General features: G+C 60.4%; 43 protein-coding genes (2 of these 43 cut by a window edge). 20 read left to right on the top strand and 23 right to left on the bottom strand.

Annotated elements, in window-relative coordinates; genetic code table 11:
• Positions 1-459, top strand: the final stretch of a protein-coding gene (tssI, locus tag J3P76_RS25065; RefSeq protein WP_420767128.1) for a type VI secretion system tip protein TssI/VgrG. It extends 1,479 nt beyond the left edge of the window; the window shows 459 of its 1,938 coding nt (coding positions 1,480-1,938); the start codon falls outside the window, past its left edge; its stop codon occupies positions 457-459.
• Between the two features lie 18 nt (positions 460-477).
• Positions 478-900: a DcrB-related protein gene (locus J3P76_RS25070; protein ID WP_434561590.1), complete on the top strand. Its 423-nt coding sequence runs from the start codon at positions 478-480 to the stop codon at positions 898-900.
• A gap of 81 nt (positions 901-981) precedes the next feature.
• Here J3P76_RS25070 and J3P76_RS25075 read toward each other — a convergent pair whose 3' ends face one another.
• The 5 genes from J3P76_RS25075 to J3P76_RS25095 all read right to left on the bottom strand — a co-directional run bounded on the left by J3P76_RS25075 (position 982) and on the right by J3P76_RS25095 (position 4,787).
• A complete protein-coding gene (locus tag J3P76_RS25075) occupies positions 982-1,515 on the bottom strand; it encodes a hypothetical protein (protein WP_434608814.1) in 534 nt (177 codons plus the stop codon).
• Positions 1,512-2,807, bottom strand: coding sequence for a PAAR domain-containing protein (locus J3P76_RS25080; protein ID WP_420767125.1), 1,296 nt, complete (start codon positions 2,805-2,807; stop codon positions 1,512-1,514). The genes J3P76_RS25075 and J3P76_RS25080 overlap by 4 nt, the downstream gene beginning before the upstream one ends.
• Before the next feature lie 24 nt (positions 2,808-2,831).
• Positions 2,832-3,266 (bottom strand): DcrB-related protein, encoded by a 435-nt coding sequence (locus J3P76_RS25085; protein ID WP_420767124.1) that lies wholly within the window; start codon positions 3,264-3,266, stop codon positions 2,832-2,834.
• Between the two features lie 296 nt (positions 3,267-3,562).
• Positions 3,563-4,213, bottom strand: coding sequence for an HAD family hydrolase (locus tag J3P76_RS25090; RefSeq protein WP_420767123.1), 651 nt, complete (start codon positions 4,211-4,213; stop codon positions 3,563-3,565).
• Positions 4,214-4,241: 28 nt separating this feature from the next.
• Complete coding sequence (locus J3P76_RS25095; RefSeq protein WP_420767122.1) at positions 4,242-4,787, bottom strand: gamma carbonic anhydrase family protein; 546 nt, start codon at positions 4,785-4,787, stop codon at positions 4,242-4,244.
• A gap of 72 nt (positions 4,788-4,859) precedes the next feature.
• On the opposite strand from J3P76_RS25095, the gene prlC reads away from it, so the two are divergent.
• The 3 genes from prlC (at position 4,860) to J3P76_RS25110 (ending at position 9,344) form a co-directional block, all read left to right on the top strand.
• Entirely contained in the window at positions 4,860-6,938 is a 2,079-nt protein-coding gene (gene prlC / locus J3P76_RS25100) for an oligopeptidase A (RefSeq protein WP_434635351.1), read from the top strand.
• A complete protein-coding gene (locus J3P76_RS25105) occupies positions 6,935-7,213 on the top strand; it encodes a YheV family putative zinc ribbon protein (RefSeq protein ID WP_434608807.1) in 279 nt (92 codons plus the stop codon). Before prlC ends, J3P76_RS25105 begins: the two co-directional genes overlap by 4 nt.
• A gap of 115 nt (positions 7,214-7,328) precedes the next feature.
• Positions 7,329-9,344: a M3 family metallopeptidase gene (locus tag J3P76_RS25110; protein ID WP_434701354.1), complete on the top strand. Its 2,016-nt coding sequence runs from the start codon at positions 7,329-7,331 to the stop codon at positions 9,342-9,344.
• Here J3P76_RS25110 and J3P76_RS25115 read toward each other — a convergent pair.
• Together J3P76_RS25115 and J3P76_RS25120 are read right to left on the bottom strand one after the other, a co-directional pair.
• Positions 9,320-10,000, bottom strand: coding sequence for a dual specificity protein phosphatase family protein (locus J3P76_RS25115; RefSeq protein ID WP_434701355.1), 681 nt, complete (start codon positions 9,998-10,000; stop codon positions 9,320-9,322). The genes J3P76_RS25110 and J3P76_RS25115 overlap by 25 nt on opposite strands.
• A gap of 228 nt (positions 10,001-10,228) precedes the next feature.
• Positions 10,229-10,612, bottom strand: coding sequence for a COG4315 family predicted lipoprotein (locus tag J3P76_RS25120; protein ID WP_434608800.1), 384 nt, complete (start codon positions 10,610-10,612; stop codon positions 10,229-10,231).
• A 151-nt stretch (positions 10,613-10,763) separates the two neighbouring features.
• On the opposite strand from J3P76_RS25120, the gene phoB reads away from it, so the two are divergent.
• The 3 genes from phoB (at position 10,764) to J3P76_RS25135 (ending at position 14,284) form a co-directional block, all read left to right on the top strand.
• Positions 10,764-11,453, top strand: a complete 690-nt coding sequence (gene phoB / locus J3P76_RS25125; RefSeq protein ID WP_003177195.1) for a phosphate regulon transcriptional regulator PhoB — start codon at positions 10,764-10,766, stop codon at positions 11,451-11,453.
• An 81-nt stretch (positions 11,454-11,534) separates the two neighbouring features.
• Entirely contained in the window at positions 11,535-12,821 is a 1,287-nt protein-coding gene (gene phoR / locus J3P76_RS25130) for a phosphate regulon sensor histidine kinase PhoR (protein WP_434702054.1), read from the top strand.
• A 122-nt stretch (positions 12,822-12,943) separates the two neighbouring features.
• A complete protein-coding gene (locus J3P76_RS25135; protein ID WP_420767116.1) occupies positions 12,944-14,284 on the top strand; it encodes a hemolysin family protein in 1,341 nt (446 codons plus the stop codon).
• Between the two features lie 144 nt (positions 14,285-14,428).
• Here J3P76_RS25135 and J3P76_RS25140 read toward each other — a convergent pair whose 3' ends face one another.
• The 8 genes from J3P76_RS25140 to J3P76_RS25175 form a co-directional block, all read right to left on the bottom strand.
• Positions 14,429-15,325, bottom strand: coding sequence for a peptidoglycan DD-metalloendopeptidase family protein (locus J3P76_RS25140; protein WP_420767115.1), 897 nt, complete (start codon positions 15,323-15,325; stop codon positions 14,429-14,431).
• A gap of 248 nt (positions 15,326-15,573) precedes the next feature.
• The gene (locus J3P76_RS25145; RefSeq protein ID WP_420767114.1) at positions 15,574-16,497 is read right to left on the bottom strand and encodes a response regulator; all 924 of its coding nucleotides are present in this window, start codon (positions 16,495-16,497) and stop codon (positions 15,574-15,576) included.
• A 167-nt stretch (positions 16,498-16,664) separates the two neighbouring features.
• Positions 16,665-17,426: a phosphate signaling complex protein PhoU gene (gene phoU, locus J3P76_RS25150; RefSeq protein WP_030139132.1), complete on the bottom strand. Its 762-nt coding sequence runs from the start codon at positions 17,424-17,426 to the stop codon at positions 16,665-16,667.
• A gap of 114 nt (positions 17,427-17,540) precedes the next feature.
• Positions 17,541-18,374, bottom strand: a complete 834-nt coding sequence (gene pstB / locus J3P76_RS25155; RefSeq protein WP_420767113.1) for a phosphate ABC transporter ATP-binding protein PstB — start codon at positions 18,372-18,374, stop codon at positions 17,541-17,543.
• Positions 18,375-18,544: 170 nt separating this feature from the next.
• Positions 18,545-20,215, bottom strand: a complete 1,671-nt coding sequence (gene pstA, locus J3P76_RS25160) for a phosphate ABC transporter permease PstA (RefSeq protein WP_420767112.1) — start codon at positions 20,213-20,215, stop codon at positions 18,545-18,547.
• Between the two features lie 15 nt (positions 20,216-20,230).
• A complete protein-coding gene (locus tag J3P76_RS25165; RefSeq protein WP_434611693.1) occupies positions 20,231-22,264 on the bottom strand; it encodes an ABC transporter permease subunit in 2,034 nt (677 codons plus the stop codon).
• A 406-nt stretch (positions 22,265-22,670) separates the two neighbouring features.
• Complete coding sequence (locus tag J3P76_RS25170) at positions 22,671-23,669, bottom strand: phosphate ABC transporter substrate-binding protein PstS (RefSeq protein ID WP_053127032.1); 999 nt, start codon at positions 23,667-23,669, stop codon at positions 22,671-22,673.
• Positions 23,670-23,834: 165 nt separating this feature from the next.
• A complete protein-coding gene (locus J3P76_RS25175) occupies positions 23,835-25,133 on the bottom strand; it encodes an MFS transporter (RefSeq protein ID WP_420767109.1) in 1,299 nt (432 codons plus the stop codon).
• A gap of 372 nt (positions 25,134-25,505) precedes the next feature.
• Between J3P76_RS25175 and J3P76_RS25180 the strand changes: the two genes are divergently transcribed.
• Both J3P76_RS25180 and J3P76_RS25185 read left to right on the top strand, forming a co-directional pair.
• Positions 25,506-25,910, top strand: coding sequence for an acyl-CoA thioesterase (locus tag J3P76_RS25180; protein ID WP_030139126.1), 405 nt, complete (start codon positions 25,506-25,508; stop codon positions 25,908-25,910).
• Between the two features lie 57 nt (positions 25,911-25,967).
• Positions 25,968-26,867, top strand: a complete 900-nt coding sequence (locus tag J3P76_RS25185; RefSeq protein ID WP_434608796.1) for a D-hexose-6-phosphate mutarotase — start codon at positions 25,968-25,970, stop codon at positions 26,865-26,867.
• A gap of 133 nt (positions 26,868-27,000) precedes the next feature.
• Here the strand turns inward: J3P76_RS25185 and J3P76_RS25190 are convergent, their stop codons facing one another.
• The 5 genes from J3P76_RS25190 to J3P76_RS25210 form a co-directional block, all read right to left on the bottom strand.
• Complete coding sequence (locus J3P76_RS25190; RefSeq protein WP_082112055.1) at positions 27,001-27,537, bottom strand: DUF3299 domain-containing protein; 537 nt, start codon at positions 27,535-27,537, stop codon at positions 27,001-27,003.
• Between the two features lie 86 nt (positions 27,538-27,623).
• Complete coding sequence (locus J3P76_RS25195; RefSeq protein ID WP_186611365.1) at positions 27,624-27,869, bottom strand: GlsB/YeaQ/YmgE family stress response membrane protein; 246 nt, start codon at positions 27,867-27,869, stop codon at positions 27,624-27,626.
• 102 nt (positions 27,870-27,971) lie between these two features.
• Positions 27,972-29,057: a 5-(carboxyamino)imidazole ribonucleotide synthase gene (locus J3P76_RS25200; protein WP_420767107.1), complete on the bottom strand. Its 1,086-nt coding sequence runs from the start codon at positions 29,055-29,057 to the stop codon at positions 27,972-27,974.
• A 12-nt stretch (positions 29,058-29,069) separates the two neighbouring features.
• Positions 29,070-29,561 carry a 5-(carboxyamino)imidazole ribonucleotide mutase gene (gene purE, locus J3P76_RS25205; RefSeq protein ID WP_420767106.1) on the bottom strand — a complete coding sequence of 164 codons (492 nt, stop codon included), beginning with the start codon at positions 29,559-29,561 and terminating at the stop codon, positions 29,070-29,072.
• Between the two features lie 332 nt (positions 29,562-29,893).
• The gene (locus J3P76_RS25210; RefSeq protein ID WP_420767105.1) at positions 29,894-30,811 is read right to left on the bottom strand and encodes a LysR substrate-binding domain-containing protein; all 918 of its coding nucleotides are present in this window, start codon (positions 30,809-30,811) and stop codon (positions 29,894-29,896) included.
• Between the two features lie 182 nt (positions 30,812-30,993).
• On the opposite strand from J3P76_RS25210, the gene aspA reads away from it, so the two are divergent.
• The 7 genes from aspA (at position 30,994) to J3P76_RS25245 (ending at position 43,902) form a co-directional block, all read left to right on the top strand.
• Positions 30,994-32,418 (top strand): aspartate ammonia-lyase, encoded by a 1,425-nt coding sequence (aspA, locus tag J3P76_RS25215; protein WP_434608793.1) that lies wholly within the window; start codon positions 30,994-30,996, stop codon positions 32,416-32,418.
• A gap of 488 nt (positions 32,419-32,906) precedes the next feature.
• Entirely contained in the window at positions 32,907-34,358 is a 1,452-nt protein-coding gene (locus J3P76_RS25220; RefSeq protein WP_434608791.1) for an alanine/glycine:cation symporter family protein, read from the top strand.
• Positions 34,359-34,490: 132 nt separating this feature from the next.
• Positions 34,491-35,495 (top strand): asparaginase, encoded by a 1,005-nt coding sequence (locus tag J3P76_RS25225; RefSeq protein WP_434608789.1) that lies wholly within the window; start codon positions 34,491-34,493, stop codon positions 35,493-35,495.
• Positions 35,496-35,714: 219 nt separating this feature from the next.
• Positions 35,715-36,707: an AraC family transcriptional regulator gene (locus tag J3P76_RS25230; RefSeq protein WP_434608787.1), complete on the top strand. Its 993-nt coding sequence runs from the start codon at positions 35,715-35,717 to the stop codon at positions 36,705-36,707.
• A 332-nt stretch (positions 36,708-37,039) separates the two neighbouring features.
• Positions 37,040-38,071 carry a histone deacetylase family protein gene (locus tag J3P76_RS25235; protein ID WP_434608785.1) on the top strand — a complete coding sequence of 344 codons (1,032 nt, stop codon included), beginning with the start codon at positions 37,040-37,042 and terminating at the stop codon, positions 38,069-38,071.
• An 11-nt stretch (positions 38,072-38,082) separates the two neighbouring features.
• Positions 38,083-39,183 (top strand): polyamine ABC transporter substrate-binding protein, encoded by a 1,101-nt coding sequence (locus J3P76_RS25240; RefSeq protein ID WP_434561574.1) that lies wholly within the window; start codon positions 38,083-38,085, stop codon positions 39,181-39,183.
• Positions 39,184-39,315: 132 nt separating this feature from the next.
• Positions 39,316-43,902, top strand: coding sequence for a dermonecrotic toxin domain-containing protein (locus J3P76_RS25245; protein WP_434701356.1), 4,587 nt, complete (start codon positions 39,316-39,318; stop codon positions 43,900-43,902).
• Between the two features lie 41 nt (positions 43,903-43,943).
• Here the strand turns inward: J3P76_RS25245 and J3P76_RS25250 are convergent, their stop codons facing one another.
• Entirely contained in the window at positions 43,944-45,488 is a 1,545-nt protein-coding gene (locus J3P76_RS25250) for a PLP-dependent aminotransferase family protein (RefSeq protein WP_434608781.1), read from the bottom strand.
• Between the two features lie 102 nt (positions 45,489-45,590).
• Between J3P76_RS25250 and J3P76_RS25255 the strand changes: the two genes are divergently transcribed.
• Genes J3P76_RS25255 through J3P76_RS25265 form a run of 3 tightly spaced genes read left to right on the top strand, consistent with a single transcriptional unit; the run spans position 45,591 to position 47,360 of the window.
• The gene (locus J3P76_RS25255; RefSeq protein WP_434701357.1) at positions 45,591-46,232 is read left to right on the top strand and encodes an FMN-binding negative transcriptional regulator; all 642 of its coding nucleotides are present in this window, start codon (positions 45,591-45,593) and stop codon (positions 46,230-46,232) included.
• 2 nt (positions 46,233-46,234) lie between these two features.
• Positions 46,235-46,681, top strand: coding sequence for a GNAT family N-acetyltransferase (locus J3P76_RS25260; protein ID WP_420766113.1), 447 nt, complete (start codon positions 46,235-46,237; stop codon positions 46,679-46,681).
• A gap of 10 nt (positions 46,682-46,691) precedes the next feature.
• Positions 46,692-47,360: a GNAT family N-acetyltransferase gene (locus tag J3P76_RS25265; RefSeq protein ID WP_420766112.1), complete on the top strand. Its 669-nt coding sequence runs from the start codon at positions 46,692-46,694 to the stop codon at positions 47,358-47,360.
• A 52-nt stretch (positions 47,361-47,412) separates the two neighbouring features.
• Here the strand turns inward: J3P76_RS25265 and J3P76_RS25270 are convergent, their stop codons facing one another.
• Together J3P76_RS25270 and J3P76_RS25275 are read right to left on the bottom strand one after the other, a co-directional pair.
• Positions 47,413-52,722 (bottom strand): dermonecrotic toxin domain-containing protein, encoded by a 5,310-nt coding sequence (locus J3P76_RS25270; RefSeq protein WP_434701359.1) that lies wholly within the window; start codon positions 52,720-52,722, stop codon positions 47,413-47,415.
• A 158-nt stretch (positions 52,723-52,880) separates the two neighbouring features.
• A protein-coding gene (locus J3P76_RS25275) for a dermonecrotic toxin domain-containing protein (RefSeq protein ID WP_434608775.1) crosses the window boundary here: on the bottom strand, positions 52,881-57,671 show its 3' portion. Its footprint extends 105 nt past the window's final position; the window shows 4,791 of its 4,896 coding nt (coding positions 106-4,896); its start codon lies beyond the right edge, outside the window; its stop codon occupies positions 52,881-52,883.

The raw sequence follows: 57,671 nt of genomic DNA on the forward strand, positions 1-57,671 counted from the left end.
AAAGGCGCCGAGCAGTTGTACATCCACGCCGAGCGCAACCAGGACATCGTAGTCGAGGTGGACGAAAGCCATTCGGTGGGCCACGACCGCAACAAAAGCATTGGCCACAACGAAACCGTGACCATCGGCAACAACCGCCTGCGCATCGTCAAGCAGGAGGACATTTTGTCGGTGGGCCAGCGCAAGACCGACAGCATCAGCCAGAGCTACGTCATCGAAGTGGGCGAGAACCTGCGCCTGGTGTGCGGTGAAAGCATCCTGGAGCTCAACGCCAGCGGCCAGATCAACCTGACCGGCGTGCAAATCAGCTTTTACGCCAGCGGCGATGCCGAATTCAACACCGGCGGCGTGCTGCACCTGAACAATGGCGGCGGCCCCGGCGCCACGCCGGACGGCCAGGGCGTCAAGGCCAGCATCGACGCGAACGTCGCCGCCGCGTTCCCGGCGCCCAAGGGCTAATTCAGAGAACCAAGCACCATGACTTACCGCCTCAACGAATTCCAGCTGCAACTGCCGCCCGCCGAGTTGCTCGACGCCTCGATCAATATCCTCAAGTTCCCTGAACTGGGCACGTCGCTGATCGTCAGCCGCAGCCTGCTGGCCGAGGGTGAAACCTTGCAAAGCAATCTCGACGAGCAGCTCAAGCGCTTGGAGAAACAAGTCCAGGACCTGCGCTGCCAGCCGGGCGCCACCCTGCGCGTGGGTGCGAACCAGGAAGTCGAAGCCATTGAATTACGCAGCCAGTTCAACAAGGGCAACGAGAAGGTCTTCCAGTATCAACTGGCGCTGGTATTGCCGGGCACGCGCAAGATGCTTGCCTTGAGCTATGTAAAAGCCCAGAAGCTGGGCGATGCCGAGGCAGCGCACTGGGCGACGATCAAGGGCTCGTTGACGTTTTGATGCGCAGGCGTGAACCCCTCGCTACAGAGCGGCTTCGTACCTGCGATGTCGGCTTTTTGTCCTGACCAGGCAACGGCCCGCTCAGATATTGGCCGGCACGAAATCCGGCCCGCCCAACTTGTCCCGCACCATCACCGCCGAACGCATCAAGGGCGTCCACATGCCGTCCGGGCTGTTCCACGCCGCACCGGCCCACCGCGTATCGGCCACCAGTTCGGCCTTGTGGTTTTCCAACAGGCGCTTGAGGGCCAAGGCGACGCCGCCCATGTCCACGTCGAACAGATCGCCGTAGGGGCCCAGCGGCTGCTGGCGCTGCTTGTCCTGGCAGAAACGGTAATACCAGACCCAATCGGCAGCGATGTAGATCGCCCGTGTCCGGTCTGGATATGTCGCCAGCATCCGCAACAGGCCCGCCACGAATCGCGCCGGGAAACTCGGGTCATGGGTCTGGAGCCAGTAGGGCATGAGCAACCGGTCGAACGCCGCGACTACGTTTTGGGGCTCGTCGTTGTCGTTCTTGGCCTCGAGAAAGTAGAACGGCTCGCCCACCAGGAATTTATCCAATTCATCATTGGCGAGGGCCAACAGCAGCACGTTGTCTTGCGGGTTGTTCATTGGATTCTCACTACGTCTCGGGTCGTCATCAGCGCATTGATGTCGTTGCCGTGGGCGATGGGCACGTTGTCCAGCACGGCTTCGCGCATGCCGCCTGGATGGGTCAGGCCGCCGGGTCGCCATAGGGAGTTCACACCGCCCTCGTTGCCGGTCGGCATCAGCACCTTGGGCTTGTCCAGGTTCATCATGTAGATGTCCTTGCCCACCAGCGACCCCGGATCGTAACCCAAGGCCGATTCCAGTACCGAAACGTCGCCGGTTTTTTTGTACTCGGCGACCACCGCGTTCAGGTCCGACTTCGCCATGACGAACTTGTTCGGGTTGAACGACCCGTATTTGGGGTTGGAAATATCGTCGGCGGTGAAGAGGAAACTGCCGCCCTCATCCTCGAAGGTCTTGAGGTGCTTGTCGATGTATGGGCCTTCGAGATAGTCGCTCGGCGGTGGCCGGCTGCCCTTGGGGATCGCCATGATATCGGCCTCGGTCGTGCCTGGCTTGTAGGCCGCGACACGCGGTTTTGGCCCCGCGCCGAGACGCGCCATTTTCGGCCCCAGCCCCAGCAGCGCCATGCCGGCGATGCCTTGAAGCAGATCGCGATAACCGGGGCCGAGGCGGTCGCCCAGGTCGCCCAGCAGCGCCATGCCGCCCATCATGGCGCCACCGATGACCACGAACCCGGCAAAAGCCGCCGCCCCGGCCATCGCCGCCAACACGGCGGCAGCGCCCATGGCCACCAACCCCAATGCTTCAAGTCCGGTGTGCAGCCAGCCTTCGATGTCGAGAACAAACGCCACCGAGACCGTCGGCCCGCCGATGAACGTATTCGCGCTGCCAGTCTTGATGTGGGCGCCGCAGACCATCTTGCTCTGCAACCGCGCCGCCGGTTTCCCATTGATGTAGACCGTGGCGCTGCCTTCGGCGATCAGCACCGGGAACGGCCAGATCGGATGGTTCATTGGCAGCCCCGTGCAACCGGCCGACATGTCGACGCCAGCGCGCATGGCATTGCGTCGGTTGATGTGCACGTTGAGACTGCCCATGATCAACGCCCCTGTCGTGGGCTCGGGCAAGTTGAAAATGGTGTTCAGGCCCTTGAGGATCTGGAACATCGACAACCCGCCGGCGGCAATCGAACCGGCCATGATTGCCAGCGCCACGCCCCCGGTCGCCACGGTGGCCGCCACAACCGCCGCGCCGATCAATGCCCCGGCCACGGCACCGGCGACCATCGCGGCGACACCAAAACCGTGGGCTATTTCATCGCCAAGGCGCGCAGCAGCCAGCATGTCCATTGCGTTGTCTTCTTCCTGGAATGATCAGGCGGTCGCCGGCAAGACCTTGAACGAATGCATGGCCGCTTTCCAGGCCGGCTCGTGAAACACGAGATCGTTCGGCGTTGTGGTCAGCGTGGTAATCAGCCCCACGGGCTGGCGGTCGATAAACACCTGGCGCAGCATCAACTCTCGCCCTTCGCGCTGCCAGCTGTAATCAAGCAACACTGCGGCGCGCTCGTGCAGCAAGAAATCCCAACGCTTGATCAGCTTGAAACCCGGTAACTGCTGTTCGGCGCTCGCCAGTTGTTGGTCTACATAGTCGTTGAACGGCGTATCGCCCCGGCTCGGATCGCGGCTGATGACGAAACTGGCTTCCTTGGCACCGCCAACGGCAGGCAGCTTGAAGATATTGATGCTCTGGTCCTGCCAACTGTCAGGGATGTCGAGATCGGCTTCGTGGAGGCGGTAGAGCGTCATGATTCGGGTCGTTTCCAGGCAGAGGGAGGCATCAACGAGCGAGAGATCTTCAAGCAATGAATGGCAACAATCAAGGTGCCTGGAGAGAGCGTTTTCGAGGCCATGACGCCAGTCTCATTTTTAGGTAGCACCCAGAGGGACGGCCCAACGACGCCCTCGGTCCCGTGACGAGCGAGCTTGCTCCCGCTCGGTTGCGCAGCGAACGCAAGATTATTAGGGCCGCTGCGCTGCCCAGCGCGAGCAAGCTCCCTCGCCACGGGCCCTAGGCAAGCTGTCAGGCTTTGTCGATGCCTTGATCAGGTTCGCAGGAATGCCCGGTGCAGCTCATCCAACGTCTGGAAGTGGTGCACCGGGTTTTCCGCGCTCAATTCCTCGAAACTGCCAAACCCATACCCCACTGCTGCGGCGTCCAGGCCGTTGCTGCGGGCACCGATCAGGTCGTGTTTGCGATCGCCGATCATCAGGGTGGCGGCCGGGTCCAGGCTTTCTTCGGCCATGAGATGGGCGATGAGCTCGACCTTGTCTGTGCGGGTGCCGTCCAGTTCGCTGCCGTAGATCACCTTGAAGTGCTTGGCGAAGTCGAAATGGCGGGCAATTTCCCGGGCGAAAACCCAGGGCTTGGACGTGGCGATGTACAGCTGCCGATTTTGATCGGCGAGGGTTTCCAGCAGCGGCAGGACGCCATCGAACACGCGGTTTTCGTACAGGCCGGTGACCTTGAAGCGCTCGCGATAGAAAGACACCGCCTCCCAGGCTTTCGCTTCATCGAAGCCGTAGAACTGCATGAAAGCCTGCAACAGAGGCGGGCCGATGAAGTGTTCGAGGCGGGTCAGGTCGGGTTCGTCGATGCCCAGTTTGCTCAGGGCGAACTGGATCGAACGGGTGATGCCTTCCCTGGGGTCGGTAAGGGTGCCGTCGAGGTCGAAGAGTACAGTCTGGTAGTGCATGAAAATTCCTGGGCAGTGGCGGGACGGTTCAGGGCTGGTCGTAGCCTTCGGCCAGATGCAGGTCCTTGAGCTTTACGTAGTTCGCCGCGCTGTAGGTGAAGAATGCGCGTTCCTTGTCGGTCAGGGGGCGGACCTGTTTCACCGGGCTGCCGACGTACAGGAAGCCGCTCTCCAGGCGCTTGCCCGGCGGCACGAGGCTGCCGGCGCCGATGATGACGTCGTCCTCGACCACCGCGCCGTCCATGACGATGCTGCCCATGCCGATCAGAATTCGACTGCCGACGGCGCAACCATGGAGCATGACTTTGTGGGCGATGGTCACGTCATCGCCGATCAATAACGGAAAGCCATCGGGGTTGAACGGGCCGGCGTGGGTGATGTGCAGCACGCAGCCGTCCTGGACGCTGGTGCGCGCGCCAATGCGGATGCGGTGCATGTCGCCGCGGATGACCGTCAGCGGCCAGACGGAGCTGTCTTCGCCGATTTCGACGTCGCCGATCACCACCGCGGTGCTGTCGACAAAAGCCCCACGGGCAAGCCGCGGGCTGTGATTCTGGTACGTGCGAAGGGTCACGATAGGCTCTCTCTTATCGGGTGATAGGCGCTGCTAGCTGCGGTGAACGCCGATTGTAATTAAGATGGGCCGATGTTTCTTCCAGCGAAGGTGTCAACCGTGAGCGTGAACAACCCTCTTTTGCAGCCCTACGACCTGCCGCCATTCTCGGCGATCCGCGCCGAACACGTGCAACCGGCCATCGAGCAGATCCTGGCTGACAACCGTGCCGCCATCGCCGAAATTCTCAAGACCCAAGTCAAGCAGCCTACCTGGGCCGGCCTGGTATTGGCGATGGACGAGCTCAACGATCGCCTCGGCGCGGCCTGGAGCCCGGTGAGCCATCTGAACGCCGTGCGCAACAGCCCCGAACTGCGCGAAGCCTACGAGGCATGCCTGCCGGCGCTCAGTGCCTACTCCACCGAACTGGGCCAGAACCGCGAGCTGTTCCAGGCCTTCGAAGCCCTGGCGAACAGCCCCGAGGCGGCCGGTTTCGATGTGGCGCAAAAAACCATCCTGGAACATTCCCTGCGCGATTTCCGCCTGTCGGGCATCGACCTGCCGCCCGAGCAGCAGAAGCGCTACGCCGAAGTGCAAAGCAAATTGTCCGAGCTGGGCAGCCGCTTTTCCAACCAGTTGCTCGACGCGACCCAGGCCTGGACCAAGCACGTCACGGACGAGGCCGCCCTCGCCGGCCTGACCGACTCGGCCAAGGCGCAAATGGCTGCCGCCGCCCAGGCCAAAGGGCTGGATGGCTGGCTGATCAACCTGGAATTCCCTAGCTACTACGCCGTGATGACCTACGCCGAAGACCGCGCCCTGCGCGAAGAAGTCTACGCGGCCTACTGCACTCGCGCCTCGGACCAGGGCCCGAACGCCGGTCAGAACGACAACGGCCCGGTGATGGAACAGATCCTCGACCTGCGCCAGGAACTGGCCCACCTGCTGGGCTTCGCCAATTTCGCCGAGTTGAGCCTGGCGACCAAGATGGCCGAGTCCAGCGACCAGGTGCTCAGCTTCCTGCGTGACCTGGCCAAGCGCAGCAAACCGTTTGCCGCCCAGGACCTGGAGCAACTGAAAGCGTTCGCCGCCGAACAGGGCTGCCCCGACCTGCAAAGTTGGGACAGCGGCTTCTATGGCGAGAAACTCCGCCAGCAGCGCTACAGCGTCGCCCAGGAAGCCCTGCGCGCCTACTTCCCGATCGATAACGTGCTGAGCGGCCTGTTCACCATTGTGCAGCGCCTCTATGGGATCGAGATCGCCGAGCTGAAGGGCTTCGACAGCTGGCACCCGGATGTGCGCCTGTTCGAGATCAAGGAAAACGGCCAGCACGTCGGCCGGTTCTTCTTCGACCTCTATGCCCGCGCCAACAAGCGTGGCGGCGCCTGGATGGACGGCGCACGTGATCGCCGCCGCACCGTCGACGGCGTCTTGCAAAGCCCGGTCGCCAACCTGGTGTGCAACTTCACCCCGGCCGACAGCGGCAAGCCGGCGCTGCTGACCCACGACGAAGTCACCACCTTGTTCCACGAGTTCGGCCATGGCCTGCATCACCTGTTGACCCGCGTCGAACATGCCGGCGTGTCCGGCATCAACGGTGTGGCTTGGGACGCCGTGGAGCTGCCTAGCCAGTTCATGGAAAACTGGTGCTGGGAACCCGAAGGCCTGGCGCTGATTTCCGGCCATTATGAAACCGGCGAACCGCTACCCCAGGACCTGCTGGAAAAAATGCTCGCGGCGAAAAATTTCCAGTCCGGCCTGATGATGGTTCGCCAGTTGGAGTTCTCGCTGTTCGACTTCGAGCTGCACGCCACCCACGGCGACGGCCGTAACGTACTGGAAGTGCTCGAAGGCGTGCGCGACGAGGTGTCGGTGATGCGTCCGCCGGCCTACAACCGCTTCCCCAACAGTTTTGCGCACATCTTCGCTGGCGGCTACGCGGCGGGTTACTACAGCTACAAATGGGCGGAAGTGCTGTCTGCCGATGCGTTCTCCAAGTTCGAAGAGGACGGCGTGCTCAACGCCGACACCGGTCGCGCCTTCCGCGAAGCGATCCTGGCGCGCGGCGGCTCCCAGGAGCCAATGGTGCTGTTCGTCGACTTCCGTGGCCGCGAGCCGTCGATTGACGCACTCTTGCGTCATAGCGGCCTGAGCGAGGACGCGGCAGCATGAGCGAGGGGCCTGTGATTACCAAACGACGCTTTATTGCCGGGGCGGTCTGCCCCGCGTGCAGCGAGCCGGACAAGTTGATGATGTGGAACGAAGACGGCGTGCCCCATCGCGAATGCGTGGCCTGCGGTTATTCCGACACGCTCAACGAGCAAGGCCTGTCGGTGCCCAAGGAATTGGGCACCCGGGTCAACACATCGGCGCTCAAGACGCCCGATGCGAAAGTCCAGGCGGTGCAGTTTTTTCCCAACCCGAAATTGAAGAAAAAAAACGACTGACATCTTCGGCATCACCTTCCGGGCCGTTCGGCCCGGAAGCGATACATAGTTACCGCAAGGTTGCCCCCTTTCCTGATCAGACTGACCTGACACGTCCGACTGACAGGAAGCCCCCATGCAACACGCTGATAACCCCCTGCTGCAGCCTTACGACCTGCCGCCCTTTTCGAAGATCCAGGCCGAACACTTCTCCCCGGCCCTTGACCAGATTCTTGCCGAGAGCCGGGCCAAGGTCGCCGAGATCATCGAGACCCAGGCCCCCTTCCCGACGTGGGACGACCTGGTGCTGGCGATGGACGAAATCCATGGGCGACTGAAAGGCTTCGGCTATGTACTGGACCGCATGGCATCCACCAGAAGTGGCGAGGCCTGGGCGCGGGCTTCACTCGACTGCGAGGAGCGCCTGGATGATTTCCAGCGATCGCTGCTGCGCAATACCCAATTGTTTCAACTTTACCAGCGCCTGGCGGACAGTGAGATCGCCGTGCATTTTTCCCCGGTCAGGAAAAGAACGCTGAAAAAAATCCTGCGGCAGTGGCACCGGGACGGGATGGGCTCCGCCGCGCAGGAAACCCTGGAAGATTTGAAGGCGCGTATGGAGGGTGCGCGAAGCCTGTTCTTGGAACACTTGCATGAGGCAAACAAGGCCTGGAGCAAGTCCTTCCAGGATGAAGCAGCATTGGGCGGCCTGCCCGTTGCGTTCAAGCAGCAAATGGCCAGGCAAGCGCGCGAACAGGGCCAGTCCGGTTGGTTGCTGACACTTGACGATGAATCGTTTCGCATCGTCACCCGCTATGCCGACGACTCCAGCCTGCGCAAGCAAATGTACGTCGCCTACAGCACGCGCGCTTCGGATCAAGGACCCCATGCCGGGATTTACGACAACGGCGAAGTGCTGCGCCAGTTGCTCGAGGATCGCCATGAATTCGCGACGCTGCTCGGTTATTCGAATTACGCGCAGATGGCGATCGAGCCGGAGCAAGCACAGTCGCCAGAGGAGGTCCTGTCATTTCTCAACGGGCAGCTCGAACAGCACCAAGCCTCGTTCGACGAGGACAAGAAGCAGCTCGATGCATTCGCCAGGACGCAAGGCTTCAGCAAGGTGGAGCCTTGGGATTATCTCTACCTGGCCCAGCAGCTTCGTCGGCAAACGGCCGGCGTTTCGGAACAGGACGTCAGCGCCTGGTTCCCGTTGGAGCCGACGTTCGCACGGATGCTTTTGGTCGCTCGGGACCTGTTTGGCGTGGATATCATCGTGCGTGCGGACGTGACGACCTGGCACCCGCAGGTGCGGCTTTTCGAGGTCAGCGAGCGAGGCGAAACCGTTGGCTATTTCTATTTCGACCCTTTCGAACACGCGGACCAGAATGGCTTTCCACAAACCAGCACCCTGCGAAACCGCCGCATCACCGCCGAGGGGCGGCCTCGTTATCCTGTGGCAGTGCTGAACGGCTGGTTGCCACAAGGCTCCGCTGCGACCCCGCTGTTGCTGGACCATCGTCAGTTACGAGTGCTTTCTCACGAATTGGGACATTGCCTGCACCATGTGTTGAGCCGGGTCGAATACCGCGACGTGTCGGGCATCAGCGAGCTCAGTCGGGACGCCGCCGAATTCGCTGGCGAACTGTTCGAACGGTGGTGCTTCTCCAAACAATTTCTGATCCGAGTATCGAAGCACCACCAGACCGGGGCATCGTTGCCGAACGAAGTCGCCGACCGATTGCTGACGTATCTGAAGACCCAAACGAGTTGGGTCGATGCGGGGCTTTTGCGCGCTGCGTTATTCGACATGGAGCTGCACCGCAGCCACGGCGACGGGCGCACGCCCCAGCAAGTGTTCGATCAGGTCCGCGAGCAAGTCGGCCATTTGCCGGCGTTCGAGAACGAACGCTGGCCCAATGGCCTGGATTACATGGTCACGGGCTATGACGCCGGGATTTATGCCTACGCCTGGTCCCGAACCCTGGCCAAGACCGTATTCAAGCGGTTCAAGCGCAACGGGTTGTTTGACCGAAAGACCGGCAAGGCGCTACGCGAAACGATATTGGAACGCGGCGATTCACGGCCACTGTCCGAGTCCATCGCGGATTTCTTGCAGGCGACCGATCAACGGGAAGGAACAAGCGTCTGAGGGTCGAGATGATGCGCCGTCGTCGTTGAGTTGACCCAGCTCTTGAGCGAGCACAGGGCAAAAACGCTGGTGCTGCAATCGCCGTTCTTCAATGCCGTGCGCAGTTTCTCCACGTCAACCCGCATGACGTAGCGGACCCCGTCCTTGAAAGAATGACTGTCACCGAAGCCGCCCTCGGTCATCTCTTCCAGCGCGTCCTCCTTGCTCCAGCCTTGGACGACAATCCTGTACATGGCGGCCACTAAGCCGGTGCGGTCCGAGCCATGCTTGCAATGCATGAGCACCGGGCCATGAGCCTCGGCATCCTCGATGGTTCGAAGGGCCTTTAGAATATCGCTGTCGTCGACGTGATTGGTGCGATAAGGCAATTGAACCCGCTCGATGCCCGGAGCCGCCAGCCAACTGGCATCCGAATCGGGCAAGAAGTTGATGACCGTGCCGATATTGAGTCTTTTTAGCAGGGAGACGGCGCCTTCATCCGGCAACGCGCTGCGGTATAACGTCGGGGACATCTGGTAGAGGTTGTACTGCTTTCCCACCGGCTCGGCCCATTCGGCAGGCCGCGCCTGCGTCGTCTCCGCAGCCTGGGTTGCGGGGGCGGCGAGCATCAGCAGCAGAACCAGGCAGGACACGGGGTGAAGGCGGAACTTGAGCATGGGGCGGCGACCGGAAGACCACGGGGGCTAAGGCGGTCAGTTTCCGGCGGCGTCGGTTAAAAAGCCGTGAGCGGGACGTCAATGTGGCGTGAAGGCTCGATGTTGTTCAAGGAAGCTTGCTCCCGCTCGGTAGCGCAGCGACCGCTGGATTGTGGGGCCGCTACGCTCAAAGCGGCGGACCGGCCCAGCGGGAGCAAGCTTCCACAAGCGCAATCTGAACGCCGAAGGTCATTTAGTCTTGGCCACTTTCCATGCACCGTCCATCTTGCCGTCGCCAGTCATGTCTCCGGCCTTCTTGTCCATTACGAAGGTGTACAGTGGTTTACCCTTGTAGGCCCACTGCATCGAGTCATCGTCACGCTTGATCACGGTCCAGTCCCCCTTGGATTCATCTCCTTTCTCGGCCATCAGCGGCGGCCAATTAACCGCGCACTGGCCATTGCATGCGGACTTGCCGGCCGAGTCCTTGGCAAAGGTATAAAGGGTCATACCCTTGTGGTCAGTGAACATGCCATCCTTCTCCATTGCAGGCTCGGCAGCCATCGCCAATCCAGGCAGAACCAGGGCAGCAGATATCAGCAGGGCTTTGAGAGAAACATTCACGCGCGTCATGGAAACCTTCCTTTGCAGTTGTCAGGATTCGGACTCAAAGCGTAGTCCAGGATCCCCTTTGCTGCCGCCTCAGGAAATAACTGTCACACGACTGCAATAATTCCGTTATCTAATGCGGCGCAAGACAGTTAAATGACAAGAGGATTAACCCATGGTTGGCAGGAGCATTCTGATCGTCGACGACGAGGCGCCCATTCGCGAGATGATCGCCGTTGCGTTGGAGATGGCCGGCTATGACTGCATGGAAGCAGAGAACTCCCAACAGGCCCACGCCATCATCGTCGACCGCAAGCCGGACCTGATTTTGCTGGACTGGATGCTGCCCGGCACGTCTGGCATCGAATTGGCGCGGCGCCTCAAGCGCGATGAGCTGACCGGCGACATTCCGATCATCATGCTCACCGCCAAGGGCGAAGAGGACAACAAGATCCAGGGCCTGGAAGTCGGCGCCGACGACTACATCACCAAGCCGTTTTCCCCTCGGGAACTGGTGGCGCGCCTCAAGGCCGTGCTGCGTCGTGCCGGGCCGACGGATGGCGAAGCGCCCATCGAAGTCGGCGGCCTGCTGCTCGACCCGATCAGCCACCGGGTGACCATCGACGGCAAGCCCGCCGAGATGGGCCCGACCGAATACCGCCTGCTGCAATTCTTCATGACTCACCAGGAGCGCGCCTACACCCGCGGGCAGCTGCTGGACCAGGTCTGGGGCGGCAACGTGTACGTCGAGGAACGCACCGTGGACGTACACATCCGGCGCCTGCGCAAGGCCCTCGGCGATGCCTACGAGAATCTGGTACAAACCGTGCGCGGCACCGGGTATCGTTTCTCGACAAAGGCCTGATACGAGCCCTTACCGCCCGACAAGCTGACAAGGACGCGCGTTCACGTGAATCAAAACTGGCATGGCACCCTCATCCGCCATATGTTGTTGCTGGTTACCGGATGCCTGTTGATCGGCCTGATCACCGGATATTACGGCTGGAGCCTGGCCGTGGGGCTGGCGCTTTACCTTGCCTGGACCCTCAAGCAATTGCTGCGCCTGCATGAGTGGCTGCGCCTGCACCAACCCGACGAAGCCCCGCCCGATGGCTACGGGCTGTGGGGCGAGGTGTTCGACAGCATCTATCATCTGCAACGGCGCGACCAGCGCGTTCGTGGCCGCCTGCAAGCGGTGATCGACCGCGTCCAGGAATCCACCGCGGCGCTCAAAGACGCGGTGATCATGCTCGACAGCGAAGGCAACCTGGAGTGGTGGAACCGCGCCGCCGAAACCCTGCTGGGCCTCAAGACCCCCCAGGACAGTGGCCAACCGGTGACCAACCTGGTTCGCCATCCGCGGTTCAAGGAATATTTCGAGCAGGACAACTACGCCGAACCGCTGGAAATCCCTTCGCCCACCAACGATCGATTGCGCATCCAGCTCTACATCACCCGCTACGGCAACAACGAGCATTTGATGCTGGTGCGGGACGTGACGCGCATCCATCAGCTGGAACAGATGCGCAAGGATTTCATCGCCAACGTATCCCACGAGCTGCGTACCCCGCTGACGGTGATCTGCGGTTACCTGGAAACCTTGCTCGACAACGTCGAGGAAGTGAACCCGCGCTGGAGCCGGGCCTTGCAGCAGATGCAGCAACAAGGCGGGCGCATGCAGACCTTGCTCAACGATTTGCTGCTGCTGGCGAAACTGGAAGCCACCGATTACCCGTCGGACAACCAGCCGGTACCCATCGACGAACTTCTGCAGATCATCGTCCAGGATGCACAGGAACTGTCCGGCCCCAAGCAACAGGCCATCACCCTCGAAGCCGACCCGGCCGTCCAGCTCAAAGGCAGCGAGGCGGAACTGCGCAGCGCGTTTTCCAACCTGGTGTTCAACGCGGTCAAGTACACGCCCGAACAAGGACGGATCCACGTCCGCTGGTGGGGCGATGAACAGGGCGCGCACCTGAGCGTGCGCGATTCCGGTATCGGCATCGACAGCAAGCACCTGCCGCGCTTGACCGAACGCTTCTACCGGGTCGACTCCAGCCGCAACTCCAACACCGGCGGCACGGGGCTGGGACTGGCCATCGTCAAACACGTCTTGCTGCGCCACCGTGCACGCATGGAAATCAGCAGCGTGCCCGGCCACGGCAGTACCTTCACCTGCCATTTCGCTCCAGCACAGGTGGTTCGCACGCGCCTTCCCAACCGCGACGAGTGACGCCGACCAGCCCTTCCCTCTAGGCAATCGCCAAGTCAGCCGCTACATTGGCTGACTTATGCCTGCCTTTTCAGGCACTGATTTCGAACCTTACGCACTTACGGAACCTGCAAAACTCCATCATGGACCCTTCCCCTGGCTTGTCCCTCGTTACGCTCTTCGCCGAATTCGGCATGATTCTCTTTGCTTTGATCCTGGTCCTGCTCAACGGATTTTTCGTTGCGGCGGAGTTCGCCATGGTCAAGCTGCGCTCGACCCGGGTCGAGGCCATCGCCGAGCAGCATGGCTGGCGTGGGCATATCCTGCGCACTGTCCATAGCCAGCTCGACGCCTACCTGTCGGCTTGCCAGCTGGGTATTACCCTCGCCTCCCTGGGCCTGGGCTGGGTCGGTGAGCCGGCGTTCGCCCATATCCTCGAGCCGTTGCTGGGCGCGATCGGTGTCGAGTCGCCGGAAGTGATCAAGGGCGTGTCGTTCTTCACTGCGTTCTTCATCATTTCCTACCTGCACATCGTGGTCGGCGAGCTGGCGCCCAAATCCTGGGCGATTCGCAAACCCGAGCTGCTGTCCCTGTGGACGGCCGCGCCGTTGTACCTGTTCTACTGGGCCATGTACCCGGCGATCTACCTGCTCAATGCCAGCGCCAACGCCATCCTGCGCATCGCCGGCCAAGGCGAGCCCGGGCCTCATCATGAACACCACTACAGCCGCGAAGAGTTGAAGCTGATCCTGCACTCCAGCCGTGGCCAGGACCCAAGCGACCAAGGCATGCGCGTGCTGGCTTCCGCCGTGGAAATGGGCGAGCTGGAAGTGGTGGACTGGGCCAACTCCCGGGAAGACCTGGTGACGCTGGAGTTCAACGCGCCGCTCAAGGAAATCCTGGCGATGTTCCGCCGCCACAAGTTCAGCCGTTATCCGGTGTACGACAGCGAGCGCCAGGAGTTCGTCGGCCTGCTGCACATCAAGGACCTGCTGCTGGAACTGGCGGCCCTGGATCACATTCCCGAATCGTTCAACCTGGCCGAACTGACCCGGCCATTGGAGCGCGTGTCGCGGCACATGCCGTTGTCGCAATTACTGGAACAATTCCGCAAGGGCGGCTCGCACTTCGCCGTGGTCGAAGAGGCCGATGGCAACATCATCGGCTACCTGACCATGGAAGACGTGCTGGAAGTGCTGGTGGGCGACATCCAGGACGAACACCGCAAGGCCGAGCGCGGCATCCTGGCCTACCAGCCGGGCAAGCTGCTGGTGCGCGGCGACACGCCGCTGTTCAAGGTCGAACGCCTGTTGGGGATCGACCTGGACCACATCGAAGCCGAGACCCTGGCCGGGCTGGTCTATGAAACCCTCAAGCGCGTGCCGGAAGAGGAAGAAGTGCTGGAAGTCGAAGGCCTGCGGATCATCATCAAGAAGATGAAGGGGCCCAAGATCATCCTGGCGAAGGTGTTGATGCTCGATTGACCGTCCCGGCGGGCCTCCTGTGGCGAGGGAGCTTGCTCCCGCTCGGCCGGTCCGACGCTTCGGGCGCAGCAGTCGTCGCTTTTGGGGCCGCTTCGCGGCCCAGCGGGAGCAAGCTCCCTCGCCACGAAAAGCCCCCGCGAACGTCTACTGCTTACCCACCGCAAAATTGGGCAGGTCGCCCACCGGTTGGTTGAACTGGTAGGGAATCGACACCAGCCCCAACCCGGTATTGCGCTGTACCACGAAATGCAGGTGCGGGCCGGAGCTGTTGCCGGTGTTTCCCGAGAGCGCCAACGGCGTACCGACCGCCACCCGCTGCCCTTCCCGTACGCTCACCGAGCCCTTTTGCAGGTGCAGATAGACACCCATGGTCCCGTCGTCATGCAGCACGCGCACGAAGTTGCCGGAAGGGTCGGTGCCGCGTCCGGTCTGCGAGTTTTCGGTCTTGACCACCACGCCGCCCCGCGCCGCGATGATCGGCGTGCCCTCGGGCATCGCGATGTCCATGGCGTAGCGGTTCTTGGGACCGTAGTGGCTGTATTGGCCATTGGCACCCTGGCTCAATCGAAACGGCCCGCCGACCCAGGGCAGCGGGTAGCGATACGCCTGCGCGGTGCCTGCCGGGTCGCCCAGGGAATATTCGAACCTTGGGGTGTACACGAGGGGCCTGCCGGGCCGGGTGGCGGTGAGCAGCGCCAGGCGCAGGTTGCTGCGCGCTGGCATCACCCGACGAATCGGCCGGCTCGGCGCCCCGCTGACGTTGCGCAACCCGACGAAACTCAGCTCGATCTCGACGGGCGCATACAGGTCATTGCGCACGTAAACCGCGTCCGCGCCCTTCTGCTTCTTGATATCGAGGAACACCTGCCGCTCCAGGCGTTCGACCATCCGATCACGGAACACGAACACCTGGGCGCCTTTGCTGGGGCGGTCGCTATAGGAAACCACGCCATTGGCATCGGTGGATTTGTAGATGGTCATGGCCAGGGCCGGGGTGGCGGCCAGGACGAGACCACAGGCGAACAACAACGGCACGAGCATGGGCAAGAATTCTGTCGAAATGAAGGCCTGCAAAGCAGCCTAGCAGCTGGGATGGACCAGCGTAGTCGGCAGATGTTTCAAAAATGGATCAGCGGTCGGTGTTGGAGCTGATGGCCTCTTCGCGAGCAGGCTCGCTCCCACAAGGGATCTGCTGCGGACACAAATTTTGTGACAAACACAGATCAGTGTGGGAGCGAGCTTGCTCCGGGCGGCGATCCGACGAAAGCGGACTGAGGGGCGCCGCCGTATCAGGCGCCCGGTACGAAGTGCTTCTGGGCGGTGCCGCGGGCGATCAGGCGGGAGATGTAGTCGAGTTTCTGCGGGTCTTTGTCGACGAAGCGGAAGGTCAGTTGCAACCATTCGCTGTCGGGCGTCTGCTCATGGGCGACGATGGCGTGCAGGTAGCCGTTCAGACGAGCGGTCTCGGCGTTGTCGCCTTGTTCCATATCCAGTACCGAGCTTTCCAGCACTTGCGGCAGCGTATCGGTGCGCTTGACCACCAGCAGCGCTTCCTTGAGGCTCAGGGCCTTGATCACGCATTGCTGGGTGCCGCTGGACAGGCGCAACTGGCCTTGGCCACGGTTGGTCGGCGAAGTGGTGGCGGCCGGTGCCTTGACCGGCGGGCTGTTGAGCAAACCACGGGCTGGAGCAGCTGGGGCGGGCACAGGGGCGGCGGGGGCCGACGCAACAGCCGCCGTCGGGGGCTTGCCACCGGTCAGGGCGCTGAGGGAGTCATTGCCAAACGCCGAGTTCATCTTGGTCGGCGCGCTGTTCATGAGTGTGTCGAGCTTGCCAACCTTGTTCAGGGCCTGTTTGACCTTGGTCAGCAGCTGTTCATTGGTGAAAGGCTTGCTGACGTAGCCGGATACGCCGGCCTGGATGGCCTGGACCACGTTCTCCTTGTCGCCACGGCTGGTCACCATCACGAAGGGCATGCCTTTGAGGTTGTCCTGCTGGCGGCACCAGGTCAACAGTTCCAGGCCGGACATCTCCGGCATTTCCCAGTCGCACAGCACCAGGTCGAACGCTTCACGGGCCAGCAGGGCCTGGGCTTTCTTGCCGTTCACCGCGTCTTCAATGCGGATACCTGGGAAGTAGTTGCGCAGGCACTTCTTCACCAAGTCACGAATGAACGAAGCATCGTCCACGACCAACACACTGACCTTACTCATCCAGATACACCTCTAAAAAATCCCGGCAAGCATACCGCCTTACTGATGGCATATTGCCAAAAAGCTTCAGTCACGCCGGGACTTTTCGTTCGCGGGGTGCTGCTTTCGACTAAAAAAAGCGCAAAAAAAAAGCCCGACCAGAAGGCCGGGCGCTTTTCTTGGCAATCTTACTTATCGTCAGTTTCACCGGGAACATTAGCGGTTTCGGACGGGGTGCCCTCCACTTCTTCCTTCATCCGCTTGAGCCCCATGTGGCGCACATCGGTGCCACGCACCAGGTAGATGACCAATTCGGAGATGTTGCGCGCATGATCGCCGATACGCTCCAGGGAACGCAGCACCCAGATGATGCTCAACACCCGCGAGATAGAGCGTGGGTCTTCCATCATGTAGGTCGCCAGTTCACGCAGGGCGGTCTTGTATTCGCGGTCGATGATCTTGTCGTACTGCGCCACCGACAGCGCCAGGTCGGCGTCGAAACGGGCAAAGGCGTCCAGCGCGTCGCGGACCATGTTGCGCACCTGGTCACCAATGTGGCGAACCTCGACGTAACCGCGCGGGGCTTCGCCTTCTTCGCACAATTGGATGGCACGACGGGCGATCTTGGTGGCTTCGTCGCCGATCCGCTCAAGGTCGATCACCGACTTGGAAATGCTGATGATCAGGCGCAGGTCGGAAGCGGCCGGCTGGCGACGGGCAAGGATGCGCAGGCACTCTTCGTCGATGTTGCGTTCCATCTGGTTGATCTGGTCATCGATCTCGCGCACCTGCTGGGCCAGGCCGGAATCAGCCTCGATCAGCGCGGTCACCGCGTCGTTGACCTGCTTTTCCACCAGCCCGCCCATCGCCAGCAGGTGGCTGCGCACCTCTTCAAGCTCGGCGTTGAATTGCGCGGAAATGTGATGAGTGAGGCCTTCCTTCGAAATCATGGTTTTGCTCCGCAAAAGCTGTGAGCTGCAAGCTTCAAGCTGCAAGCTGATGTGTGTCGTTACTCGGATCGCTTTTTACTTGCCGCTTGCAGCTTGACGCTTGCGGCTCTAGGGCTAGCCATAGCGACCTGTGATGTAGTCCTCGGTCTGCTTCATGGCCGGATTGGTAAACAAGGTATCGGTGTCACCGAACTCCACCAGCTTGCCCATGTACATGAACGCGGTGTAGTCGGACACACGCGCCGCCTGCTGCATGTTGTGGGTCACGATGACGATGGTGAACTTGGACTTGAGCTCGTAGATCAGCTCCTCGACCTTCAGTGTCGAGATCGGGTCCAGTGCCGAGCAAGGTTCGTCGAGCAGCAGGACTTCCGGCTCCACCGCGATGGTGCGGGCGATGACCAGACGTTGCTGCTGACCGCCGGACAGGCCCAGGGCCGAATCGTGCAGGCGATCCTTGACCTCGTCCCACAGCGCCGCGCCCTTGAGGGCCCATTCCACGGCTTCGTCGAGGACCCGCTTCTTGTTGATGCCCTGGATGCGCAGGCCGTAGACCACGTTCTCGTAGATGGTTTTCGGGAACGGGTTGGGCTTCTGGAACACCATGCCAACGCGGCGGCGCAGCTCGGCCACGTCTTCGCCCTTGCGGTAGATGTTGTTGCCGTAGAGGTTGATCTCGCCTTCGACGCGGCAACCGTCCACCAGGTCGTTCATGCGGTTGAAGGTGCGCAGCAAGGTCGACTTGCCGCAGCCCGACGGGCCGATGAACGCGGTGACGCGCTGTTTCGGGATGTTCAGGCTGACGTCGTATAACGCCTGCTTCTGGCCGTAGAACAGGTTCAGGCCGGGCACTTCGATGGCGACGGTTTCCTGAGCCAGGTTCAAGCTCTGCTTGTCGCGGCCCAGGGCCGACATGTTGATGCCGTGTGTGTGTGCTTCGTGTTGCATGGGAGGCTCCCTGTGCTAACAAATTCGGTTCGGTTGGCCAATGAGTGGCCAGGCCAATCTGTGTATGTGTGGGAGCGAGCCTGCTCGCGATTCAGGCGACTCGGTCTGATTTTAGAACCGAGGTGATGCCATCGCGAGAAGGCTCGCTCCCACAGGAAATCGATGTGTAATCAACTATCCAGTGCTTTGTACTTTTCGCGCAGGTGGTTACGAATCCACACCGCCGACAGGTTCAGGATCGCGATCACCAGCACCAGCAGCAGCGCCGTGGCGTAGACCAACGGCCGGGCAGCCTCTACGTTCGGGCTCTGGAAGCCGACGTCATAGATATGGAAGCCCAGGTGCATGATCTTCTGGTCCAGGTGCAGGTACGGGTAGTTGCCATCCAGCGGCAGCGACGGCGCAAGTTTCACCACACCCACCAACATCAACGGCGCAACTTCGCCAGCGGCACGGGCCACCGCGAGGATCATGCCTGTCATCATCGCCGGGCTCGCCATCGGCAGGACGATTTTCCACAGGGTCTCGGCCTTGGTCGCGCCGAGGGCCAGAGAGCCTTCGCGCACGGTACGTGGAATCCTTGCCAGACCTTCTTCGGTGGCGACGATTACCACCGGCACCGCCAGCAACGCCAGGGTCAACGATGCCCAGAGCAGGCCTGGGGTACCGAAAGTCGGCGCCGGCAAGGCTTCGGGGAAGAACAGTCGGTCAACCGAACCGCCCAGCACGTAGACGAAGAAGCCCAGGCCGAACACGCCGTAGACGATGGCCGGGACACCGGCGAGGTTGTTCACCGCAATGCGGATCAGACGGGTCATCGTCCCCTGGCGCGCGTATTCACGCAGGTAAACCGCCGCCAGCACGCCGAACGGCGTCACGATCATTGCCATGATGAGGGTCATCATCACGGTGCCGAAAATCGCCGGGAAGATACCGCCTTCGGTGTTGGCTTCACGCGGATCGTCGCTGAGGAATTCCCAGACCTTGCTGAAATAGAAACCCAGCTTGGTGAGCGTGCCCATGCCGTTTGGCTGGTAGGCATGCACCACTTTGCCGATTTCGATTTCCACTTCCTTGCCGTTGGCATCGCGGGCCGTCAGGCTGTCGCGATTGAACTGGCCATGCAGGTCGGCCAGGCGCGCCTCGATGTCCTTGTAGCGAGCGTTGAGTTCGGCGCGTTCGCTTTCCAGGTCGGCCTGGGCGGCGGCGTCGAGCTTGCCGTCCAGCTCCAGCTTGCGACCGTGCAGGCGGATGCGCTCCAGGCCAGCGTTGATCGCGCCGATGTCGGTTTTTTCCAGGGTCTTGAGCTCGTCGGCCAATTGGTTGACCCGCTCGATACGCGCCTGCAACTGCGGCCACGCCGCTTCGCCCTCGGCGATGACCTTGCCTTGTTCCTTGACGTTGACCAGGTAGCCGTAGAAATTGCCCCACTCGCGGCGCTCAAGGGCCATCAGCTCCGGTGGTGTGGTCTGGTTGGTCAGCCAGTCGCCGACGATCCAGGTGAAATCGGTGCCGTTGAGGTCACGATTGCCGACCTTGACCAATTCACGGGTCATGAACTCAGGGCCTTCGTCCGGCACCGGCAGGCCAGCACTTTTCAGGCGCTCGCGAGGCACTTCTTCTTTCTGTACGACTTCGCCTACCACCAGGTGCGCAGGCATGCCCGGCACGTTGTAATTGGCGTGGATCAGGTCCGCCGGCCAGAAGTGGCCGAGGCCGCGCACGGCAATCACCGCCAGCAGGCCAATGGTCATGATGACCGCGATGGACACCGCGCCACCGCTGATCCAGACGCCAGGGGCGCCGCTCTTGAACCATCCTTTCAGGGAGTTCTGTTTCACAGACTTCTACCTTTCTTAAAGCGACGAATATTTCTTGCGCAGACGCTGACGGATCAGCTCGGCGAGGGTGTTCATGACGAAGGTGAACAACAGCAGCACCAAGGCCGACAGGAACAGCACGCGGTAATGGCTGCCCCCGACTTCGGACTCAGGCATTTCAACCGCCACGTTGGCCGCCAGGGTGCGCAGGCCTTCGAACAGGTTCATCTCCATGACCGGCGTGTTACCGGTGGCCATCAGCACGATCATGGTCTCGCCCACCGCGCGACCCATGCCGATCATCAGCGCCGAGAAGATGCCCGGGCTGGCGGTGAGGATCACCACGCGAGTCATGGTCTGCCACGGCGTGGCGCCGAGGGCCAGAGAGCCCAGGGTCAGGCCGCGCGGCACGCTGAACACGGCGTCTTCGGCAATCGAGTAGATGTTCGGGATCACCGCGAAGCCCATCGCCAGGCCCACCACCAAGGCGTTGCGCTGGTCGTAGGTGATGCCCAGGTCATGGGAAATCCACATGCGCATGTCGCCGCCGAAGAACCAGGCTTCAAGGTACGGGCTCATGTACAGCGAGAGCCAGCCCACGAACAGGATCACAGGGATCAACAGCGCGCTTTCCCAGCCATCCGGCACCCGCAGGCGAATGGATTCCGGCAGGCGGCTGAAGACGAAGCCGGCGACGAGGATGCCGATCGGCAGCAACATCAGCAGGCTGAAGATGCCCGGCAGGTGCCCTTCGACGTACGGCGCCAGAAACAGGCCGGCGAAGAAGCCGAGGATCACCGTCGGCATCGCTTCCATCAGCTCGATCACCGGTTTGACCTTGCGGCGCATGCCCGGCGCCATGAAGTAGGCAGTGTAGATCGCGGCGGCAACCGCCAGCGGCGCGGCCAGCAGCATCGCGTAGAACGCGGCCTTCAAGGTGCCGAAGGTCAGCGGCGAAAGGCTCAGCTTGGGTTCGAAGTCGGTGTTGGCGGCGGTCGATTGCCAGACGTATTTGGGTTCGTCGTAGTTTTCGTACCAGACCTTGCTCCACAACGCACTCCAGGACACTTCCGGGTGTGGGTTATCCAGCATCAACGGTTGCAGCTTGCCGCCCTGCTCCACGATCAGGCGGTTGGCCCGTGGGGACATGCCGAACAGACCTTGGCCGTCGACTACCTGGTCCACCAGCAAGGTGCGGTGGGCGGTGCTGTGGAACACGCCGAGCTTGCCGGCGGTGTCGAGGGCCACGAAACCCTTGCGGCGTTCCTCGGCGCTGATCTCGACGATGGGCGCGCTGCCCATCTGGAAAGTACGAATCTGTTTGAAGCGCGATTCACCGTCCGGATCGCGAGCCATGAACCACTGGGCCAGGCCACCCTTGGAGTCGCCGATGATCAGCGAAATCCCCCCTACCAACTGGGCGGCCGCGGTGACTTGGGCATCGGCGTTCTCCAGCAGCTTGTAGCGACCGTTCAGGCTCTTTTCCCGCAGGCTGAACACGTCGGCCTGGGCGCGACCGTTGACCACGTACAACCACTGCTGGCGCGGGTCGACGAAAATGTTCTTCACCGGCTCGGTCATCTGCGGCAGGTCGATACGCGTCTGCTCGCTGGTGATTTCGCCGGTCATCATGTTTTCTTCGCTGGTCAGCGACAGCACATACAGCTGCGCGCCACTGGAGCCGGCCAGCAGCAGCGTCGAATCGGTGGCGTTGAGGCTGACGTGTTCCAAAGCCGCGCCCTGCTCGTTCAGCGCGATCGGCGCCTCGCCGTACGGGTATTCGATCGCGGGCGAAATGGTTTTCTTGCCATCGGGGTAACTGACTTTATAAGTGTGGCGGAACACCAGGGCCTGGCCGTTGGACAGGCCGATCGCCACCAATGGGCTGCCGGGCTGGTCTTCACCAATGGACGTCACACTGGCGCCGGCCGGAACCGGCAGGTCGACGCGGCGCAGTTCGGCACCGCTGTCGAGGTTGTAGAACAGCGCCTGGCCCTTGTCGGAGACCCGCATGGCCACTTGGTTCTGCTCTTCGATGGCGATCATCAGCGGCTTGCCGGCGTCTTGCATCCAGGCTGGGGTGATCGAATCCTTGGCGGTCAGGTCCGCGCCCTGGAACAGGGGCAGCACCACGTAGGCGAGGAAAAAGAAAATCAGGGTAATGGCCGCCAGGACGGCGAGGCCGCCCACCAGCACGTACCAGCGGGTCAGGCGATCCTTGAGCGCACGAATGCGGCGCTTGCGTTGCAGCTCAGGCGTATTGAAGTCAATGCGCTTGGGAGGGGAAGTCGTAGTCATTGTGGAGTTGGCCAGATCATTCATGCGCACACCCTAGCGATCCTGTATGACAGAAAGATGACAGTGAAGTGACGCAACAAATCCGCCGCCAGCTAGAAGCGGCAGCGGATGGGAAAATTGGGCGGTGGAAGTGGTCTGCACTCCCACCGCAGCCCGGGCGTTGGCCCGGGCTCAGGTGTTACTGCTTGGCGACGTTGCCGCCTTCCTGCAGACCCAGGTCAGCCAGTGCCTTGGCGGCAACTTTGGCTGGAACCGGGATGTAGCCGTCCTTGACCACGACTTCCTGGCCTTGCTTGGACAGGATCAGCTTCACGAACTCGGCTTCCAGCGGGGCCAGAGGCTTGTTCGGCGCCTTGTTGACGTAGACGTAGAGGAAACGCGACAGCGGGTACTTGCCGTTCAGAGCGTTTTCTTCGGTGTCTTCGATGAACTCGCCGCCTTCTTTCTTGGCCAGGGCAACGGTTTTCACGCTGGCGGTCTTGTAGCCGATACCCGAGTAGCCGATGCCGTTAAGCGAGCTGCTGATCGACTGCACAACCGAAGCCGAACCCGGCTGCTCGTTGACGTTTGGCTTGTAGTCGCCCTTGCACAGGGCTTCTTCCTTGAAGTAGCCGTAGGTGCCGGACACCGAGTTGCGACCGAACAGCTGGACTGGCTTGTTGGCCAGGTCGCCGGTCACGCCCAGGTCGCCCCAGGTCTTGACGTCAGCCTTGGCGCCGCACAGGCGAGTCGAGGAGAAGATCGCATCGACCTGGGCCATGGTCAGGTGCTTGATCGGGTTGTCCTTGTGCACGAACACGGCCAGGGCGTCCACGGCAACCGGGATAGCGGTTGGCTTGTAGCCGTACTTCTGTTCGAAGGCCTGCAGCTCGTTGTCTTTCATCTTGCGGCTCATCGGGCCCAGGTTGGCGGTGCCTTCGGTGAGTGCGGGTGGCGCGGTGGAGGAACCGGCGGCCTGAATCTGGATGTTTACGTTCGGGTATTCTTTCTTGTAGTTCTCGGCCCACAAGGTCATCAGGTTGGCCAGGGTATCGGAGCCGACGCTGGACAGGTTGCCCGACACACCAGTGGTCTTGGTGTAGCTCGGGATCGCAGGGTCAACAGCGGCAACCGCGTTGGCAGTCGCAACGCCAGCAGCGACAAAGGTCATTGCCGCCATCAAACGCTTCAGTTTCATGCCTTACTCCTAGCAGATAGGTGTGTTAAGTCGGCCAAGTATTGGGAAGCCGTGTGAACACTCTATGGCTGAAATATGACAATTGGATGAAAGGCCAGCATTGAGGTTTGCAGGATGTTGTGGCGAAGGGATTCATCCCCTCGCCACAGGGCTGTTCGGCGCCGCTTAGCGGCCTTTCTTCCAAAGATACCCACCGATCACCATCCCGATGCCGCAGATGATCGCGACGTAATACGCCGGCCCCATCGGGCTTTCTTTCAACAGCAGGGTCACGATCATTGGCGTCAAACCGCCGAAGATTGCGTAGGCCAGGTTGTAGGAAAACGATAGCCCACTGAAGCGCACCACGGCCGGGAAGGCATTGACCATGACGTAGGGCACTGCGCCGATGGTGCCCACCAGCAAGCCACTCAAGGCGTAGAGCGGGAACAGCCACTCAGGGTGAGTGAACAGGCTGTGATAGAAGGTCCAGAACGTGATCAACAACAAACCGCTGCCAAACACGAACACCCGGCCGGCACCAAAGCGGTCGGCCAATACACCGGCGCCAATGCAACCGAAACTCAGGAATACGATTGCCAGGCTATTGGCCTGCAGCGCCGTAGTCGGGCTGAAGTGGTGCACCGTCTGCAACACCGTCGGGGTCATCAGGATGACTACGATGACGCCGGCCGACAGCAGCCAAGTCAACAGCATGGAAATGACAATGGCTCCACGATGGTCGCGCAGCACGGCGCGCAACGGCACTTCTTCGGCCAAGGCCTTGCGCAATTGCAGTTCGGCAAACACCGGGGTTTCGTGCAGCCAGCGACGCAGGTACACCGAAAACAGGCCGAACACGCCGCCCAGCAGGAACGGGATTCGCCAAGCGTAATCCGCCACTTCCACCGGCGTATAAATGCTATTGATGGCGGTGGCGACCAACGAACCCAACAGAATCCCCGCCGTCAGGCCGCAGGTCAGGGTGCCGCAGGCGTAGCCGATGTGGCGCGCCGGCACGTGCTCGGAAACGAATACCCAGGCCCCCGGTACCTCGCCACCGATCGCCGCCCCCTGGATCACGCGCATCAGCAACAAGAGAATCGGCGCCCACATGCCGATCTGCGCGTAGGTCGGCAACAAACCCATGATCAGGGTCGGCACGGCCATCATGAAAATGCTCAGGGTGAACATTTTCTTGCGCCCCAGCAGGTCGCCGAAGTGAGCCATGATGATCCCGCCCAGCGGCCGGGCCAGATATCCAGCGGCAAAAATGCCAAACGTTTGCATCAGGCGCAGCCATTCGGGCATTTCAGCGGGGAAGAACAGCTTGCCGACCACGGTGGCGAAGAACACGAAAATAATGAAATCGTAGAACTCCAGCGCGCCGCCCAGGGCAGAAAGCGACAGGGTCTTGTAGTCGTTACGGGTCAGCGGACGGGCGGGTTGTGCGGGCGTCGCCGTGCTCGAAGGCGCAGTGGTCATGGCAAGGGTTTCTCTTATAGTCGGTTCTCGGCCCGACAACACTGATGAGAGCCCGGGCAGGTTCGGCACGATAGCAAATTGTTCGAAAAAGCACATAGAGGGGCGTAATTGACAGTCAAAATCAGAACCCAGTGGTCGTCTCGACGTCTATCGCCCGATATACTCGCAACCTTGCGACACTCTGTAAGGGGTTGCTGTGCGAAAACGCCGTTGGTGATGTAGTACAAGATCAGCCGGTTTCGCAGAGTTTCCCTTTGGCGCGCCTTTACGAAAAACGTGACGAACGTGGCAGTTCGGGCTGAATCGTTTTTTACAAAGACGGCTATTCACCTGAAAGACAAGACAGAGTTACGGGTCAGAGGCACCCCCGGCATGATAGAGCTCGAACAAGAAGATCCAATCCCGCAAGGCGACCTGGCCCTGCAAATCACCGCGCTTCCCCGTGATACCAACGGCTTCGGCGACATTTTCGGCGGCTGGCTGGTGTCCCAGATGGACCTGGCGGGCACTGCGATGGCCAGCAAGGTGGCGGGCGGCCGCGTGGCGACCGTGGCGATTGATCGCATGGCGTTCCTGGTGCCGGTGGCGGTGGGTGCGCAGTTGTCCTTCTATACCCAGGCGTTGGAGATCGGCCGCAGCTCGATCCAGATGATGGTCGAGGTGTGGAGCGATGATCCGTTGTCCAGCGAATGGCGCAAGGTCACCGAAGCGGTGTTCGTCTTCGTCGCCATCGACGGCAGTGGCCGCACTCGCTCGGTTCCACCACGCGCCCGTTAAACGCGGGGGCCGTTTTGCGGTCCATTGCAGTCCATGTTCCTGAACGAGATGCGCCCCATGCCTACGCCCAATGTCGAAGCCGTCAAACTGGATGAACTGAACGGTTGGCGCATCCGCCACGGTCAGGCCGAGTTGCTGGTGGCCCAGCAAGGCGCGCATATCCTCAGCTATCAGGTGGATGGCCAGCCGCCGCTGATCTGGCTCAATGACCAGGCTACGTTCAAGGCGGGCAAGAGCATCCGCGCCGGTGTGCCGGTGTGCTGGCCCTGGTTCGGCAACCTGACCCGCAACCCCGACAGCATCCAGGCCATGCGCGTCAGCAATGAACCGGCCACGGCCCACGGCCTGGTGCGAGCGATGGATTGGGAATTGAAAGGCATCGAGGCCGTGGGCGAGCGCCTGAAAATCGAATTCGTGCTGCCCTACCCGGAAAACGGGCTGCCTGGGTGGCCCCATCAGGTCGACCTGACGCTGACCATCGTGATGGATGAGCAACTGCATATCCGCCTCACCAGCCATAACCGAGGCAGCGAGACCGTCAGCCTCAGCCAGGCGCTGCACAGCTATTTCGCGGTCAGCGATGTGCGCAACGTACAGGTCGACGGGGTCGACGGCCTGGACTACATCGAGACGCTGGACGACTGGAATACACACACCCAGGCGGGCGACCTGCGCTTCATCGGTGAAACCGACCGTATCTATCTCGATACCCCACCGACACTGAGCATCGTCGACCCCCATTGGAATCGACGCATAGAACTGACCGCTAGCGGATCACGCTCGGCGGTGATCTGGAACCCCTGGACCGAGCGCGCCAAGGCCTTCAGCGACATGGCCGACGATGGCTGGCAGCGCATGCTTTGCATCGAGACGGCCAACGTGATGGATGATGCGGTGACGTTGTTGCCGGACGCCAGCCATACCCTTGGCGTGAGTATTTGCAGCAAGCCGCTCTGACACCGCAAGGCTACTGTGGGAGCGAGCTTGCTCGCGATAGCGGACTGACAGTCAACACCCGCGTCGACTGATGCATCGCCATCGCGAGCAAGCTCGCTCCCACAATTGGAACTGTGTCAGGTCAACCGGCCGGTCACAAATCCGCCTCCTGCACCACCCTCACCTTCTCCGCATCCAGCGCATACGCCGCGCTCGCCAGGTCGTTGTCGACCTTCTCGATCTTCAGGGTGCCGGTGACCCACAGCGGCGTATAGATGTCGTCGAGCTTCACGCCCTTAGGATAGCGCACCAGTACCAATTGATTGGGCGGCGGCGGGGGAACGTGGATGCAGGCGCCCGGGTAAGGCACCAGGAAAAACAGCGTACTGCGGCCTTTGGCGTCGGTTTCCAAAGGAACCGGATAGCCGCCAATGCGCAGGTGCTTGTCATTCATCGACGCCACGGTCTTGGTCGAGTACATCACCGCCGGCAAGCCTTTGCTTTGCTTGAGGCCACCTTTTTCGGTGAAGGTGCCACTGGCTTCGGGGGAGTCGTGATCGATCTCGGGCATCGCCTCGAGGGCTTTCTGGTCCGACTTGGGCATCAGTTCGAGCCAGTCGGTTTCCGGTAGCTCGGCGGCGTGGGCCAGGCCACTGCCCAGCAAAAGAAGGGTCAACACTAGACGGCGCATGAAAGGGCTCGGCAAAGAATGGAATGAAACGCCGGGCAGTTTAGCCCTCTCCGTGCGCCGCGCGGAGAGGGCTTCATCAGGTTTGATCAGTTTCTTTTGATCAGGCCGTAGATCACCAGCAACACGATGGCACCCACCAGGGCGCCGATGAAGCCCGCGCCTTCGCCGGCCTGATAGATGCCCAGGGCCTGGCCGCCGTAAGTGGCCGCCAACGAACCGCCGATACCGAGCAGGATAGTCATGATCCAGCCCATGCTGTCATCGCCGGGCTTCAGGAAGCGTGCGAGCAGGCCAACGATCAAGCCGATTAAAATGGTTCCGATGATTCCCATGGCATTTCCCTCTGATTGAACGCTAAGCCAAAACCCTGATCGGGTTTTGGCACTTAGCCATGAGAGAGGTTAGCCGATGAATGGTTCCACCGCCGTTGCAGACTATTGTTCGGCGATCAGCGTTTCGACCTTGATGATCTGCTGGGCCAACGTGGCACGGTCGGCGCAACGCAGGTTGGCGTGGCCAACCTTGCGCCCCACTTTGAAAGCCTTGCCATAGTGATGCAGGTGGCAGTCGGCGATTGCCAGGACTTTCTCGGTGTCCGGCACTTTGCCGATGAAATTCAGCATCGCGCTTTCACCGACCTTGGCGGTCGACCCCAGCGGCAACCCAGCGACCGCCCGCAGGTGGTTTTCGAACTGGCTGCACTCGGCGCCTTCAGTGGTCCAGTGCCCGGAGTTGTGGACACGCGGGGCGATTTCGTTGGCCTTGAGGCCCCCGTCCACTTCGAAGAACTCGAACGCCATCACACCAACGTAGTCAAGCTGCTTGAGCACGCGGCTGGAGTAGTCTTCGGCCAGGGCTTGCAGTGGATGGTCGGTGCTGGCGACGGACAGCTTGAGAATCCCGTCCTTGTGGGTGTTGTGCACCAGCGGGTAGAAGCGGATTTCACCGTCGCGGGCACGCACGGCGATGAGCGAGACTTCACCGGTGAACGGCACGAAACCTTCCAGCAGGCAGCCGACGCTGCCCAGCTCGGCAAAGGTGCCGGCGACATCTTCAGGGTTGCGCAGGACTTTCTGGCCCTTGCCGTCGTAACCCAGGGTACGGGTCTTGAGCACGGCCGGCAGGCCGATTGAAGCGACCGCGGCTTCCAGGTCAGCCTGGGACTGGATGTCGGCAAAGGCCGGCGTCGGGATGCCCAGGTCCTTGAACATGTTCTTTTCGAACCAACGGTCGCGGGCGATACGCAGGGCTTCGGCGCTCGGGTAGACCGGGACGAACTGGGACAGGAAGGCCACGGTTTCAGCCGGGACGCTTTCGAACTCGAAGGTCACCAGGTCGACCTCATCGGCCAATTGGCGCAAGTGATCCTGGTCGCCATAATCGGCCCGCAGGTGTTCACCCAAGGCAGCGGCACAGGCGTCCGGCGCCGGGTCCAGGAAAGCGAAGTTCATCCCCAGCGGCGTACCCGCCAGGGCCAACATGCGACCCAACTGGCCGCCACCGATTACACCGATCTTCATTCTTCAACAACCTCAGGCAATGCGTGGGTCCGGATTGTCCAGGACGCTGTCTGTCTGCTCAGCGCGGAATTTTTTCAGCACGGTATGAAATTGGGGATGCTTGGCGCCCAGGATACTCGCCGACAGCAGGGCGGCATTGATCGCGCCGGCCTTGCCGATGGCCAGGGTAGCGACCGGAATGCCGGCCGGCATCTGCACGATCGATAGCAACGAATCGACACCCGAGAGCATCGAGGACTGCACCGGCACGCCCAGTACTGGCAAATGAGTCTTGGCCGCACACATGCCTGGCAAGTGGGCCGCACCACCGGCGCCGGCGATGATCACTTCGATGCCACGCGCGTCGGCTTCTTCGGCGTACTGGAACAGCAGGTCCGGGGTACGGTGGGCAGACACCACTTTCACCTCGTAAGGGATGCCGAGCTTTTCCAGCATATCGGCGGTGTGGCTAAGGGTGGACCAATCGGACTTGGAGCCCATGATCACGCCAACCAGTGCACTCATCGTCGTGCCTCTTCTCTCTGGGCGCCCTGGGGCGCGTCAAAAAACAACAAGCCACGCAGGAAACCGGCGTGGCTTGTTGTACGAATGATGGTCGGATGAACCGACCGAAGGCCGGGCAGTATACCGAAAACGAAGGATTAAACGCACTTTCGCCGACCATCTGCTTTTTGTGGTGAAGCGGTGATTTTATTGACTTAGAAGTCAATGTTGCAGCACCGCAAATCCCTTTGTGGGGGCGGACCTGCTCGCGATAGCGGTGTATCAGTCGAGCAAGTATTGCCTGCTAGTCCGCCATCGCGAGCAGGCTCGCTCCCACAGGGTTTGCAGTGCTATCAAGATCCCGTGACACCCTGCACCACCCCACCCTCGAGCTTGCGCCACAGCAACCGCACATTGGCCTTGCGCACCAGGGCGCAGCGGTACAGGCGGATCTCCAGCGGGACATGCCATTGCGCCCCGCCGCAGATCACCAGCTCGCCCCGGGCCAGTTCGTTGCGCACGCTCAGGTGAGGCACCCAGGCGATGCCCAGCCCTTCCAGGGCCATGCTTTTCAGGCTGTCGGCCATGGCCGTCTCGTACACCGTGGTAAAGCGCAGCGCACGCTGGCGCAGCAATTGGTTCACCGAACGCCCGAGAAACGCCCCCGCGCTGTAGGCCAACAGCGGCACGCTGGCTTCGCCTTCGAGGTCGAACAACGGCCTTGCGTGTGGATCGGCCGCGCACACCGGCAGCATCTCGGTCTGGCCCAAGTGCAACGAAGGGAAAATCTCTGGATCCATCTGCATGGCTGAATCGGGGTCATAAAAAGCCAGCATCAAGTCACAACCGCCCTCGCGCAAGGCGTGCACGGCATCGCCGACGTTCGTGGCGACCAGCCGCGTGGCGATGTTCATACCTTCGTTACGCAGTTGAGCGATCCAACGGGGGAAGAAGCCCAGCGCCAGGGAGTGGGCCGCCGCCACCTGGATGACTTCTCCCTGCCCGCCTTCGAGATGATGCAAATGCCGCAGCACTTCGCCCAATTGCTCGACCACCGTGCGCGCCGTCACCAGAAATAACTGCCCCGCCGCCGTCAATTCGATCGGCGTGCGCGAGCGGTTGACCAGCGTCAGCCCCAGCGCCGCTTCAAGGCTGCGGATCCGTCGGCTGAAGGCCGGTTGCGTCACGAAGCGGCGTTCGGCCGCCTGGGAAAAGCTGCGCGTCGCGGCCAAGGCACTGAAGTCCTCGAGCCATTTGCTTTCTAGATTCATTACCGTCCTCCCGAGGGACGCACCAAAGCAGGTCACACGCTCGCCGCACTGTCGGCGTCACACGGGCATTATGCCGAATATGCATAGGCCAGTGTTTAACAGCATTGGCCCAAATTTTTCTGAAAGCCTAGGATTCACAGCGTTCCGGCTCTGACCGGGTCCTTATTGAGATGATTTCCATCATGTCCTCCGCTGCATCATTCCGCACAGAAAAAGACCTGCTTGGCGTACTCGATGTACCGGCGCAAGCGTATTACGGCATCCAGACCCTACGAGCGATCAACAACTTTCGTCTCTCCGGTGTCCCGATCTCGCATTACCCTAAACTGGTGGTCGGTCTGGCAATGGTCAAGCAAGCCGCCGCTGACGCCAACCGTGAGTTGGGCCAGCTCAGCGAAGCCAAGCACGCCGCGATCAGCGAAGCCTGTGCACGGTTGATCCGCGGAGATTTCCACGAAGAATTCGTGGTGGACATGATCCAGGGCGGCGCCGGCACGTCGACCAACATGAATGCAAACGAAGTCATCGCCAACATCGCGCTGGAGGCCATGGGTCACCAGAAGGGCGAATACCAGTACCTGCACCCCAACAACGACGTGAACATGGCGCAGTCCACCAACGACGCCTACCCGACCGCGATCCGCCTGGGTCTGCTGCTGGGCCACGACGCGTTGCTGGCCAGCCTCGACAGCCTGATCCAGGCGTTTGCCGCCAAGGGCGAGGAATTCAGCCACGTCTTGAAAATGGGCCGCACCCAACTGCAAGACGCCGTGCCGATGACCCTCGGCCAGGAATTCCGTGCCTTCGCCACCACCCTGAGCGAAGACCTGGCGCGCCTGAAGACCCTGGCGCCCGAGCTGCTGACCGAAGTGAACCTGGGCGGCACCGCCATCGGCACCGGCATCAATGCCGACCCACGCTATCAGGCCCTGGCCGTACAGCGCCTGGCAACCATCAGCGGCCAGCCGCTGGTGCCGGCCGCCGACCTGATCGAAGCCACCTCCGACATGGGCGCCTTCGTGCTGTTCTCCGGCATGCTCAAGCGCACCGCGGTCAAGCTCTCGAAGATCTGCAACGACCTGCGCCTGCTGTCCAGCGGCCCACGCACCGGCATCAACGAAATCAACCTGCCGGCCCGCCAGCCAGGCAGCTCGATCATGCCGGGCAAGGTCAACCCGGTGATTCCGGAAGCGGTCAACCAAGTGGCATTCCAGATCATCGGCAACGACCTGGCCCTGACCATGGCGGCCGAAGGCGGCCAACTACAACTGAACGTGATGGAGCCGCTGATCGCCTTCAAGATCTTCGACTCGATCCGCCTGCTGCAACGGGCCATGGACATGCTGCGCGAGCACTGCATCGTCGGCATCACCGCCAACGAAGCGCGCTGCCGCGAGCTGGTCGAGCACTCGATCGGCCTGGTCACCGCCCTGAACCCGTACATCGGCTATGAAAACGCCACCCGCATCGCCCGTGTTGCCCTGGAAAGCGGCCGCGGCGTGCTGGAGCTGGTGCGCGAAGAAGGCTTGCTCGACGACGCCATGCTCGACGACATCCTGCGCCCGGAAAACATGATTGCTCCGCGTCTGGTCCCGCTCAAGGCTTGATCGACGCCACCACCGCTCACCAGGTCGAGGGACTAGACACCTCTCACCTTTTGAGGGCTTGGGGACTCGTACCCCAAGCCCTTTTTTTTAACCGTCAACTGAGGCGCCAGCGAAATTTGTAGGAACAAGCCTGCTCGCGACAAACAACGACGCGCTGCCGTTGTACCCCGCGTCGCCAGCCATCGCGAACCGGCTTGCTCCTTCAGGAACCTGACCGAAAGGCCAGGAGATAAAAGGGTTCGTTTCGTCGTATGCACCACAACTGTGCAGACGGGCGTCGCACTGATAGGTATAGTGCCGCCCCTCTTCGCATGGGTGGTCGTCGTCAACGAGGCCTCGAAACATGCGAAAACCGAACTAATAACAAACCCGCGAAGTGGACCGGGACGAAACATCGCCCCCTCTGTCGAGCCGCGTGCCGACGGACGTAACACGATGTTTCCAAATGGCCAGCATTTGCTTTTAACAAAAAACAGCGAGGAATACTCATGCTCGAAGTCATCAACGACTTCCTCTCAGGGAAAGTGCTGATCGCGCTCATTGTCGGGCTCGGTGGCTACTTCACGATCCGCTCGCGTTTCGTCCAGTTCCGTCATTTCTTTCATATGTTCGCGGTGTTCCGTGACAGCCTGAAAAGCAGCACCGACCAGCTCAGTTCGTTCCAGGCCTTGATGCTCAGCCTGGCCGGCCGCGTCGGCGCGGGCAACATCGCCGGTGTCGGCATTGCGGTGACCCTCGGTGGTCCGGGTGCGGTGTTCTGGATGTGGGTGACCGCGCTGGTCGGCATGTCCAGCAGCTTCTTCGAATGCTCCCTCGGCCAGCTCTACAAGCGCTGCGACTCCGAAGGCCAGTACCGTGGCGGCCCGTCCTATTACATCCAGCACGGGCTGCAGAAGCGCTGGTTGGGCATGATCATGGCATTCCTGCTGCTGATCACCTTTGGCTTCGCCTTCAACGGCCTGCAAGCCCACGCCGTGACTCACTCGTTGAACAACGCCTTTGGCCTCGACACCACCTACACCGGTTTGGGCCTGGCGGTATTGCTGGGCCTGGTGTTCATCGGCGGGATCAAGCGTATCGCCAAAGTGGCCGACCTGCTGGTACCGGTCAAGACCCTGGCGTATATCGCCGTGACCCTCTACGTGATCGTGCTGCAGTTCGAACACGTGCCGGGCATGCTGGCGACTATCGTCAAGAGCGCCTTTGGCCTGGACCAGGCTTTCGGTGGCCTGATTGGCAGCGCCATTGTCATGGGCGTCAAGCGTGGCGTATTCGCCAACGAAGCCGGCCTGGGCAGCGCGCCTAACGTCGCGGCCGTTGCGTCCGTCGAGCACCCGGTCGCCCAAGGCGTGGTCCAGGCGTTCAGCGTGTTCCTGGATACCTTCGTGATCTGCACCTGCACCGCGCTGCTGATCCTGTTGTCGGGCTTCTACACTCCAGGTTTCGAAGGCGACGGCATTGCCCTGACCCAGAACTCCCTGGCGGCCGTGGTCGGTGACTGGGGCCGGGTCTTCATCTCCGTGGCCCTGTCGTTGTTCGTCTTCACCTCGATCCTCTACAACTACTACCTGGGCGAAAACAACCTGCGCTTCATGCTGGGTGAAAACCGCAAGGCGCTGATGGCGTATCGCACCCTGGTCCTGGCACTGATTTTCTGGGGCGCCATCGAGAACCTGGGCACCGTGTTCGCGTTCGCCGACATCACCATGACCCTGCTGGCGTTCGTGAACCTGATCGCGCTGTTCCTGCTGTTCAAAGTCGGCATGCGCATCCTGCGCGACTACGACGACCAGCGCTCGGCCGGCATCAAGGTGCCTGTCTTCGATTCGAGCAAGTTCCCTGACCTGGACCTGGACCGCAAAGCCTGGCCAGCGAGCCCGTCGGCGCCTGCCGCCGATTCCGGCAACGCTCCGGCAAGCCTGGCTGCAGCGCAACGCTGATCAACGGTCTGTTGGAAAAAAACCGGGCGCATCCCCTGCGTCCGGCGTGACACAACATAAGGTCGGCGTCATGCTCGACCTTATGTTGCGGCAGCGAGTGAAGCTGCTGTTTTCGTCCTCGGAGAACTTCCCATGAATGCCTCGACCTATCCTGCCGCCCAGCACGTCATGGTGCTCTACACCGGCGGCACCATCGGCATGCAAGCCAGCGCCAACGGCCTGGCCCCGGCATCCGGCTTCGAAGCGCGGATGCGCGACTACCTGCACAGCCAACCCGAACTGGTCGTGCCCCAGTGGCGCTTCCGGGAAATGGCGCCGCTGATCGACAGCGCCAACATGACGCCAGCGTACTGGCAGCAACTGCGCGAAGCGGTGGTCGATGCCGTGGATGTGCAAGGCTGCGACAGCGTGCTGATCCTCCACGGCACCGACACGCTGGCCTACAGCGCCGCTGCGATGAGCTTCCAGTTGCTGGGCCTGCATGGGCGGGTCTGCTTCACCGGTTCGATGCTGCCCGCCGGCGTGACCGACAGCGATGCCTGGGAAAACCTCAGCGGCGCGCTGGTCGCCCTCGGCCAAGGCCTGGCGCCGGGCGTACACCTTTATTTCCACGGTGAACTGCTGGCGCCGACCCGTTGCGCGAAAGTGCGCAGCTTCGGCCGTCATCCGTTCAAGCGCCTGGAACGTCAGGGCGGGGGCATCAAGGCGGCTTCCCTGCCAACGCAGCTGAATTACAACCAGCCCAAACACTTGGCGAATGTCGCGGCGTTGCCGCTGTTTCCCGGCATCGGTGCCGAGATCATCGATGGCCTGCTGGGCAGCGGCATCCAGGGCCTGGTGCTGGAGTGCTACGGCAGCGGCACCGGGCCGAGCGACAGCCCGGCGTTCCTCGCCAGCCTGGCACGGGCGCGGGACAGCGGCGTGGTGGTCGTGGCGGTGACGCAGTGCCATGAAGGCGGCGTCGAGCTGGACGTGTACGAAGCCGGCAGCCGTTTGCGCGGCGTTGGCGTGCTGTCCGGCGGCGGCATGACCCGCGAGGCGGCGTTCGGCAAGTTGCAGGCATTGATTGGCGCGGGGTTGCCGGTGGATGAGGTTCGCCGGCTGGTTGAGCTGGATCTGTGTGGCGAGCTGAGCTGATCCGAACCTGCACCGAGTTGTGGTGAGTGGCTTTTGTGGCGAGGGAGCTTGCTCCCGCTCGGTTGCGCAGCGACCGCAAGATTTAGGGGGCCGCTTCGCCCGAGGCGTCGGACCGGCCCAGCGGGAGCAAGCTCCCTCGCCACAATGGCAGTGTCCTGGCAGATACCGTTCGGCATACAACTTGCTCCGTCTCCCGTCTCCCCAGGCTGGAAACGGACCATGTTGCATTCCCACCTCACCACCCTCAACGCCGTCTCCCTGGTACTCGATGCCTTCAAGCACGATGGCCTGCCCAGTGATGCATTGCTGGCCGGCAGCGGCATCAGCACGGCGGACTTGAGCCGGGCCGACACGCGCATCACCACCAACCAAGAGATGCAGGTCTGTGCCAACGCCGTGGCCCTCAAGCGCGACATTGGCTTGGAATTGGGGCGCAACATGCACGTTTCTTCCTACGGCATGCTGGGATACGCCCTGCTCACGAGTGCCACCTTAGGTGACGCTTTGCGCCTGGCGTTGCGCTACCCGGCGCTGTTGGGAACACTCTTCGAGCTGGCCTTGGAGGACGACGGCGAGCACATCTGGCTCAGCGCCGGCGACTACCGGGAGAACCCGGCCCTGGCGGTGTTCAACGCCGAGTTCTGCATGGTGTCGCTGAAGGTGATCTGCAACGACCTGCTCGGTCACCCGCTGCCCTTGCGCGCGGCGCGCTTCGAACACTCGGCGCCGGACTACCAGGCGCGCTACGCCTACCTGTTTGACTGCCCGGTGCGCTTCGACAGCTTCGATAACGCCTTCGCCTTCGATCGCTACTGGCTGGAACAACCCTTGCCGCTGGCCGACCCCATCACCCACCAAGCCATGGCCGAACGTTGTCGGCGGCAAAACACGGAATTCACCGGCCGCCAAGCCTGGCTGGGACGAATCCGCCAACTGCTCGGCGCGCAACTGGACGCCGCCCCGGGCCTGGAAGGCCTGGCCGAGCAAATGAACTGCTCGGCGCGCACCCTGCGCCGGCACCTCAAGGACCTGGGTTGCAGCTACCAAGAACTGCTCGATGAACTGCGCTTCGAGCGGGCCAAGCAGATGCTCTGCGAGGATCAGCTGCCGATCTACCGGATCGCCGAACTGCTTGGCTTCAGTGAAACAGCGAGCTTTCGCCATGCCTTCGTGCGCTGGAGCGGCGTGGCGCCGAGTCGGTTCAGGGCGTGAAAGTTGGCTTCAACACGATCCCCGTGGTGAGGAAGCTTGCTCCCGCTCGGCGGCGTAGCCGTCGCAAACCGGCTGACGCGGATTATCTATAGAAACGCGTTGGATCGGTTGGGGCGGCTTCGCCCCCCAGCGGGAGCAAGCTCCCTCGCCACGGGTTGTGAAACTGCGAACCCGTCCACGCCCCGAATCGGCTCACACCCGCGCCAACAAGGGGCGATTTACGGTCAAACCTTTTGGCCATTTCGATCCCCTTTTGGCCTCTCCTGCCGTTCTCCGAAACGCTTCGCGCCGCAAGACTGTGTTCCAACGAATCAGCCCTGCGGAGAACAAGAATGCTGACGATCTACTCAGACGATCACCACCTGCACCACGGACGCTGCGAATTGATGGATGGGCAGTTGATGCCCTGTTTCGAAATGCCGTCCCGGGCCGACCATGTGTTGGAGCGGGTCAAGGCTCGGGCGTTGGGGCCGGTGGAGGCGCCGAAGGACTTCGGCCTCGCGCCGATCCAGCGTGTCCACAGCCCGGCGTACCTGGAATTTTTCAAAGGCGCCTGGGAGCGTTGGACCGAGTTCAATCGCGACGGTGACCTGCTGCCCTACACCTGGCCGGCCCGCACCTTGCGCTCGGTGATCCCGACCAGCCTGCACGGCCAGCTCGGCTATTACAGCTTTGATGGAGGAGCGCCGATTACCGCCGGTACCTGGCAAGCGGCGTACAGCGCAGCCCAGGTCGCCCTCACCGCCCAGGCCGACATCCAGCGTGGCGCCCGTAGCGCCTTCGCGTTGTGTCGCCCACCGGGACACCACGCTGCCAGCGACTTGATGGGTGGTTATTGCTACCTCAACAATGCCGCCATCGCAGCACAGGCCTTTCTTGACCAGGGGCACAAAAAGGTTGCGATCCTCGACGTGGACTACCACCACGGCAACGGCACCCAATCGATTTTCTACGAGCGCAGCGACGTGCTGTTCGCGTCGATCCACGGCCACCCGGAGGCCGAGTTCCCGTTCTTTCTGGGCTACGAAGATGAGCGCGGCGAAGGTGCCGGCGCGGGCTTTAACTTCAACTACCCTTTGCCGGCGGGCTCGGGTTGGGAAACCTGGAGCGCCGCGCTGGAGCAAGCCTGCGGCGAAGTCCAACGCTACGATGCCGATGTCATCGTCGTGTCTCTGGGCGTGGACACCTTCAAGGAAGATCCGATCTCGCAATTCAAGCTCGACAGCCCGGATTACCTGGCGATGGGCAAACGCATCGCCGCCCTCGGCAAACCGACCTTGTTCGTGATGGAAGGCGGCTACGCAGTGGCAGAAATCGGCATCAACGCCGTGAACGTCCTTGAAGGTTTCCAAAGCGCCCAATGAGGAACAACAGCATGAACAGACTCAAGCGTTTGATGGCCCCGGCCCTGTGCGCCGCGCTGCTGTGTGGCGCCGCTCAGGCCGAGGAGCGCACATTGCGCGTCTACAACTGGTTCGACTACATCACGCCCAAGGCCTTGGATGACTTCAAGGCGCAGAACAGCCAGGTCAAGCTGATCTACGACATCTTCGACACCAACGAAGCCCTGGAGGCCAAGCTGCTGACGGGCAACGCTGGCTACGACGTGGTGGTGCCGTCCAACGTGTTTCTGGCCAAGCAGATCGAAGCCGGGGTGTTCCAGCCCTTGGATCGCAGCAAGCTGCCGAATTGGAACCACCTCGATCCCAAGCTGATGAAGCTGATCGAGGCCAACGACCCAGGCAACAAATTCGCCGTGCCTTACATGTACGGCACCATCCTGATCGGCTTCAACCCGGACAAGGTCAAGGCCGCGCTGGGTGAAAACGCGCCGGTGGACAGCTGGGACCTGATCTTCAAGGAAGAAAACATCAGCAAGCTCAAGCAGTGCGGCGTGGCCTTGCTCGATTCGCCCTCGGAAATCCTGCCCCTGGCCTTGCAGCACCTGGGCCTGGACCCCAACAGCAATAAGCCGGCGGACTACGCCAAGGCCCAAGCGCTGCTGTTGAAGATTCGGCCCTACATCACCTATTTCCACTCCTCCAAATACATGGCGGATATCGCCAACGGCGATATCTGCGTGGCCGTCGGTTATTCCGGCAGCTTCTCCCAGGCGGCCAACCGCGCCAAGGAAGCCAAGAACGGCGTGACGGTGGACATGCGCCTGCCCAAGGAGGGCGCGCCGATCTGGTTCGACATGCTCGCCATTCCTAAAGGGGCGAAAAACCCGGACGACGCCTACACCTTCATCAATTACTTGTTGCAACCGCAGGTGATCGCGCCGATCAGTGATTTTGTCGGTTATCCGAACCCGAACAAAGACGCTACCGAAAGCGTCGACCCAGCGATCCGCGGCAACTCCAACCTGTACCCGACCGAAGCGGCCATGGCGACGCTGTATACGCTTCAACCGTTGCCGAGGGATGCCGAGCGCGCACGCACGCGAGCCTGGACGCGAATCAAATCCGGCCAGTAACCACGTCGTATCGGCGCCAAGGTCATACGTCGGCCTATACATAGTTACCACCTGCCCCAGTCCGTGCCTCCCTAGCATGAAAAACCCGAAGCGTTCGGCTTCGGGTTTTCATGTTCAAGGAGGGACACGCAAATGACACTCGACTCGACTGACACAGGCCCTACGTCCGACGCAAGCATCAAGGCAGCATTGCTCAACCAATTGCTTGCAGGCCCCACCTACCCGGAAGTGGCCGCCGGACTCCTGCAAGGTGCGCTCAAGGACCTTTATCCGTCCTTGGACCTGGACCCCTACACAACCGTCCTCGCCGAACCGGCCTGGGACATCGTCGGCGGCGAAATCGTAGCGTTGCCAACCCGTTATGAGTCACTGAGCAACTTACTGGCCGATCAGATCGACCAGAAACATCCGACCTTGTTGATTGAGGGTTTGCACTTCCTGACCCGGCTGCCGATTACCGAACCCGAAGTGCATTTGCCGGTGCGCATCGAGCAAATCGGAAGGTTGATCAATGAGCTGGCGCCCGCGATGTTGAAGGCCAACCAGGAACAACAACTGGCTTACTGGAACATGCCATTCGGTCATTACGGTGCCCGCTGGCATGAGCTGTCCAATACATTGCGCAAATTCTGGGACGTGCGGCAACTCAAGGGCTGGACGGCGGACGAATGTGCCATGGCCAGGCAACTTTACCTGTACCCCGACCCGCAAGACCGTAAGGATAAATTCCAAAGCCACGCGTACCTGGTCGACGTCGATGCAGTCGCTGGCACTCAGGTCACTCGCTTGAACGAAAACTCGCTGGTCGTCCTGATCGGTCAGATCGATGACAAGGAGGTCATCCTTACGCACTCGTTGTACAGCGGTTATGAGAAGTTCGAGACACGTGACGCATTGGGCCAGTCCCTTACCGATCATCTATCGCTCTCTCACCCCACCACCGCGATACGCTGGCGGCTCTATGAACCGCGCGCAAACATTTTCGACAGCAAGGCCTGTGGACTTATTGGTGTGCAGGTCAGGGTGCTCGGAAACCCTCGTACGGAGTCGGACGCTGTCGCTGCTGAGCCCGAAATACCCATCAGTGGAATCGCGGTCGGACCAGGCGAGGCGTGGTTCAAGCAGCAGATACCCGATTGGTTACGCAACGCACCAGTAGCCGACCAGACGTTGTTCGCTCAATACATGAAAAACCTGTCGGCGCTGGGCAGTTCCCACGCCGGCGAAACTTACCTGGAGGATATCCCTTCGATCAAGGACTACGCGTCAAATGCCTTGAAAACCCAGATGCAATCCGACCACAGCGATGTTTCGACTCTGAAACCGGAAACAATCGTCATCGAGATAACAAGCCCGGTGGTCTGGGGGACCTTTGTCGTTCCGTTCAAGTTCGACACAACCGAGTTCAACTTAATCGATCTCGCCTTGCAAAACCTGATTGCGCTTCCACAGGGCAACAAAACCGTGAAGTCCGTGGACGGGACCGAGCTCCCCGAATGGGTGACGGTGGACTACCTTGAGCGCCTTATTACCCAGGTCGATATCGGTCGCGTCTATCCAGAGCTGATCAAACGAAAACTACTCGACGATCCAACGCAATCGTCCCGTCGAGAGCGCCTGTTCAGTTCACAGCTACGCATACAGCTGCCCCTGCTTGCGCTGGAAAGTAAATTGAAGGGGCTGGGCGATATCGATGATCGCGGCTGTCGTTACGTCGCGGCGCTGATGGAGCCGCTGGAAGCCGACCGCAAGGTTGACGGGCAAGCCATTGTCCTGCGCAAGCTGGCGTTCGTGCCAGAGTTGCAGCTCGGTATTTCCGAGGACATCGTGGCCAATATGTTTGTGATCGGCCCGCAGACACCCAGCGCCGGCCCCTGTCTGCTCTACCGCCCTCTACTCGAACCGCAGCTGTGCCAGTTCCCCTCGTTCAGCAATTTGCTCTATGCCATCAAGCAGTCAGCCACGTTGCGCCAATCGGTACTGGCGTGGCTGCCCGATGGGGTGCGGGACACTTACAGCCGACTGGTTTTCCCGGGCGCCCTGCCTTCGCCCTGGGCCGCTTTGGAGTTCGTGGCGACCCCCATCACATCATTAGCCAGCGCGGGGCCCATCACCTTAAGCGACGAATCCTTGGGAGCCGATTTCATGCCGCTGTTGTTCAAGGCCAACGCCAACGCCCTGGTGACACTCGCCGATAAACAATCGGTTTCCAACAGCGAGAGCCGTTGGGAGTCGTTCAAACAGGCGGGGTGGTTGATTTTCAATCTGGCGTTGCCCTATCTCGGCACCACGGCGAACACCGCGACCTGGCTCTGGCAGATACTGGAGGACTTGGAACGGTTAGCGCAGGACGACGGAGAGCGCAAGGACCAGACCAAGTGGGAGGCCGTCGTGGATTTGCTGTTAAACGTGGCGTTAGGCGTGGTCAATATTGCTATCGATCGCTCCAAAGCAGGCAGCCGCGAACGACCAACACAAGCGCCTGAAGTAGCCCCGAAACAAAATGTGCCAGCACCACTTTCCAAACCAAGCATCGAGACACTTTCGCCACTCGTGCAAAAAGAACTGTCACAAGAGCACTACGAGTTCATCCATACCAGTGGCGCCTTGATGGGTAAATCCGGCAGTCACGCCGGGCTTCTCGCTAGCTTCAGCATCGATGCGCCCGATAACCTCGGGCATCCCGAGAGCGAAGGCGTGTTCAAAGGCCTCTACCCGAAAAATGGGAAGTGGTACGCAAAGCTGGCGAGCCAGTGTTTTGAAGTCAGCGTCGAGGGCGAGCAGGTCAGCATCATCAAGGACACACGCTCCGGCCCCCCCTTGCTCCGGGACGAGCGTGACCAGTGGAGAATCGATAGTCGCTTGCGATTAAAGGGCAGCGGATCGAAAGGCGTCAGGCAGAAAGTCGTCGTCGCGGCACAACGCCGCAACATTGAATTGCTTGCCGAACTCAATAAATTTGAAGAAAGCAGAACGTATAACGAATGGGCGCTGAATATCGGTGCTCAAAACATGGAGCGGGCATCGGCCGATACCAGGGACATTTTTGCTGAAGCTTATAGAGTCTCCCTGCAAACGCAGCGGCAAAACTATGAACGGGCATTGAGCGCTTTGATGGAGTGGCCGGTCTTCCAGGCGAGGCCGGATGCTCCGCGCGTGAGCCTTGGTTACCTGAACGCGCAAATAAATTTCACTTTCGCTGACATGGACATATTGCGGGAACAATTTCTGCCCGCCATGGCGCAGGCGAGGGACATGATCACCCCTCGCTTCCAAATGCGCGAGCAACGACACGTCGATGCTGCCAACAGCATGATTCAGCTCGGTGACAACATGATCGAGCGTCTGGAATATATTGAGACACGCTTTTCCAAGCTCAAGAAACTCGGGCTCGGAGGCTTTGAGTTTGTGCGCGAATACCGCAGAAAAATGCCTTCCTACACCAGTGACGATCTACGAATTCTTCAATTGGAAATGTATCGCCACCTCTGCCTGACCCTCGACAGCGTTAAAACAATGCCCGAAGGTTGGCTGGAGATTGACCGACTGATCGACAATGCGATGGTGGCCTTCCAAACCTTGCGCGAGGCGCTCGATGAAACAACCAAGATCCGGCTGGACGAACAAATCGATGCACTCGGCAGCCTGACGGAACAGTTCACGGCCATCCAAGAGCACCTGGACTACATGGGAAACGAATATCAGGACAGCGCTAACACTCAACAACTCAAGCATCTGGGTAATCGAATAACCAAGGCAAAAGAGCGAGCGTTGCGTCATTTGGCCAAGGCCCTCGACGAGCGAAGCAATAAACGACAATCGCTGACTGTGTATGAGGAACGCCCCCGCTCCAGGAGGAAGTTCATCAGAGGCCGCTTCTGGGGAGTCGTCAGCGGCGTGGCTCGCCTGACCAGCTCGTACGAAGAAACGGGTTGGGTCGAGGTGAGGAATCCGTTATCCGGTGAAATGATCGCTTTATTCCACCGCAAAGAAACCGGTGAATGGGTCCCCCATATCGAGGCCAACGAACCTCCGGCGATCCCCGCTCTGAAAACCAGCGTCAAGAAAGGCAAAGCCCTGATCAAAGGACTCTCTGCCTTCAAAACACAAGTCCAAGATGACGTGCAGCAGCCAGACCGTACACCGTCCGGTATTTCATTGATCATGGGCGCCCATGCGAGCCGGTTCGATACAGTCGCCAATGCAATCGAAAAGGCGCTCGACCGGGCCAGGAACGAAACGGTCGAACTTGCGCCAGAAGAACGGAGTTCCGCCGAATCCTTGCGATTGCAGCTCAAGAGCGAAGCGACGGCGCTACGCGCCGAGGAACACGAGACCGTACTGGGGCTCATCAAACGAAGCCCGCCCAACATGAGCGGCGTCACTTGGCTAAACGAACGAAACCTCATCCACGTGACTAAACGAATCAACCGAAAGCGCATCAAGACCCCGGCGGGAAAGAGATACCTCGACCGGTATGAAATTCAGGACAAACAAAGCGGCAAGCCGCTATGGTTCGCGGACTTTCACTACTCCACCTTTTGGGGGGTCGACCTTAAGTTTCTTTCGGCACACCTGAGAACCCCTGAGCAGGCCAAGTCAGGCATGGCAGACATCTCCTTGGATCGATTGAACCAACGTCAATTGATTGATCGTTACCGCAGCGAAATTGCCGTGGATCAGGCCATACATGTGTTCTTTCCAAAGAAACGGCCATGAAGCCGAGCCTGGCCTGCAATTGATGTCCCGGCCGCGGGCCGTCAGACATCCCAGGCCTTAGCCAGGCTCGCCAGCGCCGTGCCGATCGCCGCGGGCGGGACTGCCGCGAACCCCAGCACCAGCCCGGCGCGGACCTGCGCAGGCGTGGTAGGCAACCAATAGCCGCTCAGGCCATTGATCTCCACGCCGATGCTGGCCGCCTGGGCAATCAATTCACCTTCACGCTCGACGCTGTCCACGGGCACCGTGACATGCAGCCCGGCGACGACCGTGGGCATGGCGCCAACACCCTCGACAGCCTTGGGCCAACCCGCCAACAACGCATCCCGCCGAGCCAGGGCCGCCCGACGCATGCGCCTGATGTGTCGCTGGAAATGCCCGGCGGCCATGAACTCGGCCATCACGGCCTGGGTGCTGACTTCGGAGTGGCGCACATCCACGGCGCGCCGTCGGGCGAAGGCGTCGACCAGGCCCGGCGGCAACACCAGATAACCCAGGCGCAGGGCCGGGAACGCCACCTTGCCGAAGGTGCCGACGTAAAGTACCCGGCCCTGGCGATCCAGCGCGGCCAACGGCGCCAGCGGCGCGCCGCTGTAGCGGTATTCGCCGTCGTAATCGTCCTCGACGATCCAGCCGTCGTTGCGTTCGGCCCAACCCAGCAGCTCCAGCCGCCGCGCAAGGCTCATGACCACCCCGGTCGGGTATTGATGGGAGGGCGTGACATAGGTCAGCCGACAATGGCTCAACGCCGCGAGCGCCGCGCAATCCAAGCCATCGCTGTCCACCGGCACGCCTCGGACGTCGGCTCCAGCCACCGCAAACGCATGCCCCGCAGCGCGATAACCTGGGTTTTCCACGGCCACCACGTCACCGGGATCGACCAACAGCTGTGCACAAAGGCTGATGCCCTGCTGCGCGCCGCTGGTGATCACAATTTGTTCAGCCGTGCACTGCAGGCCCCTCGAACTGCGCAGGTAAGCCGCAATCAGGCCACGCAAGCGTTCGTCTCCTTGAGAATCGCCGTAGCACAGCTGTTGAAGATCCGGCTTGCGCCAGAAAGCCCCGTTCAGCTTGGCCCAGACATCAAAAGGGAACAGGTCGAAGGCCGGCACACCCACCCGGAATGCACGCGGTGGTCCCGCCGGCGGCTGGGCCAGATGATGCTTTTCGACACGTAGCAGCGCGTCGCTGTGGATAACTTTACTGGATGGGCCCACAGGTAAATCGAGCCATTCTGTGGATAAACCTGTGGGTAAGCCTGTTGAAAAGCCTGTGGATGCTTTTGTGGATAATTTCTTCAGCGGCAACGCCACTGCGGACAGATTCGCCACATAGGTTCCGTCACCGACGCGTCCTTCGATAAAACCTTCGGCAAAGAGCTGGTCGTACGCACGCACCACGCTGTTGCGGGAAATGGACAAGGCCGCCGCCAGGTCGCGGCTAGCTGGCAGGCGCGTGCCGCTTGCAAGGCGACCATCCAGGACGCGGGCCCGCAATGCCTGATAAAGCTGCCGGCTGAGCCCGTGGCGGCGATCCAGTTCGATTCCAGCGGGGTTGAACGACAGCGGCGGCACGGGGTTGTTCATCACACAGCCTCAGGAATGGACCTATCAAACTGGCCTGGAGTGGCTCTTACAACAGACCAATAGCCTGCCTAGGATGCTGGCATTCGCCAAGGAAAAACTTTCATGTACAACCCAAAAGCCTTCGCCGTCCAAAACATACCCCAGTTACATCAAATGATGAACGATTGCCGCTTGGCCGTACTGGTCACCCAGGGTGAACACGGCCTACAGGCCAGCCACTTGCCGCTGCTGCTGGATACGCGACAGGGTCCCCACGGAAGCCTGCGCGGGCACATGGCCCGGGCCAATCCGCAATGGCGCGACCTGGAGGCCGGGGCCGAGGCCCTGGTGATATTTCCCGGCGCCGATGCCTACGTCAGCCCGGGCCTGTACCCCAGCAAGGCCGAACACGGCAAAGTGGTGCCGACCTGGAACTACCTGGCCGTACACGCCTATGGCACAGCCGAAGTTTTCAGCGACGCCCATCGCCTGCGCGAAGTAGTCGGCGCCCTCACCGAACGTCACGAAACCGGCCGCGCCCAACCCTGGAAACTCGATGATGCACCGGCCGAGTACGTCGAAGCGATGCTCAAGGCCATCGTTGGTTTTTCGCTGCCTATCCAGCGCCTGGAAGGCAAACGCAAGCTCAGCCAAAACCGCAGCCCCGAAGATATCGCCGGAGTGCGCAACGGTCTCGCCACGAGCACCGATCCGCAAGATCAGGCGCTGTCACGCCTGATGCCTGATGCATCCACCAAGGAGTGAACATGAGCCACACCGAGATCCGCCTCGTCACTGCTGAAGACCACGCTGCCTGGCTGCCGCTATGGCAGGCTTACCTACGGTTCTACAACACCGAACTGCCGGAAGCGGTGACCCACAGCACCTGGCAGCGCCTGCTCGACGATCGCGAACCAACCCACGGCGCCCTCGCCTGGCACGGCGATACGGCGGTGGGCCTGGTGCATTTCATTTACCACCGCTCGAACTGGAGCATAGAGAACTCCTGCTACTTGCAGGACTTGCTGGTGACCGAGCAAAGTCGGGGCACCGGTGTTGGTCGGCAATTGATCGAATTCGTCTATGCCACGGCCAAGGCCGACGGTTGTGCCAAGGTCCACTGGCTGACCCACGAGACCAACACGACCGCGATCCAACTCTACGAACGCATCGCCGAACGCCCAGGCTTCATTCAATTTCGCAAAGCCTTGTAAGGAGCACTGCATGTCGACCCCGCTTACCGATTGGAAAGGTGTCTCGGCGCCATCTACGCGCTTGCTCGAAGGGCGATTCATCCGCCTGGAAAAACTCGACCCGGCGCGTCATGCCGAGGGTCTTTGGCAAGCCCTCGAAGGCCCCGGGGCCGATCCGAAACTCTGGGACTACTTGCCCTACGGTCCCTTCAAGGTTCGTGGCGACTTCGACGCCTGGCTGGACAACCATGCAGCCAACACCGACCCGTATTTTTTCAGCGTGATCGACCGTGCCAGCGGCGAGGTGCAAGGGATCCTCAGCCTGATGTCCATCGTGCCGGCCCACGGCCGCATCGAGATCGGCCACGTCACTTTTGGCGCGCCGATGCAGCGATCGCCGAAAAGCACCGAGGCGGTTTATCTGCTGGCCAAGGAGTCGTTCGCCCTCGGCTACCGTCGCCTCGAATGGAAGTGCAACAACGGCAACGCCCGCTCCAAATATGCCGCCGAGCGGCTGGGCTTCACATTTGAGGGGGTGTTCCGCCAGCACATGGTCGTCAAGGGCCAGAACCGCGACACGGCGTGGTATTCGATGCTCGACTCGGAGTGGCCGGCGATCGGAGCGGCATTTGAACGATGGCTTAGCGAAGAAAATCAACGCGAAGGCGGGCAGGTCCGAAGCTTGGCTGCTTGCCGTTGAGCAAGAGCAGACGGCTATCGCGAGTGGCCTTGCGATAGCCATTGCTCTGTCATTATTTATATTTTTTGTATTGCCATGCCCAGTCCGGTATTCGGTTAAAACAACTCACGTATTCTGCGAACATCAGAAGGCTGTGTTCCGCTCGATTCGCCGTAAAGTCAAAGCGATACAGGTGATTCAGTACCTGCGCCGAGGTCGTGGGATCGGCAAAGACACGGTCAATCAGCTGGTGCGCGCGTGCCACATCCTGCTGGAGAGCGTTGATCAACGCCGAGGTGAAATTCGCTTCGGAGTTCAACGGGCGGACCTGCCCAAGCGCGTCGTAGATATTCAGGTCACTGTAGTAAGGGCTGATCAACTCTGTCCAAATACTCCTGGCTTCCTCGCGGGTAAAATTGTGGGTCAGATTAGCCAACAAGTTAGGGACGTCGAGCAAAATAATAGTTCTGGAGTTCGACGGAACGCCATCGGGGCCGGTTAGCAATCTGGCGATACCCGCCATACCGATATCTGTAGCACTTCCCGATTGTGGCTCCAGGAAACGAACAAAAGCTGCTAGCGGTGCTGAATGTATTTCGATGGTTCTCAGCGTCTTGTCGGTGAACCCGTGGATCCATCGGATATCGATATCGCCGGTATTCAATAGCTCCTGCACACGGGTTTCGGCATATCTGGCAATAAACTCAAGCTTCGCCGAGCTGAGCGCCGGATGACTTATCCACCTTGAAAATACAGAGACGGGCAACGCACCGCCAAGATTGGTTTCGATCACACGAGAGGCTAGAACCCGCTCAGCCCGGGCCAACAACCTACCTTTATTGCGCAGGGCACCTCGAAGTAACCCAACGGTGCGTCCAGTCATTTTTCTATAGCGGAATAACTCGATCATTCCGCTGGTCGGCCTTCCCTTGCCGGGATTCAGGTTAAGTGTATTGGCAAGCTCGGCCAACTGATGTGGATGCACCAACTCCCTGCCGTTAAGGAGCCCCCGCACATCCCCAGCACCCGCCTCGCTGCTCGGAATATAGGCTGTCGGGCTCTTGGGATAAAATTTGTACCACTCATCGATACCTACGCCGTACTCAAGCAAGATATGAATCGAATCCCGGTTCAACTGAAAATAGCCATCCCTGGCCAGAAGATCGATCGTTCTCCCACCTTCGTTGCCGACCAGCGTCATATCCAGGAGCTCTTCGACAACGCTTCTCTGGGCGGGTGTGTAGGGCGTGAATGAGGTTGCCAATCCATACAAAGGCCGGACCGGCGCCAACTGCTCGATTTGCCTCCAGAGTTCCGACGAGGAACCGACCGCAGCCAAACCTGCACGCAGCGACAGGCGTACCCGCGGCGATCTAAACAACCTATAAGGGTTAGGCGCGCCAGCGAGCAGCCTCGTTACAACATCCAGGGTCTCCCTGCCCAGAAGATTTTCAAGCGTGGTCTCCGTTTTCACAAACACCTGCCCCGCCTCCGCGACCGCCTCCTCCCCCTGGCTACCCGACGGCTGCATTCGGCGGGGGGCGTCCTGAACTTCCAGATGGCGAAACGATTCAAGGTTTTCGCGAATGTATCTTGCCGACGCCAGGCGCAACTCTGTCGGGGAGAAAACAACCCTTCCCTCAAGTTCGTCCAAGCCCTGGGTAACCGCCGAGAAGAAACAGTCACCGAGGCTTCGGATTGGAATGACACGACCTGCCTGGATCAAGTCATAGTGGCTGTCGCTCGACCGTCTCACCACCACATCCGTGGCGTAATCCGGACGGCTCGACAAACGTTCCGGGCCTGCCTGGTGCGAGAACCGCAGGGTGGAAGGGAGCCTCCCGGGCCTGACATCCATGATGACCAGGCCCCGGTTTTGCGGCCAGTTCGGAATACGGGGCACGAGTTCGGGAACGATATCCATCAGCAGAAAATCCCATTGGCCGGGCTGTTCCAGCACAGCGATCATGTCCTCGAGCGTCTGGCCAGCAGTGCCCGAGCTTGACGGGCCCGGCCGCGAGGACTGCCGCGTTGGACGGTCCCCGCCACCTCCCCGGCCGAACCCGACCGCACGCCATTCCCCATCCGGCATGCGTGCCACGGTGCTTCTCATCACGCCACTGGAGCGGATGCTCGACCCTGAAACGGGATCGACCAAGGTCGCCTCGGTTGCGTTCAGCTTGGTATTGTCGTGCACCCGGAGCACCATTCCCTCCGGTTGTCGCACATACACCGGGCGAGCGGAGACAGCGCCTGTCGCTGCATCCCGAACGGTAACGCGGTAAAACCCACCAGCGTCCGGGGTCAGCCCTCGTATAACCGTTGCATCCTTCACCGCGTAGGGGCCGTAGATTGCTTGTTCCAATGGCAACCCAATCGGTTTTTCCTGTTGGCTTAGACGAGCCAATACCTCTCGGGAGAACGATGTCTTTCGTGAGGTGCCCATCGCACCACCGACAGGTCGCGGCGCGATGCCGGCGCGGATCAAGTATTTGACGATGTTCAGGTGAAGCGGGATTTGGCCGGTCTTGGCCACCGTCAAGTACATCTGCAATGCGGCGTAACCGGGTGCCAGAAACGAAACCACGTCCAGGACCGTTTCGAACGCCATCACGGTAAGGTTGAAAATGGTTTGGTGCAGGATGTTGCGGTTGCTGTTGGAACGATGATCGGCATGGGCAATTCGAAATCTCACATGCGCCTGATGCAGCGCTTCAGACAAATCACCGCTGATCAACGCGCCCCGAACCAAGGGGCGACCGCTTCGCGTTCCGAATATTTGTTTCAGTTCTTCAGGATTGTTAGTGGCGATGCGGGAGGAGAAATAGACCTGCCATTCTTCCCGCTGAAGAAGCTGCGCAACACCATCATTGAGATTGGCAAACTCATGGAGATCATCGCCACCGGGACTGTCCGGAAAATAGACGCCAACGGTTCCCTGTATTGTCGGCCCGTCCTGATCTGAAAAAATCAACACACCGTCGACACTGGTTGCGTTGCCCAAGTTGCCATGCTGGCCTCCAACGCCTACGGTCCCGCACAACAGCAGACCGTAAACATGCACCTCCCTTCCCTGTACTCTTGCGCGATCCTTTGCCCTCGTTGATTTGATAACCGCATCCTGCCAGAGCACGACCCGTTTTTCGGTGCGTGCTGGATGGACGCTGACATCCGTCACGGTCTCTTTGAGTACATCATCATCTTTGAGGACGGCTTCGTAGCCCTTGAGGGACATATTGGCCAGGTAAGCGTCCCACCAGGCCTCCTTGTAGTCGGGCGCATTCATTTTTTCCTTGAGGTACGTCTCGTAGCAGCCGCCGATATCAAGGCTTGTCGCCATCTCGGCAAGCTCAGGCCCCTTTAAAAGAATGAAACGACGGGTCAGTGGATGGCTGATGGGTTGGCCGTCCTGATCGACCAGATAGACAGGCCGGATTTCCTTCATGGCATTGGGGTACTGCGAAGGGCGCGTATTCTCGATCATCAGTTGGGTCAGGCTGGTGGCCCGCGAGTCCTTCGAGGTACACGCGCGCCCTTGAAACAGGGTAATCAACGTCCGGTCTGGATCGGGATCAATGTCCTTGTGCAGATGCTCCTGGAGATAAGCGACGATTTTTTCGCGAGAGAACTCCGACAGTGTCTTAACGCGTCTTTTGGCAATTTCGCCTTCCGCTGTCAGCGCCTCATCTTCGAGGAAGCGATAAATGCGCTTCTGCGCAACCGTCGCGATTTTGTAGGCGCTCGGACGACTGTTCTTGAACAAGGTTTCGCTTCGGGCGATCAGCACACCGTCGAGCGCCAGCATCGGCAGTTCCAGCGATTTCTCAGCATCCAGGGCAAAGCGGGCCAAATCGAACTGCACCCGTTCCGGTGCTTTTAGAACGGCTTGTAACGCCGCGTACTGAAGATCAAGCAGGTCGTTTGCTGCCTGCTCGAATACATGCTCAGGAAGCGCCTGGTCAATACTTTGGATTTTGCGCTGCTGTCCTTGATAGACCGGGCTTACCGAATTCACCAACTCGTGGAACTCATCGAACCGCTGTATGCCTCCTTCCATGGAGTACAGAAATAAAGCCGGCTGATCACTTTGTTTGATCACCATCGCGGCCGGCCACTTCTGCGACAAGTCGCCCTCCATTTCAAGCATGACCTTATATACATGGGGAAGATGCTCTTTCCTCATCAAACTTCCCCTGGCCGACTCTGAAGGGTGAGTCGTGATGATGCTCAGCAGGCGATCCTCGTCATTGCGCAGGATCTGCTCCGCATGGGTTAACCGTGCAGAGGGATCTCGATCGGCTTTGTATAAATCGAATAAATACAGGAATCGTTGGGAAAGCCTGAGCACCAGCTCATCTTGCGCGGTAGAGGGGATAACCGGGTCGAGGGCATCTCTCACGGTCTCCTTCATGCGAAATGCGGCCAGATCATCAAGGAACTGACGTCTCAGGTGAATATTGGTGGTCGGGTTCTCGATATGGAACGCCGACGTCATGGCCGCCAGGATATGCGCATCCACCGGGTCGACGAATAGGCTTTCGGTCTCTTGCACGGTGTCCGAGCGAGTGAAAAAACCTACGCTTCCCTGGGCGTATACAGGAGGCTCGTCAGTAGACAAACAGTCCATCATGACTTCGCTGAAACTCATTGAAGAAACCCATGAGCGCGCCCCGAGGGAATCTGTCGTGAAGTGATTCACATAACAATTGTCCGGGTCGATCGCCAATAGCGCTGCGCCACGGAATTTGTTCGGCTCGATCTTTTCCCTGATCGAATTGACCAGCAAATTCTTCAGCGCCGTGTCGAACGTGGGCAAGCCTGCGAACAAACGATCCAGATCGGCCTTATGGGGGGCCAGATGTTTCAGCTGTTTAGGGCGAGCCTCTTCTTGAGGGGCAAGCGGGTTAACTTGATTGACGGAATCGGTCTCGAAAGCGAGCCCAGGCCCCCTGTAGCCCGGCGGCACGCCTGCTTGCAACTTCTGCAACAGGTTTCTTGGAAGCACAAAGCCGTCGATACGAAGTGCCGAAAAATCCCGCTTCATATGGCTTCTGTGGGGATACTCGATCCAATCCTCGCATCGGTTGAAAGCCGCGAGGGAAGCAATAAGCTTGCTTTGATAGGCCTTGAGAAAACCCTGCGTGACAGCGGCACGCAAGGGAACCGATGCGATTCTATCTTCAGCAGCCAAACCAGCGGCTCCAACTTCCCGGTAAGTCACACGAAGCGGTGTATCACCCAGCAGTCCCAACTCCAGCAACCACTGATCGGCGAACGTGTGCGGCTCGAATGCATGGCCGTCGGGTAGTGAATGAATAGGCGTTAGCGTGATGCCAGGCGCCTGGAGCGGCACGCCTGGTTCGTCGTTAAGAAATAAGGTCATGGGAGGTCCCTTTGTTTATTGAAGAACCCGACCCTATCCTTCCGTCGCCGCCATGAAGCCATACATATATATAGGCAACCTTGGACAGCCACGTGCATATGTGAATACGTGTTTCCGCAGGGTTGCCATCGCGAGCCAGCCACGCGACGGCGATTGGATCACTCCGCTTTTGGTGGTCGTCTCGTGGTTAGAAATCGACTGAGGGATTCGGGTGTCACGCCCTCGTTGGCATACTGCCAGGCCCATTCGGGTATTCCCCCGTGATGACTCAGGTAGCGTGCGAAGCTCAGACGACTGTGCTCCGCCCGGTTGCCTGAAAACCTGAAGCGCCGCAGCAATTGCTGGGCCTCTCCTTGGCTCACTGCGTAAGTCCCCAGAAGCAGTTGGTGCGCACGAGCTTCCTCGTTTAGCAGGCTGTCCACCAACGCGCCCGCGAAAGCCGATTCGGACGCCAGCGAACCAGGCCGCTGGAGCGTTTCGCGAATCAGGTCGTCGCTGTATTGCACGCTGACCAGATCGTCCCAGAGGCTTCTGGCCCCCTCGGCTGTGATTGCGGCCATATTGTGAATCGAGCTCCAGACGGCAGGGGTTTGCAACAACAAAGAGACCCGGCTATTAGAAGGAGGATTTCCTGGCGTGCTGAACAGTCTGGCGACGGCGGGTAGATCGTTGTCCATCAGGTTCCCGCGCACGCCGCCAATGAATCGCATGAAGTTCACCAACGGCCGCTGATGGAAAATAATGTCCCGGACGTTATCGTCGTCAAACGCCCGCATCCAACCGATATCGATATCGCCGGTAATCACGACTTCCGTATAACGAGTAGTGGTATAGGCGGCAATGAGCCGAAGCCGCCCATCGGTAAGGCTCGGATCGCGTATCCACTGCGACACCACGCTCAATGGCAGCATGCCGCCCAGGTTGGAAGTGATAACTGGGGACTGCAAAGCGATTTCGGCGCGCCTGAGCAAATCGGGAAACCGGCCAAGGGCTACCCTGAGCAAGTCGACAAGGTCTTCGGCGCGGTCATAGTAAATGTACTGATCCATCAACCGCGCATCGTCACTAACAAGCTTGCCTGTTTCGCGCTCAAGTCTGCGCTGGACATCCTTGAGGTCACCCCGATCTATCAGATAAGCATCCCCCACCAGCTCATCCAACTGTTCATGGCTCATTTCGCCGTGCAAGGCCTGGTCAAACTTGACGTAGGCCATGAGATTCCGGGGATGGTGATCGGTCAGCTCCCGGGCCCTCAGGCCGTATTCAAGCATGATGTGCAAGACGTCCTGGGAGAGCATGAGGTATTCGTTGTTCATCAGTTCGAGAATTTCTCGATCAACAATTGGACCCAATAATATGTCCTCGAAAAACTTGATCAGGTCGTCTTCGTTGGCCTGGTAAAAAGGAAAATCGCTCTGTATCAATTGGCCAGGCGTTCGTGGCGAGAAATGTCTGGCGATGCTATGCAGCATTTCCGGAGGCAAGCTCAAGGATTGTACATTTCGCAAATAGTCACGCAGCGAAGCTTCGGCGTATGAACGCAAATAGTTCATGATCGGTTGGAACAAGCGATGCGGATTGGGGGCCCCATGAATAATTTGCGTCAGGTCAAGCACCGCCGCCTTTCCCAGAAGTTGCTCCAACGTTGGCGCATTATCGACAAGCGCCTGCCGTATCCCGGAGACTTGCGGCGTTAGAAAACTACGGATATTGGGGTGCTGATCGATGTAATCGGCGGCGGCATTACGCAGCCCTCTTATCGAGAAGTCCCCCTGTAGCCTCCCATCATTCAGGCCGCGAGCAACGGCGTTAAAAAAGCAGTCACCGTCGGCGGTGATCTCCATGACGCGATTGCCCAAGACCAGGCTGTAATGATTTTGGCCCGTGCGCCGCAGGACAACATCCGTGTTCGCTCTGTCGGGATGAACACTGCTTGGATATACACGTTCGTCCCGCCCTGGGGTGTAGCGCACTGACCATGCGCGGCTGGCGGATACTTCATCAATGATCAACAAGCTGCGACTCTGTGGCCAACTCGGTACCTGCGTGATGATGGAGGGGACCAGGTCCATGATCTCGTTGTCCCAGTTGCCCAAGGTACGAACGGCGTCGGCGATACCCGGGTCAGTCAGGGCAGGGACCTTGGGCTTGGAAGGGCCCGACGGAGGCGGCGTTTGGGAAGGCCGTTTACCCCCGCCCTGGCCGAATCCCACGGCGCGCCATTCGCCATTGGGCATGCGTGCCACGGTACTTCTCATCACACCACTGGAACGGATACTCAGACCCGTCAATGGATCGACGATCGTGGCCTCGGTGGCGGTCATCTTCGTGTGATCGTGTACGCGAAAAACCGTCCCGTCGGGTTGCCGCACATAGACCTGTGCCGTGCCGTCATTGTTGAGCCTGGGACGATAGAAGCCTTGGGCATCAGGGGTCAGCCCTCGGATCGGAGCCGTGTCCTTAACGGCGTAACGATGATAGATCGCGTCCTCCAGGGGCAATCCGGCCAACGCTTCGTCTGCCTGTTGACGAGCTTTCACCGCCAAAAACGAGGCTTGGCCTCGTGATGGGATCATCCATCCGTGGGCACCGCCCTGCCCAAGACGGTTAGCCACTTTGTCGATGAAGACCAAGGTATCGAGATCCCGAGGAACCACACCGCTCCTGAGCATGAACGAGCCGGTTCTCACGGCTCGCTTGAATAGCTGGACACCCGGCACCGCCAGCACACCTGCTACTTCCAACAGAATACCGACCGTCATCAAGAACACCCGGACAGCGTAGTGACGCTGGACGTCCAGGTTGCTGTTGGACAAGTGATCGGCATGGGCGCTATGAAAATCTACATAAGCTCGATGAAGCGCCTCCAACAAGTCACCCGTAATCAAGCAGCCCCGAATCAACGGCCGACCGCGCCGCTGCGCTGATGAACCCTTCAATTCGTCAGCATCGGGCGCGGAAATCCGCGAGCGGAAATACGCCTGCCATTTTTCTTGCGGCAGAAGCTTCCCGACGCCCTCACCCAGATCGGAAAATTCCTGGAAGTCGTCGCCATCAGGGCTGTCTGGAAAGTACACCCCGACGGGGCCCTTGATTTCTGGTCCGAGCTGATCGGTAAAAATCAGCGCGCCATCCACGCTGAAGGCGTTGCCCATCGTTCCATGCTGCCCTCCCGCCCCCACGCTTCCTCCGAGCAGCAGGCCATGGACATGCACCCTTCGTCCGAAGACTTGGGCACGAGCCTCCGCCATCGGAGACTTCAACACGGCGGCCAACCAGAGAGGCACCAGCTTTTGCAGCTTCGGTGGGTTGCCGGTCTTGTCCAGGCCAGTAGCCTTGAACACGCTGTCGCCCCTCAGCCCGGCCTCGTAGCCCTTGAACTTCAAGTTCGCCAGATACGCCGCTTGCCATGCCGCCTTGTATTGCGGTTTGTTCATCTCCTCTCGCAGCAGGATTTCATAGTTGCCGCCGGCATCCAGGCTCTTGGCCATGCGGGCGAGTTCGCTCCCGGTCAGGGTGAGCGGAACGTCATTATCCGGGTGTCGAATGCGCTGGCAGTGCTGATCGACAAGATAGACCGTCGACACTTCGCTCATTGCCTCCGGATAATCTGGCGGGCGGAGATTATCTAGCATCAGCTGGGTCAGGCTGACGGTGCGCGACTGTCTTGGGTTGGCTTTGTTGCCAAAAGACAGCGTCACCTGGGTCCGATCCGGATCGGGCTTAATGGCCGGGTGCAACGTTTGCTTAAGGTATTGCTTGATCTTCTCCTGAGTGAATTGCACGAGCGACTGGACGCGACCACTCAGTTCATAAACCCCCTGGTACACCTGCGCTTCCAGACGACGATAGGTCGCTTGCTCAGACAGTGTCGCGGATGCGTAGAAGACCGGACGGTTGTTTTCGACTCGGGTCAACCGACGCACCGCCAATGGCCCGGAGAGCGATAGCACAGGCAGACTCAGGGCTTCTTCTGCCTGTTGGGCAAAAGCTTCCAAGGTCATCGTCCCGTCGATGGGTGTGCTCAGGAATTTCTCGAGCGCTGCGCTTTGCCGCTGGAAAAGAGCCGAGGCCGCCACTTCAAACACATGTTCGGACAGCTCGGAGGAAATATTCAGGATCGTGCGTTCCTGCCCGTCATAGAGCGGCTTCACCGCAGCGGTCATTGCCTCGAAGGACGGGAAGCCCTGCAAGCCGCCTTCCAGGGAATATAAAAACAACCGTTGTCGTTCAGTTTGTTTGATCACCATTGCGGCGGCCCACTGCTGCGGCGTTGCGCGCCCCATATCGAGCATGACCGCATAGACATGCGGGATGGGCGCTCGCTGCAAGCGCCCCCTGTCGAGCATGGAGGGGTGAGTGCTGATGATGTTCAACAGGCGGTCATCCTCGGCCTGCTGCGTTCGCTCATTCGGTGAGGCAGCCGGCTTGCGGTCGGCTTTGTACAGGCTGCAAAGGTGCAGGAAGCGCCTTGAAAGCAGATGAGCGAAAACCGCTTGCGCCGTCGATGAGCCTGCCCTGTCGAGGATGCCCGCCCAGCGCTCGCTGTTGCGAAAGAGACTGAGGTCGTCACGCAATTGCTGCCTCACCGTCTCGTTGGTGGTCGGGCCAGCTATGTAAAACGCCGACTCCATCGCTTGTAGGATTTTGCTATCCGCAGGGGAGGAAAAAATGCTGTCAGCTTCGTCCACGGTATCCGGGCGAATGTAGAAACCCACGGCACCGGCCGTATAGGTGGGCGGCGTATCGGTTTTCAAACTGCTACGCATCACGTCGGTAAAACTCTGCGAGTGCGTCAACGCGCGCCCGCCATTCGGATCGATGGCGAAGTGATTCACGTAGCAATGATCAGGGTCGATGTGTTCAAGCAGCGATGGACGGAGCTTACGCTCGGGTATTTTTTTCTTGATCGAGCTGACCAACAGATTATTGATCACCGAATCGAAATT

Origin of the sequence: Pseudomonas sp. D1-36, assembly GCF_051132205.1 — a bacterium.
GTDB lineage: Bacteria > Pseudomonadota > Gammaproteobacteria > Pseudomonadales > Pseudomonadaceae > Aquipseudomonas.

Excerpts from the sequence above, each read along its gene's own strand:
- J3P76_RS25070 (WP_434561590.1), top strand. The coding sequence starts at position 478 with ATGACTTACCGCCTCAACGAATTCCAGCTGCAACTGCCGCCCGCCGAG.
- J3P76_RS25075 (WP_434608814.1), bottom strand. The coding sequence starts at position 1,515 with ATGAACAACCCGCAAGACAACGTGCTGCTGTTGGCCCTCGCCAATGAT.
- J3P76_RS25080 (WP_420767125.1), bottom strand. The coding sequence starts at position 2,807 with ATGGACATGCTGGCTGCTGCGCGCCTTGGCGATGAAATAGCCCACGGT.
- J3P76_RS25085 (WP_420767124.1), bottom strand. The coding sequence starts at position 3,266 with ATGACGCTCTACCGCCTCCACGAAGCCGATCTCGACATCCCTGACAGT.
- J3P76_RS25090 (WP_420767123.1), bottom strand. The coding sequence starts at position 4,213 with ATGCACTACCAGACTGTACTCTTCGACCTCGACGGCACCCTTACCGAC.
- prlC (WP_434635351.1), top strand. The coding sequence starts at position 4,860 with ATGTTTCTTCCAGCGAAGGTGTCAACCGTGAGCGTGAACAACCCTCTT.
- J3P76_RS25105 (WP_434608807.1), top strand. The coding sequence starts at position 6,935 with ATGAGCGAGGGGCCTGTGATTACCAAACGACGCTTTATTGCCGGGGCG.
- J3P76_RS25110 (WP_434701354.1), top strand. The coding sequence starts at position 7,329 with ATGCAACACGCTGATAACCCCCTGCTGCAGCCTTACGACCTGCCGCCC.
- J3P76_RS25115 (WP_434701355.1), bottom strand. The coding sequence starts at position 10,000 with ATGCTCAAGTTCCGCCTTCACCCCGTGTCCTGCCTGGTTCTGCTGCTG.
- J3P76_RS25120 (WP_434608800.1), bottom strand. The coding sequence starts at position 10,612 with ATGACGCGCGTGAATGTTTCTCTCAAAGCCCTGCTGATATCTGCTGCC.
- phoB (WP_003177195.1), top strand. The coding sequence starts at position 10,764 with ATGGTTGGCAGGAGCATTCTGATCGTCGACGACGAGGCGCCCATTCGC.
- phoR (WP_434702054.1), top strand. The coding sequence starts at position 11,535 with ATGTTGTTGCTGGTTACCGGATGCCTGTTGATCGGCCTGATCACCGGA.
- J3P76_RS25135 (WP_420767116.1), top strand. The coding sequence starts at position 12,944 with ATGGACCCTTCCCCTGGCTTGTCCCTCGTTACGCTCTTCGCCGAATTC.
- J3P76_RS25140 (WP_420767115.1), bottom strand. The coding sequence starts at position 15,325 with ATGCTCGTGCCGTTGTTGTTCGCCTGTGGTCTCGTCCTGGCCGCCACC.
- J3P76_RS25145 (WP_420767114.1), bottom strand. The coding sequence starts at position 16,497 with ATGAGTAAGGTCAGTGTGTTGGTCGTGGACGATGCTTCGTTCATTCGT.
- phoU (WP_030139132.1), bottom strand. The coding sequence starts at position 17,426 with ATGATTTCGAAGGAAGGCCTCACTCATCACATTTCCGCGCAATTCAAC.
- pstB (WP_420767113.1), bottom strand. The coding sequence starts at position 18,374 with ATGCAACACGAAGCACACACACACGGCATCAACATGTCGGCCCTGGGC.
- J3P76_RS25165 (WP_434611693.1), bottom strand. The coding sequence starts at position 22,264 with ATGCAAGACGCCGGCAAGCCGCTGATGATCGCCATCGAAGAGCAGAAC.
- J3P76_RS25170 (WP_053127032.1), bottom strand. The coding sequence starts at position 23,669 with ATGAAACTGAAGCGTTTGATGGCGGCAATGACCTTTGTCGCTGCTGGC.
- J3P76_RS25175 (WP_420767109.1), bottom strand. The coding sequence starts at position 25,133 with ATGACCACTGCGCCTTCGAGCACGGCGACGCCCGCACAACCCGCCCGT.
- J3P76_RS25180 (WP_030139126.1), top strand. The coding sequence starts at position 25,506 with ATGATAGAGCTCGAACAAGAAGATCCAATCCCGCAAGGCGACCTGGCC.
- J3P76_RS25185 (WP_434608796.1), top strand. The coding sequence starts at position 25,968 with ATGCCTACGCCCAATGTCGAAGCCGTCAAACTGGATGAACTGAACGGT.
- J3P76_RS25190 (WP_082112055.1), bottom strand. The coding sequence starts at position 27,537 with ATGCGCCGTCTAGTGTTGACCCTTCTTTTGCTGGGCAGTGGCCTGGCC.
- J3P76_RS25195 (WP_186611365.1), bottom strand. The coding sequence starts at position 27,869 with ATGGGAATCATCGGAACCATTTTAATCGGCTTGATCGTTGGCCTGCTC.
- J3P76_RS25200 (WP_420767107.1), bottom strand. The coding sequence starts at position 29,057 with ATGAAGATCGGTGTAATCGGTGGCGGCCAGTTGGGTCGCATGTTGGCC.
- purE (WP_420767106.1), bottom strand. The coding sequence starts at position 29,561 with ATGAGTGCACTGGTTGGCGTGATCATGGGCTCCAAGTCCGATTGGTCC.
- J3P76_RS25210 (WP_420767105.1), bottom strand. The coding sequence starts at position 30,811 with ATGAATCTAGAAAGCAAATGGCTCGAGGACTTCAGTGCCTTGGCCGCG.
- aspA (WP_434608793.1), top strand. The coding sequence starts at position 30,994 with ATGTCCTCCGCTGCATCATTCCGCACAGAAAAAGACCTGCTTGGCGTA.
- J3P76_RS25220 (WP_434608791.1), top strand. The coding sequence starts at position 32,907 with ATGCTCGAAGTCATCAACGACTTCCTCTCAGGGAAAGTGCTGATCGCG.
- J3P76_RS25225 (WP_434608789.1), top strand. The coding sequence starts at position 34,491 with ATGAATGCCTCGACCTATCCTGCCGCCCAGCACGTCATGGTGCTCTAC.
- J3P76_RS25230 (WP_434608787.1), top strand. The coding sequence starts at position 35,715 with ATGTTGCATTCCCACCTCACCACCCTCAACGCCGTCTCCCTGGTACTC.
- J3P76_RS25235 (WP_434608785.1), top strand. The coding sequence starts at position 37,040 with ATGCTGACGATCTACTCAGACGATCACCACCTGCACCACGGACGCTGC.
- J3P76_RS25240 (WP_434561574.1), top strand. The coding sequence starts at position 38,083 with ATGAACAGACTCAAGCGTTTGATGGCCCCGGCCCTGTGCGCCGCGCTG.
- J3P76_RS25245 (WP_434701356.1), top strand. The coding sequence starts at position 39,316 with ATGACACTCGACTCGACTGACACAGGCCCTACGTCCGACGCAAGCATC.
- J3P76_RS25250 (WP_434608781.1), bottom strand. The coding sequence starts at position 45,488 with ATGAACAACCCCGTGCCGCCGCTGTCGTTCAACCCCGCTGGAATCGAA.
- J3P76_RS25255 (WP_434701357.1), top strand. The coding sequence starts at position 45,591 with ATGTACAACCCAAAAGCCTTCGCCGTCCAAAACATACCCCAGTTACAT.
- J3P76_RS25260 (WP_420766113.1), top strand. The coding sequence starts at position 46,235 with ATGAGCCACACCGAGATCCGCCTCGTCACTGCTGAAGACCACGCTGCC.
- J3P76_RS25265 (WP_420766112.1), top strand. The coding sequence starts at position 46,692 with ATGTCGACCCCGCTTACCGATTGGAAAGGTGTCTCGGCGCCATCTACG.
- J3P76_RS25270 (WP_434701359.1), bottom strand. The coding sequence starts at position 52,722 with ATGACCTTATTTCTTAACGACGAACCAGGCGTGCCGCTCCAGGCGCCT.